Genomic DNA, 55719 nt, shown 5'->3' with positions numbered 1-55719 from the left:
CGAATTTTGGGGGGAGCTGCTCCCTGTTTTGTACGGGCCTCTAATGGTCTGCCTTTTTACTCCGTAGTTCTGTTCAACAGTCAAAATCTATCTGCCCTGGAAGAACGAGGGGATCTGCCCATTACCGCCCTGCACGAGTTGGGCCATGCCTTGGGCTTTTTGCCCAGCGTCTGGGATCCCAAGGGGCTAACGGTGGGCTTGGTGGGACGGGATCAGCCTACGCCCCCTGGCTACGATCCCCGCTTCATCGGCCCCAGGGCGGTCAGCGCCTTCGCCACGCTGGGAGGAAACGCGCCCTCTGTGCCCTTGGAGAACCAGTTTGGGGAGGGATCCCGAGATTCCCATTGGCGGGAGAATGTCTTGGGCCGCGAGCTGATGACCAGCCGCATCGACCGGGGGGTAGCCAACCCCTTAAGCATTCTCACCATCGAAGCAATGGCAGATATCGGCTATGACGTGAACCCGGCAGCGGCGGATGGCTTTGCTTTGGGGCGCGGCAGGGGGGTCTCTCAACCTTTGGAGCTGCAAGAGCTGGAGTTGACCCTACCCCTACAGCGATTTGACGCCGAGGGCAGGCGGGTGGGGGATCCCCAGGCCTAAGAAAAGGAGTATATCTACTCATGGCCAAGAGGCTACCTTTTAACAATAATGAAGGTCGAGTTGTATAACTTCACAACATCGACATAACATCGACAAGTTCTCAACATCGACAAGTTCTCACCTCATCTCTTTGCAATTAGCTATGGGTATCCTCAAGAAGCTTTTCGGCGGCCTGTTCTCCTTCTTCGGCATTCTCTTCGGCGGCTTGGTGGATTTTGTTACCGGGCCTTTTCGTTCTGCACCGGCTTCTCCCAGCTCTGCTCCTGCGGCTACAGCAACTGCTCCTGCCAACAAGCCCAAGGTGGTGGTGGAGAAGCCTTTTGTGCCCAATGAGATCTCGGCTCCGCGTCCTAACCGTCGCCCTGGCCCGGCTTTGGATGTGTTCCGGGCTATGGTTCAGGAGATCCCTTCGGCGCGGGCTTAGTCTGCCCATCTTCGGGAGCAGCTCGTAAGATGGAGGTGACACCGCTGGAGACTGCTCTCTATGTCCGATCTCTCTTTCTCAGAACAAGAACGGCTGAAACAGCTTGAGCGTGAACTGGAGCAGGCGGCTGCAGCCTCTCGGGAGTCGGGAACATCCGTTGCGTCTCGGGGGAAAAGTGCCGTTCGAGCTTGGATTGAGACTTGGGGGCGTCCACTGGTGACGGTCTTCGCCATTCTGGGCTGTATTCTTCTGGTTGGGCTGTTCTTCCGGGTTTTCGGCACTGTTCTCAGGTGGGCGGTGGTGGCGGGGTTGGGCTACCTGCTCTACGCCTGGGTGGTGGCACCGCGGCTGGGCCTTCCCACCGGAGCTAAGTCGAAGCCAGAGGACGGCGGTAGCGGTGCGGAGCACCATCTCGACAGCTTTTGATGGGCAGGGATCCCTGGCGAGCCTATGTTTACTTGGCGGCGGCCATCTTGGGCTGGGCTACGGCTGCCAGCGCTTTTAAGTTTGGGTTGCGGTACCTGTCGCCGACGGTCTTGCTGATTTTTTCGGCATTGAGCTCTTGCTTGATCCTGGGGATCGTTTTGGTGGTTACAGGGCGGGCAGGGTTCCTCGGCAAGCAGAGGGGATCCCAAATCCGCCTGTCGGCCCTTCAGGGGCTGCTCAACCCCTTCGGCTACTATGGGGTGTTGTTCCAGGCTTATGACCGTCTGTCGGCTCAGGCGGCGATGGCTCTGAATTACACTTGGCCGCTGGTGCTGGCTCTTCTGGCGGTGCCGCTGCTGGGAGAGCGCTTCCGTTGGCGGCTGGTGTTGGCCTTGGGGGTGAGCCTGCTGGGGGTGGTGCTGGTGGCTACGGGGGGATCCTGGGGCACCTTGCAGGCGGGGGATCCCTGGGGGGTCCTGCTGGCGGTGGGCAGCTCTGGAATCTGGGCGCTCTACTGGCTGCTCAATGTGCGGGATGGGCGAGATGCGGTGCTGAAGCTGTTTATGGGGTTTCTCTTCGGCAGCCTCTATGGCCTGCTACTGCTGCCGTTTCAGGAGGTCTCTTGGACAGTTGCGGGGCTGGGTTGGGCGGCTTACATTGGTCTGGCGGAGATGGGCCTGACTTTTGTATTTTGGCTGCGGGCTCTGGAGTTGGCGGGCCATCGGGGATCCCTGGCCAACTGGGTGTATGTGACGCCTTTTTTGTCGTTGGGGTTGATTGCGGTGCTGTTGGGCGAGAGGATTGCGCTGGGATCTGTGGTGGGCCTGGGCTTGATCTTGGCGAGTAACCTGTGGGGATCCCATAGGGAAAAGCCCCCCGCGGATCCTGTTCTGTCTTGAGGTGGTCGCGATGAATCCCGTTCCTCTGTATGTGGCGGCAACAGCGCACGGGTTTGGGCACGTTACCCGTCTGGTGGCAGTGGTGAATGCTTTGCTGCGGCGGGATCCCCATGTTCTGCCCATCTTTGTTACGCCGGCTCCCCGCTGGCTCCTGGAGCGTTACGTGGAGGGGAAGTTTCTCCATCGGCCGCGGGCGTTGGATGTGGGGGTGGTGCAGCCGGATGGGCTGCAAGCGGATCTGCCGGCTACGTTGGCTGCCCTCAAGGCGTTTAAAGCCAGCGCTGCGGAGCTTGTTCGAGAAGAAGCGGATTTCATTCGAGCCCAGGGGGTGCCTTTGGTGTTGGCGGATGTGCCGCCCATTGCTGCGGCGATTGCCCAGGCTGCTGGGATCCCCTGCTGGATGGCCAGTAATTTTGGCTGGGATTTCATCTACCAAGAATACGGCCCGGAGTTTCAACCGTTTGTGGCCTGGATCCAGGAGCTCTACGGGCAGTGCGACCTTCTATTTCGCCTGCCTTTTAGCGAGAGCATGGTCGCGTCAGCGGTGCGGAGCACTAGCGCTTTTCCGCGTCAGCAGGAGGTGGGGCTGACGGGATCGGATCCCCGCTACCCACCAGAAGAGGTCGCCGCCCAGTTGGGGTTACACCCGGATCAACCCAGGGCTTTGTTCACCTTTGGCGGGCTGGGGGTGCAGGGGTTTCCTTACGAGCGGCTCCAAGATTTTCCCGACTGGCAGTTTCTCACCTTTGATCCGGAAGCTCCCCCCTTGCCCAACTTGCGGGTTTTGGATGGGCGGGTGTGGCGACCGGTGGATGTGATGCCCCTCTGCCGCTGGGTGGTGTCCAAGCCGGGCTATGGCACTTTGGCGGAGGCCCTGCGCAGCCGCACACCTATGGCCTGTGTTACCCGCTCTGGGTTTGCTGAGTCACCGTTGCTGGTTGAGGGTTTGCGGCGCTATGGCTGGCATCGCATTCTCTCGCCAGAGGAGTTTTTTCAAGGATCCTGGGACTTTTTGCGGGATCCCGCCCACCCACCCCAGAGGCCGGATGGATTGGATCTGCAGGGGAATGAAACCCTGGCTGCTGCCTTAGAGGCATTCCTGCGGGGGAGGGATCGCGGGTAGGATAGGGGGCAGCTTTCTGCAGCGGATCCCTTCACGGTAGCGGTGTGGAGCCCTATGGCCAGCAGCTCGACAGAATCTCTGCGGCAACTGTACGAAGAACTGCCCTACCCCAATGTTTCCATTGAGGCCTCGGGCCGCAACGCCATTGACGGGTTGTACCGCCTAAGTTTGACCACCGCCCAATACGCCCGCACCCGCGCCATTGTGCCCAGCGAAGGCGCTCTCATTTTGAATGCCGGCTGCGGCTCTGGCTGGGAAACGTTGATCCTGGCGGAGGCCAATCCAGGGGCGCGGCTGGTGGTGTGCGACCTGTCGGCAGAATCGGTACGGGTGACGGAGCGACGCTTGCGCTACCACGGCTTCGGGGAGGTGGAGCTCCATGTTCTCAACCTATTGGACATCGAACAGTTGGGGCTGGAATTTGATTTCATCAGCCTCAACGATGTGCTCTATCTGCTGGACGATCCGGTGGCGGGGCTAAAAGCCCTCAAGCGGGTTCTCAAACCTGACGGGATCCTGCGGGCCAACCTGCACCACGCCTACCAGCGGGAGGTGATCTTTCGCCTACAAGAGGCGTTTCGGCTGCTGGGGCTGTTTGATCTACCCACTCCTGAGGCCTGTCAGCGGGTACGGGAATTCATGGCCAGTTTGGCCTCAGACGAACTGCGAGCTGCCTTGCGCTGGAACCCTGAGATCTACAAAGACAACACCAACATCCGGGCCAACTACCTCTTGCCGGGGGACAAAGGCTTCTTGGTTCCCGACTTGATGCGCATGCTCGCAGACGCCGATCTGGGCCTTGTCTGCTTGGTGGACTATGCCGACTGGGATCCGGCGCTTTTGTTCAAAGAGAGGGCCATGCCCCCCTGGCTGCAAGCCGAGCTGGACAAACTCTCGCCTGCCGACCAGAATCACTTTTATGAGCTGATCTACCCCAACCATCGCCTCATTGACTTTTGGGCAGAACACCCTGGCTCTTCCTTGGTCTTGCCCTGGAGCGACGCCGATTGGCTGGGGGGCAGAGTGCAGCTCAACCCCATCCTGGCCGACAACGTCGAATTTCGCCAAAACTTTGCCAAAGCTCACGAGAAAAAGCTGGAGTTTGCTATGAATTGGCCGGGATCCAGCTATGGGCGTCTGACCATCTCAGCCCCTCAGATGGCTTGGCTGGGATCCCTGTTGCAGGGGCCAACGGCAGTGAAAGCCTTGATTGAGCAAGCGGCCCAGGTCAACAAGTTAGAGCTGGAAGCGGCCCGGGAGGAAGTGCTCACCTACCTGGCAGGGCTGGAGTCGTTTTTGTTTGTGATGTTGGATCCTGCACCCGTTCCAGGAGAAGGAGTTTTTCCAATCGCTTGAGATCCCCGAGCCTTTCTCCCAAGGGTAGAGGGAAGCCAATGGGCCGGTTCACGGCAACTTGGAACGACTATTGAGGGATTGAGGCTCTGCCGGGCTGCAAGAACGGTCTTGGGCAGATGTCAGATGGGGAGGGATCCCTCTCTAGCGATCCACCAGGCGCAGCTCGAAGGTGAGGATGTTGGCGGCCAAAATCTCCAAAGCCCCGCCCTCAATGAGGTCGCGAGTGAGGGCAGCCCCGGAGCCACTTTGTTGGATCAATTCGCGGCTGCGGCGCACCGTCTCCTGTCGCTGGGGGTCGTCCACAACCACCTGCCGCTGATTGGACAGGCTGAGGCGATAGAAATTGGGCAGATCCCCCCGGGTGGCATCAATGGCCAGATTGGTCTCTTCAGGGGCTACGCGGAAGGGGGCACGGGCGGTGAGCAGAGCCACCTGGATATCTTGGTCTCGCCCATCAAGGCCCTGCAGCTCGGATATATCGATCTGGAAGTTGAGGGTATCGCGGTCGCGGGTGAGGCGATTGACCCGTACCTGGTTAAAGCCGACGGCAAACTCTCGTTCCGGCTCTCCAAACCGCTGGATGGTGGCTTGCAAGACCGACTCTTCGTTGAGGGGGGTAACCCGAATGAGGTAATCCCAGTCCCGCACAAAGGTGTACTCGTTGAGCCCCACACGGACGTTGGGATCCACCAAGTTGGCGGTAGGGCCAGGGCTGCCGGCCCGGCTGAGAGCTACCATGTACCAGTAGTTGGGGCTGATGGGCAAACCCAGGGTCATGCGTACTTCCAGCACTGGCCGCGCCCAAGCGGCAACAGCTGTGAGAGCCGTTATGGCCATGGCTCCCAAGCAACTCCACAGCCAGCGCTGAGGAGGAAAATTAAGCTGCGGCGGGCAAGAGCAAGTGATGGCTGGGGTTCTCATTCAAGCCTCTTCAACTCTCCGGCAGGTGGCGGCAGCCTGAACTCCTTTCCTGCTCACTCTGGAACAGTCTAGCCAGGAATGGCGTGCCCTCAACAGGGGATCCCAAGGGTCGGCGGCGGAGCGCCAGCAGAAGTTTTCGTTAAGCAGTGATGATTCGGTGTGGAGGATGGCTATGCGCATTGCTCAGATTGCCCCTTTGCATGAGAGTGTGCCCCCCAAGCTCTACGGCGGCACCGAGCGAGTTGTGTCTTGGCTCACCGAAGAGCTGGTGCGGCGGGGGCATGAGGTGACGTTGTTTGCCAGCGGCGACTCCCAAACCCAGGCTCGCCTCATCCCCTTTCGGGAGCGGGCTTTGCGTTTGGATCCCACGGCCATCGACACAGTGGCTCCTCATGTTTTGATGGTCGAGAAAGCCTTTCAGATGGCCGACGAGTTTGACATTATCCACGGCCACATCGACTACTATCCCTATGCCCTGGCCCGTCGCCACCCGCAGGTTTCTTTTTTGGCCACCCTACACGGGCGACTGGACATTCCGGAGCTGCAGCCCCTCTACACCGAGTTTCAGGACATTCCGGTGGTCTCCATCTCCAACGCCCAGCGGCTGCCGCTGCCCCAGGCCCGCTGGGTGGGGACGGTCTACCACGGCTTGCCCCTGGATCTCCACCGTTTCTATCCAGAAAAGGGGGACTACCTGGCCTTTTTGGGCCGGGTCTCCCCGGAAAAAGGGCTGGACACGGCTATTGAAATTGCGGCGCGGGCAGGGATGCCGCTGAAGGCTGCTATCAAGATCGATGCGGTGGATCGCCAGTACTACGAGTTAGAAATTAAGCCTTTGGCCAGTCGCCACCCCAATGTGGAGATCATAGGGGAAATCACCGACCAAGAGAAAAGCGAGTTTTTGGGCAAGGCCTATGCGGTGCTGTTTCCCATCCGCTGGCCGGAGCCCTTTGGGCTGGTGATGATTGAAGCGATGGCCTGTGGCACGCCGGTAATTGCCACCCGTTTTGGCTCAGTACCCGAGGTAATGGCCGACAGGCGCTCCGGCTTTATTGTCGACTCGGTGGAGGAAGCAGTGGAGGCTGTGGAGAAGGTGGGATCCCTGAGCCGAGCCGGGGTGCGGCAGGTGTTTGAGGAGCGGTTCAGCGTGGAAAGAATGGTGTCGGACTACGAGGCTCTCTACCGCCAACTGGTAAACGAGCGGCAGGAGATGTCGCGAAGAAGGCAGCTTAATAAGGCTTAGATGGGCCAAGTAGCAGCTAGGGCTGCTGGGCTGCATCGGGGGGCCCCTGCTTCTTCGCCTTCTTTGAGTGGACCGATAGCAGTAAGCTGTTCGCGTAGGAGACCGGCTGGATAGGGATCGAGAAGACCGAGATGGCAGAAGACATCATCCAAATTCAAGATCAGTACTACATCCGGGCCAGCGCCTCTTGGGTGGAGGCACGCTCTCATGTTCTCAAGCATGACAACTGCTTTGCCATCTTTGACCGGCGAGGGAACATGCGCCCCCTCGGCATCCGGGATCATGGCCTCTTCCGGGACGACACCCGCTTTTTGTCCCGCTGGGTGTTGGACTTGCAGGGAAAGCAGTTCCTGCTGCTCAGCTCAGAGGTGCGGGAAGACAAAGATATTTTGGCGGTGGATCTGACCAACCCGGAGTTCACCACCTCAGAGGGGCAGTTTATCGGTCAAGATACTCTGCATGTTTTACGGACTACTTTTTTGTGGAACAACGTTGCCTACGAGCGCATTCGCATTCACAACTACGGCTCGGCCTCGTTTCGCGTGCCGATTACCCTGCGCTTTGAGGCAGACTTTGCCGATATTTTTGAGATCCGGGGCATCCGACGGGCCCAGCGGGGTCAAGTGCTGCCGGCCCAGGTGACCCCCGAGAGGGTGGTTCTTCGCTACCGCGGCTTAGATGGAGTGGAGCGGCAAACCCAGTTGCAATTTTTGCCGGCGCCGGAGCTAGTGTCGGAGAAGCTGGCGCAGTGGTGGGTGCCTTTGGCCCCGCAGGAGGAACGGGATTTGGAGCTGAGGGTGATCTGCAGCTACGGCGGGGAGGAGATTGCCCCTTTGACCTACCAGGAGGCTCTGCAGGCGGAGCGGGAGCAAAGGGCTTCCTTGCGGGCGCAAGCCCACCGGATCGACACCGGCAATGCTCAGTTTAACGATTGGCTCAACGCCTCACGGGATGATCTGCTGATGATGCTCACCCGCACTCCCTACGGGCTTTATCCCTATGCGGGGGTGCCTTGGTTTACCACGGTCTTCGGGCGCGACGCCCTGATCACCGCCCTGGCCACTCTCTGGTGGTTTCCAGACTTGGCGCGGGGGGTGCTGCTGTATCTGGCGGCCCACCAGGCCCAGGAGGTGGATCCCAGCCGCGATGCCGAGCCTGGCAAGATCCTGCATGAGCAGCGCTCCAGCGAGATGGCCAAGACGCGCGAGATCCCCTTTGGCAATTATTTCGGCAGCATTGACTCCACCCCTTTGTTTGTGGTGCTAGCAGGGCGCTACGTGCGCCGCAGCGGCGATCTAGAGCTGTTGCGGCAGCTCTGGCCAAACATCGAAGCAGCCCTGCACTGGATGGACACTTACGGGGATGCGGACGGGGACGGCTTTTTGGAGTATGCCGGCAAGGCGCGGCGGGGCCTGCGCAACCAGGGCTGGAAAGATTCTGAAGATGCCATCTTCTACCCGGACGGATCCCTGGCAGAACCCCCCTTGGCCCTGTGCGAGGTGCAGGGCTATGCCTACGAAGCTAAGCAGTTGGCAGCAGAGATGGCCGAGCTGCTGGGGCGGCAAGAGCAAGCAGCCCAGTTGCGACAACAAGCGGAAAAGCTGCAGCAGCAGTTTTGGGATCACTTCTGGTGCGAAGAGTTGGGGGGCTATGCCCTGGCTTTGGATGGCCAGAAGCAACCCTGCCGGGTGCGCAGCTCCAACATGGGCCACTGTCTGTTTTCGGGGATCGCCCATCCCGAGCACGCCGCCCGCATTGCCCGGCAACTGCTGGAGCCAGCTTTCTTCAGCGGCTGGGGGATCCGCACGGTGCCGGAGGGAGAGGGCCGCTACAACCCCATGTCCTACCACAACGGCTCCATCTGGCCCCACGACAACGCCTTGATTGCAGCAGGCTTATCTCGCTATGGCTTCAAGGGCGAAGCGGTGCGGGTTTTGACAGCGCTGTTCGATGCCAGCCAGTTTCTGGAGCTGAAGCGGCTGCCGGAGCTGTTTTGTGGCTTTCGGCGGCGACAGCGGGAGGGCCCCACCCTTTATCCGGTGGCCTGTCTGCCCCAGTCTTGGGCGGCGGCCAGTGTGTTTTTGCTGCTGCAGGCTTGTCTGGGGCTGGAGATCGACGGGCTGGCTCAACGGGTACATTTAACCAAGCCCACTCTGCCCCTGTGGCTGCCCCATGTCATTCTTGAGAATGTGCAGGTGGGCCAGGGATCCCTGGACATCGGCCTCTATTTACAAGCGGGGGGAGTGGGGATCAACATTCTCAGGAGTGCGGGGGACGTGGAGTTGACGGTGAAATAGTTGCAAAATTCAGGACATCCGCAACCCAACCTACAACTAAGTTTCACCTGCCAAATGTGGCGATAGGGACACAACTCAACAGTTCAGACAGCCTCTCCCTATCTCACATCATCAGATGCATCATCAGACACGTCATCAGAAGTTCTACTCTTGAATGTAGAGCTGATCCAAATTCCACAATGGCCCCAGAATGGGTCGGGGATCCACCCCTTGAATGCGGTTGCGCAGGGCTGAGAGAACCAGGGGGTTGAAAGTGCCAATTTGGGGCAGCTGTTCCTGGATGATGATTTGAAACCGGTCGTAGAGGGCCTTGCGCTTTTCAAAGTCTAGCTCCCGCACCCCTTCGATAAAGATGCGGTCGATCTCCCGTTCCCAATCGCTGACCTCAACCCCTTCTGCCGGGTTGCCGGGCAAATCTCCCAGATTAAAGAGGTGCAAACGGCCGTCGCTGCGCCAGATGTTGGAGCCGTTGTTGGGCTCGGTGCCGCCGCCACCAAAGCCCAGCAGCAGGGTTTCCCAGTCGCGGCTATCGGTGCGCTGCACCAGGGTGTTGAAGGCGATGGGGGTAAAATCAACGGTGATGCCGATCCGCTCCAGATCAGCTTTGATCAACGCGCCGGTGGCCTCCCGCTGATTGTTGCCGGCGTTGGTGAGCAAGGTGAAACGGACACGGTTGCCCTCGGAATCCCGCAGGTGGCCCTCAGCATCGTAGGTGTATCCGGCATCGAGGAGCAGTTGCCGCGCTTTTTCAGGGTTGTAGTCGTAGGTGGGCAAGCCCTCTTCAGGGCTGAGGTAGAAAGGGCTGGCGGGGGAGAAGACCGAGTGCTGGATCTGGCCCAACCCTTGCAGGACGCTATCGACGTAAAACTGCCGGTTCATGGCGTGGGCCACCGCCTGGCGGAAGTTCAAATCGTTAAACCAGCGGCTTTTGACGGGATCCACAAAAGGCCGCCCGGTCTGGGGGTTACGGGCGCGGCTGAGGTTGAAGGCAAAGAAATAGTTGTTCAATGTCTGGCCGAGATTGTAGATGGTGAACTGATCCCGTTCTTCTTCCCGCTTCAAGAGCTGAAAATCTCTCCCCCGCACCGAAAACACGTCGGTCTCGCCGGAGCGAAACTGCAGCAGCGCGGTGTCCTCTGAGTCCACAATGCGCAGGATTACCCGTTCAATGCGCGGGATCCCTTCCCCCTTCCAGTAGTAGGGATTGGGCCGGTACACCAGCCGCTGGCCGGGGGTGTATTCCTGCAAGATATAGGGGCCGGCCCCCACCAACTCCTGCACCGGCGTGTCGATACCCCAGGTTTGCAAGAAAAGGGGGTTGCCCTGGCTGTCCACCTGCTCGACGGTGGGCTCGAGGATGTGCTTGGGCAAAATAGGGGATCCCGCCTGCAGCAGAAAGGGAGCGAAGGGCTCCGGCAAAACGAACTCAATCCGCCGCTCGTCCAGCGCCCGCACCTGAGGCAATGCTCCGGCTTCTCCAATTCGCTTCACATCCCGCGCAGAAGTCGGGATCCGCTCGTTGAAGATGATGCGGTTAAAGGTAAAGTCCACATCTGCTGCTGTCAGAGGCTCTCCATCCGACCAGCGCAGCCCCTCCCGCAAGGTAAAGACATACCGCAAGCCGTCCTCAGACACTTCCCAGCCTTCCGCCAGCTCCGGTTTGGGCAAGAGGGTATCCTCATCCAAGGTGACCAAGCCCGCCTCCAGGTAGGCGATGGCGTCGCGGCTGGAGCTTTCGGCGGCCAAATAGGTGTTGAAGGTTTTGGGATCTGAAGTCACCGTGGCAACCAGATGGGGGGGGCGGGTGGGCGTGGCACAAGCGCTGAGCCAGAGCAGAAGGATCCCCAAGAGTAGAGGGACAAAAAGGCTTCTCTTGAGCTGGTCTGTTGAGGTGCTGTTTTGGCCCACCATTTCCTTTGCCAAGTCGTTGTTCCAAGCAAGTTTGGGACGGCTCGCCCGCATCCCGCGCCCTGTGGCCCAAGCGCTCCGCGCTGCTGAGGCCCTCACCCCCAGCCCTTCTCCTAGAGGAGTAGCCCCCCTCCCGGCCCCTTTCCCAGGGGGAAAGTTGGGGATCCAGGTAATGGGTGGTTTGACTGCGACTTGGGCAGATTCTGCGTTTTTGAGGGAGCGATTGCTTGCCAGTTTGGCAGCTCAGGCAGTGGGGTGACCAGGTTCTTTTCAGATTCTGATGGGAAGGTCAGAGGAAGCTTGTCCTCTCTGTTCCAGCAACAGGGCTACTGCGAAGGCAGCAATGGCCTCTCCCTGACCTATGGGGCCCAGTTTTTCGTTAGTAGTAGCCTTGACCCCCACTTGCTTGGGGGAGATCTGCATCGCCTCTGCCAGGCGGGCCTGCATGGCGGGGATGTGAGGTTTGAGCTTGGGCTGCTCCGCCACCACCACACTGTCTACATTGGCAACGCACCAGCCCTCTTGGCCCACCAGCTGCACCACTTGCTGTAGTAAAAGGATGCTATCTGCCCCTTTCCAACGCTCTTCTTCAGGGGGGAAGTAGTAGCCAATATCCCGCAGAGCGGCAGCCCCCAGGAGAGCATCCATGATGGCGTGGGTGAGGACATCGGCGTCGCTATGGCCCAATAGCCCCTTTTCGTAAGGGATCCGGATCCCGCCCAGGATCAGGGGGCGCCCCTCGACGAGGCGGTGGATGTCGTAGCCCTGGCCAATGCGCACTTTTCCGGCTCCCTTGGGAAAACCATCGAGACCCTTGTCGACCATCGCCCCCTCCGAGGAGCTAGGGGGATGGGAGTCGAGTAACCGACAAGCAGCTTTTGAGAACGCCTCCTTCTATTCTGCCGGCTCCAGAGGGGAATAGCAGATGGGACAAGACGAACCACTGTAGCAGTCGAAGCAGATGAGGTGAGACTTCCCGTAGGGATTGGCGCAGCGCTTGGCCCACTGATAATCGCTGTAGCTAAGATCTTTTCCGCAAACGTCACATCTGGCCATCCCGCTTTCTTCTCCTCAAGCTTCCGAATTAAAACACCACACTAGAGAGATGATCCTAATCGATCCCTGAGCCCCAGCTTGAGAGAAACTATCCCCCAGCCCTGTCCAGAAGGGGATCCTGCCGCCCACAGGGGATCCCGTCTTCGAGAGGCGTCCAGCCCGGCTGCCAAAGATCCCGGTTCTTCAGGGTGGCCGCGTTGACCCAGAGGCGCACCTGGGGATCGCAGACGGCTCTGAGCTCGGCAAACACCAGCCCTCCTTCCCCTTGTTGGCGAGCGGTGACCTGAAAATGTCGCCAACCCAGAACAGGCTGAACGGAAGTCCATTTGGAGCCGAGGAGGTGCGGGAAAGGCTGTTTCCGACGGGGTTTGTTGCGAGCCACGGGACGGAGGGTGCGAGCGGGTAAGGGATGAAAGGGACCCAGCTTTCCGGCCATTCCTGAGGACGGCAGCGGGGATCGAGGGGAGCGGCAAAGCCAGCCGAGATCCTGAGTTTCCCTCAGATCCGCCTGTGATCGGTATGTGTGATCGGTATGATCGAGGGGATCCCTTTCCACTCCAGCCTATCCAACCATGGAGCAGCACCGGCAACGGCTTCAGTTCTCTTTCTGGCAGGCAGTCTTGAAGGGGGGCCTTCTGTTTCTGATCCTGGCTGGCCTAATCTTGGGAACAGGCCTGCCCTTGGGAGCGGCAACCGGCCCCACTTTGTCCGGCAAACTTACGGGGCCAGAGTGGCGACAAGCAGACCCGGAGGCCAAGCAGGACTTTTGTCGCAAAGCCTTTCAAGCGTTTCGCGCCTCTCCTTCCCAAAGCTATATCATCAGCTCCAATGTGCAGGCTTTGACCCCAGAAGGTTTGTGTCGGCGCTTGGATCAGTTTTATCAGTATGCCGTCAACGACGAGATCCCCATCAACCAGGCGGCCAATATTGCCCCGTTGCTGTTTTCAGACTTACCCCTGGAGCAGCCTTGATCCCTGTGGAGCGCTTGGTCTGCTGGGGACAAAGGCGGCGGGCGAGGATCTGGGCCCAGCTCTCAACAGTTTGGCCGGATCTAGACAGGCGTAGCCAGAGGTTCCGGGGGTGCAGGGAAAGGGAGCTGTTGGAGTTGGGGTTGGTGGGGGCGGATCCCCATCGCTTGGCGCATCAAGGCAGGCTTGAGCAGCGGCAAAACCTCCAGTCCCCACAGGCCCAGGCGACGCAAGACCAGCAACGGCCAGCTTCGGTTGGAAAAGAGGCGATTGGCAGCATCGGTTGCAAAAAGAACCAGCGCGTTTTCTGGGCGGCGACAGCGCTCGTAGGCTTGTAGCAAAGCCGGATCGCCGGGATCCCGGCCCGCCATTTTGGCTTCGATCAACAGGGCAGCCAAGGCCGCCACATCCCGCATGCCCAGATTCGCTCCCTGCCCCCCCAGCGGATGGGTGGTATGGGCAGCATCCCCCACCAAAGCCAGCCGGGATCCGATATAGGTTTGGGCATGGGCCCGCTGCGGCTGATAACAAGCTCTGGGAGAGGCGGCCAGCAAGGCTCCCAACTGGGATCCAAACCAAGGCCGGATGGCCTGCAGAAACTCAGCCTCAGATAAGCCCATCAGCCGATCTCGATCCGCTTGGCGAACTGTCCAGACGACGCAACTGCGATGGGGATCGGGGGTGGGCAAAATGGCGAAGGGACCGCTGACCTGAAAGCGCTCGTAGGCCACCTGCTGGTGAGGATGCTCATGGGTGAGGGTGGAAACGATGCACACCTGCCCATAGCCCCAGCGGGATAACGGGATCCCAGCCTGTTCCCGCAGCCGCGAACGGGCCCCATCTGCAACCACCAGCAGAGCAGCCCGCAGGGTTTGCCGGGATCCCTCCTGAGCCAGCAGCTCTACCCGCAGGTGATCTGCTGCAGGTGAGAAACTTTGCACCTGGGCGGGGCTGAAAAGGGTTACCGAAGGGCACTCGCGAATGCGCTGCAACAGAGCTTTTTGGGTGATTTGATTTTCCACGACGTAGCCCAGGGCCGGCGCTTGGAGCGTTTCGCGGCACAACTGAGCCATCCAGGGGCTTTCCCCATCAGAGACCTGAATGCGGTGAATGGGAGAAACTCCCCAGGCTTCCATGAGGGGCCATACCCCAATCCGCTGCAGAATACGAGCTGTCCCCAGAGCCAAAGCGCTGGCTCGGCCATCCGCCCCCACCCCCTGCGAGAGATCCCGCCCCTCGATCAGCCCAACACGGATTCCGGCCTGACCCAAAGCGGCTGCCAAGGTGGATCCCACCATCCCAGCTCCGGCAATCACCACTTCAAAATCCAGTCGCCTCGGCGGGACGGTGTCCTCGGCTGTTGTCGGGGCAACGGCGAGCGGGGCAGTGGAAGTGGGCAAAAGGCTCATGGGCACTCACGGCAAGTAGGCTTAACTTCCATTCTAGGGTTCCTGCACCCGGCAGGCCGCTAAGGACAAGCGGCAAGTGGGGTCAAAGCGCCACGAGGGATCCCTTTTGATCTCAGCCCCTTTGTTTGCTGCTGCAGGGTGGAATCCCTGTGGGTAGCTCTCTGCTGATTGTTGCCCAGGGGGAGCGGGCCGGAAGGTGCGCACCAGAGTGACGTTGTTGGACGAAGGGGTGGGTGCTGGGATCCCATGGGCCGCAGGGGGCTGGGAAAGGCATCCCTGAGCCATAGCCGATAATAGGACTGTCCTCTTGCTATCCCGCTTTCTATGCCCAGCTCCATCATTTCCCCGGAAAACCTGCTGGATCTTTGTGAACAGGGTGTACACAAGGCATTGGCTGCTGGAGCCGACCAGGCAGAAGTGTTTGCCAACTCAGGCCGGGAAACGGAAGTCACGTTTGAAAAAAACGACCTGAACCTGGCCCGCAGCAGCAGCGAGACCCTGTTCGGCGTTCGGGTTTTCTGTGGCGGCAGGCTGGGCTTTGCCACCTCCAACCGCCCGGAAGAGTTAGCTGAGACGGCGGCTGAGGCTGTGACCATGGCCAAGGCTTCGCCGGCGGATCCCCTCAACGGGCTGCCGGAGCCCCAACCTTTGCCCCAGGTGCCCTTTGCCCTCGACCCAGGCCTGCTGGAACTGGATGCCGCCGAGCTGACCCAGTTGGGATCCCAATTGCTGGAGTGGGTGCGCTCCAAAGACCCTCGCATCACCATCGACAGCGGCTCCCTCAGCGTGGAGGAAGAGACCCTGGCCATCGCCTCTTCCACCGGCATCCGCGCCAACCATCACAGCGTGGAAGCGGGGGGATCCCTGTTTGGCATGGCCATCGACGGGGACGAGGTGGGCAGCTTTGCCTACGACGGCGACAGTGTGCAGAAGCGGGCCGATCTGGTGCCGGCGCTGGAGCGGGCTTTTGATCGCTTTGTCCAGAAATGCGTGGGCGCGCTGGGGGCTGGCGAGGGGGAGAGCTTCCGCGGCCCCATTGTCCTGCCGCCAGATGTGGTGGAGGAGTTTCTAGGGGATCTCCTCTTTGTGCTGGGGGCGGATGCGGTGCGCAAAGGCAAAAGCCCCTTGGCGCAAAAAATGGGATCCCGGATCGCCAGCCCGTTGCTCACCGTGGTTTCTGAAGGCCTGGGCCTGCCCGGCTACCCCATTGAGCCCTTCGACCGCGAAGGGATCCCGCGCCAAATCACCCCCTTAGTTCACGAAGGGATCCTCTGCAACTTCATGTACAACAGCTACGAGTCCCGCGCTGCTGGCGTTCCCTCCAACGGCCATGCCACAGGGGGAGCAGGCAGCCTGCCGGGAGTAGGGCCGGCTTGCCTGAGGGTGGCCCCAGGGACAACCCCCCTGTCCGAGCTCTACGCGATGGATCGGGGAGTTATCGTCACCCGCCTCTCCGGCAGCAGCAACCCCATTACCGGTGACTTTTCTGGGGTGGTGAAAGGGGGCTTCTTGGTCAAAGGCGGCGAGAAACGCCCCATCCTGGAGACCACCATTGCCGGCAATCTCTACGATTGTTTGCGCAATATCTCCGCCATCTCACAAGAGGTGACCGTTTTCAACGGCAGCACGGCTTTTCCTGCTCTGCGCATTGAAGATGTATCCATCACGGCGGGCTAAGTAAAGCTAGGGGTGTCGAGATCCCGGCAACAGCGATTAACCTCATTCCCAAAAGCTGCGGAGTTGTTCCCATGGGCCAGGAGATCACCTGCCTCCGTTTTGGTACTGCAGACTTTGCTCAGTTTGCAGCTCGGCTCCAGCAAGAGACGAAGTTGCTCGAGCGCTGGTTGGCCGGTGCGCCGGGGCTGGATCCGGCTTGTCAGCCCTTTGCCCAGGGATCCCCGGTGGGCGGGTTTGAGCTGGAGGCATGGCTGGTGACCCCTCAGGGGGATCCGGCCCCGATCAACTCAGCCTACCTGGAAGCGGTGAACGATCCACTGGTGGTGCCGGAACTGGCCCAGTTTAACGTGGAGATCAACAGCCGGCCCCAAGTTTTGACCGGCTTGGCTCTGCGGCAGTTTCAGCAAGAGCTGGGCCAAACGTGGGATCGCTGCTGCCAGGTGGCCGAACACTTGCAGGTGGGGCTGATGATGATCGGCATTTTGCCTACGGTGCAGCAACGGCAATTGACCTTGGAGATGATCTCCCCCCGCAAGCGTTACCTGGCCCTCAATGAGCAAATCCTGAACTTGCACCGGCGCGAGCAATCCCAAGCGATCCCTTCCCTGGGGCTAGATATCGAAGGACCGGCTGGGCGGTTGCGGGTTACCCACCCGGACATCATGCTGGAGGCGGCGACCACCTCCTTTCAAATCCATCTGCAGGTATCCCCCCAACAGGCGGCCCGTTACTTCAACGCTTCCCTGCTCGTGTCAGCCCCCTTGGTGGCGCTGGCGGCCAATTCCCCCTACCTGTTCGGGCACGATCTGTGGGCAGAAACCCGCATCCCTTTGTTTGAGCAAGCTTTGGATGGGCCACCCCCGCCCTCCCCCACCCACTGCCCCCGCGTCACCTTCGGGCAAGGCTATGTACAGGGATCCCTGATGGAGCTGTTCTGGGAAAACCTGCATCGCTACCCGGTGGTGCTGCCGCAAACGTTGGCCGCCTCTCCCTGGGAGCTGGCCCATCTGCGCCTCCACAACGGCACCATCTGGCGCTGGAACCGACCCCTCATCGGCTTGGATCCGGTTCCCCACTTGCGCATCGAACAGCGGGTGGCAGCGGCAGGCCCAACCCTACCCGATATGATCGCCAATGCGGCCTTCTACTTTGGTCTGGTGCAAGCCTTGGGATCCCAGCCCGTTTCCCCCGAGCAGGAGCTAAGCTTTGCCCAGTGCCGCGCCAATTTCTACACGGCGGCCCGCTGGGGTCTGGAGGCCCCCATCACTTGGCTCAAGGGTTGGCAGGGATCCCTGCGCCAATTGCTGCTGGAAGAGCTGATCCCCCAAGCAGAGGCGGGTTTGGTTCAACTGGATCTGGCCCCCTCCGATATTCAGGAGTACCTGGGCATTCTCCGCGCCCGGGTGGAGTCGGGGCAGAATGGGGCCACCTGGCAGCGCCGCTATGTGGCTCGGCATGGTAAAGATATGCAACAATTGACCTGTGCCTACTGGGAACGGCAGCGGCAAGGCCAACCGGTACACACCTGGGATCTCAGCTAGGGCTCTCTCCACAGCCGGTTGTACCAGCGGTGGGCCACCGCGGCGGCAGGACGGATCCCTGGCCCGCATCTCGAGTGGGCAAACTCTCTCTCAGATGGCCTTGTTGCGACCCGAGCTACCGCAGCGAAACGGTTCATTCGCGACCAAGGACTTCGCTGGACTTCTGCTCCCTCCTACCCCAGGGAGAGAGGCCAGAAGCCAGAAGTTTGAGTCGAGCCTCTTAGCCCAAACAGTATGCTCACCGTTCTCGATCATCTACCGGATCAACTGCTGGATCTAGAGGCCCATCAGCTTTACGACCGATTGGGTGGGCCAACCCTCATCCATCTGCCGGGACGACGGGATCCCGCCCTGTTTGTGTCCGTCCTGCTGCACGGCAACGAAACCACCGGCTGGCAGGCGGTGCGACAGCTTCTCCGCCACTACGCCCAGCGGGAATTGCCCCGTTCTCTTTCCCTTTTCATTGGCAACGTGCAGGCTGCCCGCCACCGGCAACGGCGGCTAGATGGCCAACCGGACTACAACCGCATTTGGGGCCCCGGCTCCACCCCCGAGCACGCCATGGCCCAGGCCGTCCTGCAGCAAATGCAGCGGCGGGGCGTTTTTGCCAGCGTCGATATCCACAACAACACGGGCACCAACCCCCACTACGCTTGTGTCAATCACCTGGATGCCCCTACCCTGCACCTGGCCACCTTGTTTGGGCGCACCGTCCTCTATTTCACCAAGCCAGAAGGGGTACAGAGCATGGCCTTCGGGCGCTTCTGCCCGGCGGTGACCCTGGAATGCGGCAAGCCGGATCAACCCCACGGCACCCAGCATGCCTACGAATTCTTGGAAGCCTGCCTTCACCTGTCGGCGATCCCGCAGCGCCCTGTCTTCCGCCAAGATATCGACCTGTTCCACAGCGTCGCCATTGTCAAAATCCCGGATCAGGTGAGCTTCAGCTTTGGGGAAGAGGATGGCAACCAAGAGGGATCCCCCTCCCACATCCGCTTCCCGCCGGATTTGGATCTCCTCAATTTTCGGGAGCTTCCCCCCCACACCCCCATTGGCTGGACGAACAACGGCTTCCACCTGGAGGTGCAAGACGAGCAGGGCCAAAATGTGGCGGATCGCTTTTTCTATGCCTGCAACGGAGAAATTCGCACCAGCGTGCCCATCATGCCGGGCATGCTCACCCTCAACAGCCGCATCATCCGCCAAGACTGCCTCTGCTACCTGATGGAGCGCTACCCCCTGGCCGGCTGAGCCGGGCTGCCAATTTCCCCGAGGGGATCCCCAAACCAGAACGGGTGGTGCTCCCCACCCCTGCAATAACAGACTCCCCGCTGGCCGCTGTACCCGTCCGCCGAGGGATGGTGGGTACGCTAACGTGGGACAGAGCGACCCCGCAAGCCCTATCCTGAAAACTGCCAACGGCACGCTGAGCCCACGGGATCCCTATGTTGCGCCTGCTGCGGATCGAGAACTTTGCCCTGATCGAGCAATTGGAGATCCCTTTTCGAGCGGGGCTGAACGTGCTCACCGGAGAAACCGGGGCCGGCAAATCCATCATCCTCGATGCGCTGGATGCAGCTCTAGGAGGTACAGCTCGGGCTCTGCGAACTGGCAGCGAACGAGGTCTGGTGGAAGCGATCTTCAGTCCTAATCCTGAACTGCAAGCCTGGCTAGAACAAGAGCACATCGACCCCCTAGAGGAGGGCCTGGTTTGTAGTCGCGAGCTGGTGTTGCGCAACGGCAAGCTCACCAGCCGCCTGCGGGTGAATGGGGTGCTGGTGAACAAAGCCCAGATGCTCAACCTGCGGGCCAAATTGGTAGAGATCACTGCCCAGGGGCAAACCGTTCAAATTCAATCTCCCCAAACCCAGCGCCGTTGGCTGGACGACTTTGGCGGCGAAGAGTTGTTGCGAACACGGGCGGAGGTGGCTGCCCTTTACCAAACCTGGAACCATCTGAAAACAGAGGTGGAATCCCGCCAGCAAAGCCAACAACTGCGCCTGCAACGGCTAGACCTACTGGAGTTTCAAGCGCAAGAGCTGGCCGCCCTGCGCCTGGAGGATCCCGACGAAATGGCCAAGCTGGAGCGGGAACGGGAGCGCCTGGCCCACCGCGTGGAACTGCAACAGCAAAGCTACGCAGCTCACCAATTGCTCTATCAAAACGACAGCGGCTCACCGGCCATCGCCGATCTGTTGGGCCAGGTAGAACGGTTGCTCCAGACCATGACCCAGCGGGATCCCGACCTAGCCCCTCTGGCGGAAATGGTCAGCAGCGCCCTCATTCAGGTGGAGGAGGTGGGGCGAGAGCTAATTCGCTACGGCGAGACGCTGGAGGCAGATCCCAGTCGGCTGAACAAAATTGAACGGCGCTTGGCACAACTGAGACAAGCCTGCCGCAAATACGGCCCGACCTTGGCCGAGGTGATGGCCCATGCGGAGCGGGTGCAGGCGCAGTTGGCCCAACTGCGAGGAGACAACACCGACCTAGAGGAATTGCAGGTGCGGCTGGACAAAGCTGCCCAAGACCTGGAGCGCCATTGCCAGGTGCTCTCTCAACTGCGGCAACAAGCGGCCTGTCAACTGGAAAAGGCCCTCATAGAAGAGCTCAGCCCGCTGGGGATGAGCGCAGTGCAATTCCGGGTGCAGATCCAACCCGGCCCCCCGACAGCAGAGGGGGTGGATCAGGTGAGTTTTTGGATTAGCCCCAACCCGGGTGAGCCTCTTCAACCTTTGGCCAGCATTGCCTCGGGCGGCGAGATGAGCCGTTTTCTGCTGGCCTTGAAAGCCGTATTCAGCCGCATCGATCCGGTGGCCACCATGGTTTTCGACGAAGTCGATACCGGCGTGTCCGGCAAAGTGGCACAAGCCATCGCCACCAAGCTGCACAGCATTGCCCGAGATCACCAGATCCTCTGCGTCACCCACCAACCCCTGATCGCTGCCTTGGCGGATCACCACCTGCGGGTTCACAAGGTGGTGCACCAAAAACGAACTTCTGTGCGGGTGGAGCTTTTGGGAGAACGGGAACGCCGCGAAGAACTGGCCCAACTCACTGCCGGTCACTCTGCCCAAGAAGCGATGACGTTTGTGGAGGCTCTTCTCAACCAAGCAGCTCAACTGCGCAAGCAGCAAATGGCCAGTCCCGCTTGACTCTCCTTCTGGGAAAGGGGAGGGGAGTGAGGGCCTCAACCACCCAAGAACAGCTCCAGCACCTCAGGATTGTTCAACAAGTTGGGGCCGGTATCCTCAAAGCGGTTCTCTCCGGTGGACAAAACATAGCCCCAGTCCGCCATCTTCAGGGCCTGCTTGGCATTCTGCTCCACCATGAGGATGCTGATGCCGAGACGGTTGATCTCTTGCAGGAGGGCGAAGGTCTGTTCTATATACAGCGGCGACAGGCCAGCGGTCGGCTCATCCAGCAACAGCAACTGCGGCTCCACCATCAACGCTCGCCCTATGGCCAGCATCTGCCGTTGTCCACCCGATAGGGATCCCGCCGCTTGGCGTCGTTTCTCTTTCAGGGGCGGAAACAGCTCATAAACCCGCTCCAGTTGGGCGGCAGGGTTGTCGCGTCGGATGAAGGCCCCCATCTCCAGGTTCTCTTGCACGGTGAGGGAAGGGAAGACATTGTTGGTCTGGGGCACAAAGCCGATTCCCCGTCGCACCAGTTGCTCAGTGGGCAGGTGGGTGATGTCGGATCCCTGAAACAGCACTCGGCCTGAGCGGATGGTGGCCAAGCCAAATAAGGATTTCAGCACTGTCGATTTGCCGGCTCCATTGGGGCCGATGATCACCACAATTTGCCCGGGGTTCACCTTCAGGTGGATCCCCTTGAGGATGTCCACCCCCCGGTAGCCGCTGTAGAGATCCTGGATGTCCAGCAAAGGGGTCATGAGAGGGATCCCTCCGAAGGCAGAGGGGAGGGCTGGGGTGGGTTTAGGGAGTCGGCCAGTGCCACAGATCCCAAATAGGCCTCCCGCACGGCTGGGTTTTGTTTGATCTCCTCCATGGATCCCTGGGTGAGAACCTTGCCGGCAGCCATGACCACCACATGGTCGCAGAGACGGGTCACCAGATCCAGGTCATGCTCGATGATGCAGAAGGTGCAGCCGCGCTCGCGGTTGAGATACTCGATAAAACGCATCAAATCCGCCAGCAGAGTGCGGTTGACGCCAGCCCCCGGCTCGTCCAGCAGGATCACCCGTGCATCGGTCATCAAGGTACGTCCCAGTTCCAAGAGTTTTTTTTGCCCCCCGGAAAGGGTGACGGCCAGTTGATCCCGCAGATGGATCAGGTTCAGCCGTTCCAGAACCTCTTCGGCCCGAGCTTGCAGGTTGCGTTCTTGTCGTTGCACCCGCCGCCAACCGAACCAAGTGGCGAACAGGTTTTCCCCTATCTGGTTGGGGGGAACCACCATCAAGTTCTCCAAGACGGTCATGCGGCCAAACTCCCGCGGGATCTGAAAGGTGCGCACCAGCCCTCGACGGAACAGATGGTGAGGGGGCAGGCCGGTGATGTCTTCCCCATCTAGCCAGATGCGCCCGCTGCTGGGCCGAATAAACCCGGCGATGATGTTAAAGAGCGTGGTCTTCCCTGCCCCATTCGGGCCGATCAAGCCCGTAATCCGACCGGTTTCGATGCGGAAGGAACAGTGATCCACCGCGCTAATGCCGCCAAACCGCTTGGAGATGTCGTCGATAACAATCACGCCGCTGCCTTGGGAAAACCCCGCCGACCGATGAGTTCAGTATTTCTCAAAATATAATGAGCCCAATGGCCGAGTTTGCCCATTATCCTTCCTGGATTCCTACAGGGGCAACTGCCTTTGGAGGCCGCAGCCAGCCCTACAGCAGCCAAGGAACGGGCGAGATCCTGAGTCTGGCCCGCCTGTTTCCCGGAGCCATCTTTTCTTGAGGGAGTGGGGAACGCTTTGAGGTGAGCCAACGTCTGACTGCTACGGTTCAACACTTGCTTGACTTTTGGGATCTGAGTTCTACTTTCTCTTCCCTCATAGGAGGTTGTTGGTTATGTCTCCCATGAACAAACTCACCCGACGGGCCTTTGCGGCGGCGGCTGCCCTGACGGCTGCTGCTCTTGCCACCACTCTGCTGCCCAGCACGGCTCAGCAGGCAACTCAAGGGCCGGTCAAAATTGGGGCTTTAATGTCTCTCACCGGGGATCTGCAGGCCTTCGGGGAAAACTGCCTCAAAGGGATCAAGCTGGCGATTGACCAAATCAACGCCGCCGGTGGCATTTTGGGATCCCCTGCCCAAGTGGTCGAAGCGGATGACCAGACGTCGGCCCAGCCGGCTATCGACGCAGCTCAACGGTTGGTCACCGTGGAGAAGGTGGCCGGCATTATCGGCGCCTTGGGCAGCGGCATCACCATTCCGGTGGCCACGACGGTTTCTGTTCCCAATCGGATCCCGCAAATTTCCCCCGCTTCCACCGCCCCCACCATCACCACCCTGGAGGACAACGATTTTCTATTTCGCACGGTTCCTTCCGACGCCTATCAAGGGGTAGCCCTGGCCCAGATCACCCGTGAAGAGAAGCTGGAGCGCCTGGCCATCATCTACATCAATAACGACTATGGCCAGGGCCTGGCCGACAGCTTTAAGACGGCTTTTGAAAAGCGGGGCGGCACCATCACCAAGTCGGTTCCCTACGAGCCCGGCAAGGCTTCCTACCGCAGTGAGCTGACCCAACTGAAGGAAGGGGATCCCCAGGCGTTGGTGCTGATCGGCTACCCCGAAAACGGTGTGGTCATTTTGCGGCAAGCTTTGGAAGAAGGACTGTTTGACCGCTTTGTCTTCACCGATGGCATGCGCTCTCCCGATGTGGCAGCCCAGGTGGGAGCCGAAAAGCTAGAGGGATCCATCGGCGTTTCGCCCCAGGCCCTCACCGATAGCAAGGCTTACCAAATCTTTGCCGAAGCCTACAAAGCCGCCTACGGGGAGCTGCCCCCCACCCCCTACATCGACACCGCCTACGATGCCGCTTTTGTCCTGGCTCTGGCCATTCAGAAAGCCGGCAGCACCGATGGCACTGCTGTTCGGGATGCTTTGCGGGAAGTGGCCAATCCCCCCGGCACCGAGATCCTGCCCGGAGAGTGGGCCAAGGCTGTGGAGCTGATCGGCAAAGGGGAAGACATCTTCTACACCGGCGCCTCTGGATCCATCAACTTCGATGAGAATGGGGAAGTTGCCGGAACCTTTGCCCACTGGACTTTCCAAGGGGGGAAGGTGGTCGATCTGAAGGTGTTTGAGCCGGAGAGCTGATTTTCCCCTGCGGCTCCTGAGCGGGGGCCGGTTTCTCCTTCCGAGCTCAATTGAGACGATCAAGATAAGCAAGATTAAGTAAGACATAAGTAAGACGGGCCTGCACAGAGTACTCTCTGCAGGCCTTTTTGTGGGTTTGGGCCGCGCGGCTGTACGTCCCCAGCAGGGATCCCTCCCCATCACGTAGCTTTTTTTGCGGCAACTCAGCGGAGGGCAAAGCAGGCTAAAGTGTCGGCATCCTGGCGTCTTGTGGAGAATCCTCGATGTTGTCCACCCAACTCCTCCTCCCCGGAGTGGCAGCTCTGCTCGGCTTCGGGTTTGCTCCAGCCGTCCTGGCTCAGACTTCCCACACCCAGCAGATGGCGATCCTGAACGGCAACGCCACCACCCTGCAAAGCAACGTCCTGCAAAACACCGTCCTGATCCTGCCCAACGTTCCCCCACAACAGTACGCCGACAGTTGGGGCTGGAGGAGCAGCCGCTCTTTGCCTCCCACTCCTGCTCCCATCACCGTCGTCATCCTCAACTCCCAAGTCAACCTAGCTGCCGAGGAAGTCGAGCCGAGGTCTTGCGGCCAGCGCTGTAGGGGATCCCTGCGCCTGCCTTGAGCGGGGGAGGCTGCTTTTTGCACTCCAGACTGCCCAAGTCCGCAATCCGGTTCGCGGCCACGCTCGGATCTGGGTGGATGGGGATTGATATAATCCAGGGCAATTGTCCGCTGCCGGGCGGCAGAGGGTTTTAACGCAAGCTTGGCCCGGCTCTGCAATCTTGCTTTTTGGTGTGCGAGGGATCCCCATGAATCGTTCCAGGCAACTTCGCCCTTGGCTAACTTCAGCGCTCACCCGCGGGATGGTGCTCTGCACCGCTTTTGCGTTTGCTGAAGCGTCCCGTAGCGCTCTGCTGATGGGATCCCCGGCTTGGGCGCAATCGGTTCCTCAGCCCGGCACCCTCGACCTGCGCACCGGTGGCGACACCCCCGCCCAGCCCTCCCCCACCCCACCCCCCACTGCCAGCGAGCCAGAAGTGTTGGTAGCGGAGGTAGTGGTTGAGGGCACTGAAGATCCGGAGCTGATCAACCGGGTTTACAGCGTCATCCGCACCCGCGCCGGCGAGGTTTCCACCCGATCCCAGTTGCGGGAAGACATCAATGCCGTGTTTGCCACCGGATTGTTTGCCGATGTGCGGGCAGTGCCTTCCGATACGCCTTTGGGGGTGCGGGTCACCTTTGAGGTCAAGCCCAACCCAATCCTGAAAGCCGTGCGCACGGAAGGGGCGAAAGTTCTGGATCCGGAAGTGCTGCGGGCCGCCTTTGCCGACCAGGAAGGGCGGGTGCTCAACTTCGGCGAGCTGCAACTGGCTGTGGCCGAGATCGAGCAGTGGTACGCCGATAAGGGTTACGTGCTGGCCAAAGTGACGGATGTGCGCTCCTCTGAAGACGGCACCATCACCCTGGAAATCGCCGAAGGGGTGATCGAGGACATTCGCGTTCAGGGCAACACCAAAACCCGCGACTTCATCATCACCCGCGAGCTGAAGTCCAAGCCGGGGGATGTGTTTAACCGCAACCAAATCCAGGAAGACCTGCAGGCGGTTTTTAATCTCAACCTGTTTCAAGATGTGAATGTGGGGCTCAACCCCGGCCAGGATCCCGACAAGGTGGTGGTGGTGGTGAACGTGGAAGAACGTCGCACCGGCACTTTGGGAGGCACCATCGGCGTCAGCTCCGCCACAGGGGTCTTCGCCGGCCTCAACGTCTCCGAACAAAACTTGGGCGGCAACAACCAAAGTGCCAGCTTCAACGTGCAGGTGGGCACCAACGAAACCCTCTTCGATTTGAACTTCACCGACCCGCGGATTGCCACGCTGGAGATCCCCACCTCCTACAACGTCAACATCTCCAACCAGCAAAGTTCTAGCTTTGTCTTCAATGAGGGATTCACCCTGCCCAACGGGGATCCCGTGCGCATCAACCGTCTTGGTGGCGGGGTGACTTTCTCTCGCCCGATTGGGGGCAATTGGCGGGCCAGCTTGGGCACCCGCATCCAATTTGTAGAAGCTCGCAACAGCAACGGGGAGCAGCAGCGCTTCGATGTGCTGGGCAACCCGATTACCTTCAGCGAGAGCGGCCAAGACAGCTACACCACCCTGCGCCTCGGCCTCATCAACGACGCCCGCGACAACCCCAACAGCCCCAGCCAGGGATCGGTCTTTCGCATCTCCACAGAACAGTCGGTACGTCTGTTTCAAAATGGCTTGAATGCCAACCGCCTCGAGGCCGGCTACAGCCAGTTCATTCCCGTCAACCTGTTTGAAACCCGCAGCGAGCGACCGCAGGTATTGGCCTTTGATGTGCGAGCAGGCACGACCATCGGCGACTTGGCTCCCTACGATGCTTTTGCCATTGGTGGCGGCAACTCGGTGCGGGGCTTTTTCGAGGGGGGTATCGGTTCCGGTCGCAGCTTTGCTACGGCAACCGCCGAGTTGCGTTTCCCCCTTTTTGACCCGGTGGGAGCCGTGGTTTTCGCCGACTACGGCACTGATCTGGGCAGTGGAGCTGCCGTGGCCGGCAATCCTGCCCTGGTGCGCAACAAGCCGGGCAGTGGTTTGGGGCTGGGGGTCGGCATTCGCATCCAATCTCCCTTGGGGCCGTTGCGCATCGACTACGCCATCGGGCAAGGTGGCGCTGGCCAAGGCCAACTGCACTTCGGCATTGGCGAGAAGTTCTGACTTGGCCGTGGATCGGCTGCCGGCTTGCTATGGTGGGAGCAGGTGCTCGTCAGTGGAAGCAACCCATGAAACAGCAACTTGGCCTACCTTTCCCCAAGGGATCCCTGGTGTTCTTGCTGTGTTTGAGCCTGGCCCTAGCCGGGTGTGGGCCACTGGCGCGTCTGGGCATCGGCACAACCCCCATCGCCCAGATCGAACAAAATCCCTCCCGCTACACCAATGTGTATATCCGCGGTCGCGTGGTCAACCAGATAGGAGTGTTCGGCCAGGGCGTGTATGAGATCCAAGACAACAGCGGCTCCCTCTGGGTCATCACCGACAAGGGCCTACCGGCCATGAACAGCACTGTAACCGTGCGCGGCAAGGCCCAAGAGGGGATTGTGGTGGGGGGACGCAGCTTCGGGGTCTCGTTGGTGGAAGCCGAGCGCTTCTAGCCTGCCCCCAAAGCCAACATGGAAACGCGGCCTGCCAAGGTTTTGGCAATCTGCTTCAAGGCCCGGGCTGAAGCCGACTCAGGTTGGCCGATGACAATAGGCGTACCCATATCTCCCCCTTGGCGCAGGGCAATCTCCAACGGGATCCGCCCCAGCAGCGGGACACCAAGCTCGCGGGCCGTGGTCTCTCCCCCTTCCGAGCCGAAAATATCGTACTGGCGATCCGGCAGGTCGGGCGGGATGAAGTAGCTCATGTTCTCCACAATACCCAGGATGGGCACCCCCAACTGCCGAAACATGTTCAAGCCCTTGCGACTGTCCAGCAGGGCCACCGATTGTGGCGTGGTGACGATCACAGCTCCTGCCAGCGGCACTGCCTGCACTAGGGTCAATTGGGCATCGCCGGTGCCGGGGGGCATATCTACAATCAAGTAGTCCAACTCTCCCCACTGCACCTGATAGAGAAATTGCCGGATCACCCCGTTTAACATTGGCCCCCGCCAGATCACCGGCTGATCCCGTCCCACCAAGAGGCCCATCGACACCATCTTGACGCCGTAATTTTCCAAGGGGAAGATGTCTTCGCCGCCATCTTCCCGTTTTTGCACAACCAGAGACCGATCCTGCAGGCCCAGCATCAGCGGCACATTGGGACCGTAAATATCGGCATCCAGCAGCCCCACCCGGGCTCCACTTTGGGCCAGCGCCACGGCCACATTTACCGACACCGAAGTTTTGCCCACTCCCCCCTTGCCGCTGGAAATGGCGATGATGTTGCGCACACCGGGGATGGGCTGGCGATTCGGCAGGGAAGGGGAACGGGGGGTTTCTGCCGTTACCGTAACATCAATCGCTTCGATGGGGGCCAGCTGGCGGATGGCAGCTTTGCACTCCTCCACAATGAATTCCCGCAAAGGGCAGGCCGGCGTGGTCAGCACCAGGGTAAAGGCCACTCGCCCAGGCTCGACGCGAATATCCCGGATCATGTTCAGTTCCACCAGGCTGCGGCGCAGCTCCGGATCTTGAACAGGGCGCAACGCTTCAAGGATGGCAGCAGCATCAAGGGTGGAGGTGGTCATGGAATCGGAAGGCTCAGCGGGTCAGTCCATATTTCACTCTAATCGGTTTTTCTCGGGTTCTTGCCGGCAGGGAAGGACAGCTCCAAAACGGGCTGCCACGCTAGTCCTGGGCAAGCAGGCTGGCCGAGGCTGATTCTGGTTGGAAGACAACGCTGTTGGCCGACGGGGGAGGGCAATTGTGCAAGCGCTGAGTGGGAGTTGGCTTGTGGTTGGGGCTAACGTTCTGGGCTCAGTTGATCCCTCTGCTGGAAAAGAGGGGATCCCGCCGCCTCTCAATCGGGGACGAGCGCCGGGCCATGCCAACTCTCTTTTCTGACTCGGTCTGGGATCCCTTCTGCCGTTACTTTTCTCGGTCACCCTACCTGCCTTGTGCGGTGAGTCCTCTGGGCCCCTGCCGCTGCCCCCACCACGCTGCGCGTCCAAAAGATGCTGCCTGGGCGTTCTGTCCACAACAAGAATAAACTGTGGTCTGTTCTCGTGCCGGTATCTCAGGAAATTCAAGGAATTGGTTGTGAAGCCAGGCAAAAGTATGGAAATCCGTCCTGCCACCGCCTTAGATGTACCCGTTTTGTTTGACCTCATCTGCGCCTTGGCCGAGTACGAGAAGCTGAGCCACCTGGTAACGGGATCCGCTGATCTGTTGCGCCACTATTTGTTTGGCCCAGAGGCTTTGGCCTCGGCGTTGTTGGCAGAAGTGGAGGGGCAAGCGGTGGGATTTGCCCTCTACTTCCGCAATTTTTCCACGTTCCTGACCCGACCAGGGATTTACCTTGAGGATCTGTTCGTGTTGCCGGAGTTTCGCGGCAGAGGCATTGGCAAAGCGCTCTTGGCGCGGGTGGCTCAGGAGGCGGTGGCCAAAGGATATGGGCGGCTGGAGTGGATGGTTTTGGATTGGAATCAGCCGGCGATAGAGTTCTATCGACGCATGGGTGCCCAGCAACATCCCGAATGGATTCTCAACCGCGTGGTGGGTGCTGATTTGGAAGCTTTGGCTCGGCTGGCTGAGGATCCCTGTCGATCTTGAGCAAGCTCCCCTCTGTTACAGACCCTAGCATTCGTGACATCCTCCCGGCGCTCGTCCTACGGACAGAGCGCGGGCTTCCCTTGGCGTCAGCGGGATGGAGTCTTTACCTCGCGGTTGGGTATTCCTACCCCACGCCACTTGTCTAGGTCTACGACCCCCGACAGAACAACTGGACAGGTGGTTTCCCTTCCCCAGCATTCCTGGGTACTAGGCTTTGTTGACGCTGGGGGGAACAGCGGCACTTCTGGGGGGTAGGCGGCGTCGGCTAGGCTGTGGACTGTACGAGGGATTTGCCGTTGAATTCACGGCTGGCTTTCAAGTTCTGTTGCGATTCAACTAGAGACCTGCGATGGCAAAATCCGTCTCCCCTGACTCATTGCCGGCAGCTCCCTGGCACGCTCTGCCCGAAGAGGATGTTGCCCGCCAAATCGTTGCAGTGGATCTGCCTCTGGCGGCGCTTCTGGAACGGGGTCTGTCTCAAGCTGAGGTGATCCAGCGGCAGAAGCAATATGGCCCCAACGAGCTAAAGGCCAAGGCGGCTACCCCGGCCTGGGTGAAGTTTCTGCAGCAGTTCAACCAATCCTTGCTCTACATCTTGATGGTTGCCGGGGCGGTCAAGGCGTTTTTGGGATCCTGGCGCAATGCCATCGTGATCTGGGCGGTGGTGGTGATCAACGCTCTCATCGGCTACATCCAAGAGTCCAAAGCGGAGGAAGCGATCGCCGCCCTGGCCCAGTCGGTGGTGACGGAGGTTACTGTCATCCGGGAGGGGCAAAAACTGCGGGTGCCCTCGCGGGAGCTGGTGCCGGGGGATGTGGTGCTCTTGAGCTCGGGAGATAAGGTGCCCGCCGACCTGCGCTTGCTGAGCGTGCGCAACTTGCAGGTGGATGAATCGGCCCTGACCGGAGAGTCGGTGCCGGTGGAAAAACGGCTGGGATCCCTGGCGGAAGACACACCCCTAGCCGACCGCCAGAACATGGCCTATGCCGGCAGCTTTGTTACCTTCGGCCAAGGAGCAGGGGTGGTGGTGGCCATTGGCAACCAGACTCAAACAGGCCGTATCTCGGAGTTGGTCGAAAAGGGGGGATCCCTGCAAACTCCCCTAACACGCAAGTTCGAGGAATTCAGCCTCATGCTGCTCAGGATCATCCTCAGCTTGGCCGGGCTCACCTTTTTGGTGGGATTGGCTCAGGGACAGGGGGCGGCCAGTGTCTTTGAGGCGGCAGTGGCGCTGGCGGTGAGTGCTATCCCCGAAGGCTTGCCGACGGTAGTCACTGTAACCTTGGCGATTGGGGTTTCCCGCATGGCAAAACGCCACGCCATTATCCGCAAGCTGCCGGCGGTGGAGACCCTGGGCAGCGCTACGGTAATTTGCTCTGACAAAACCGGCACCCTCACGGAAAACCAGATGACGGTGCAGGCCATCTACGCCGGATCCCAGCTCTACCGAGTCACAGGCAGTGGCTACAGTCCTCAGGGACAAATCCTGGCCCAGGAGGGGGATGCTCCGGTGGAAGTGGATCGGCTGCCGGTGTTACAGGCTTGTCTCTTGGCCGGTTGCCTCTGCAACGACACCCGTCTCAAACTCAAAGACAACGGCCAGTGGGAGGTGGTAGGGGATCCCACCGAGGCGGCTCTGCTTGTGGCAGCCCAGAAGGGGGGTCTGGATCTGGAAGAACTGCAGCGCCGCCGCCCTCGCCTGGACAGCATCCCCTTTGAATCCGAGTTTCAGTACATGGCCACCCTGCACCGGCTGGGGCCAGAAGAGCATTGCCTCTATGTCAAGGGATCCGTAGAGGCTCTCTTGTCCCGCTGCCATAGCCAGATGGGATCCCAGGGGGAGATCCAGCCTCTGGAAGAGGAGCGGATTCGCCAGCAGGTGGAGGCGTTGGCACGACAAGGGCTGCGAGTTCTGGCCTTTGCCCAGAAACCTGTCTCCAGCAGCCAGACTCGTGTGGATCACCCCGATCTGGAAGGGGATCTGGTTTTCTTGGGATTGCAAGGAATGATCGACCCGCCGCGGCCGGAGGCCATTGCGGCAGTGCATTCCTGCCAAACGGCTGGGATCCAGGTGAAGATGATCACCGGCGACCACGTGCTCACGGCTCAAGCCATTGCCGAGCAGATGGGCCTGGGGGGTGGAAAACCTGTGCAAGCCTACAGCGGTCGAGATCTGGAGCGGCTCAGCCCCGAGAAGTTTGTTACAGCCGCCAATGAGGGATCCGTCTTCGCACGGGTGGTGCCAGAGCAAAAGCTGCGCCTGGTGGAAGCTCTGCAAGCGCGGGGGCAGATCGTGGCCATGACCGGCGATGGCGTCAACGACGCTCCGGCCCTAAAGCAAGCAGATGTGGGGATTGCCATGGGGCGAGGCGGCACCGAAGTGGCCAAAGCTGCTGCCGACATGATCCTGACCGATGACAACTTCGCCTCCATTGAGGCAGCCGTTGAGGAGGGGCGCACGGTTTACAACAACCTGCTCAAAGCCATTGCCTTCATCCTGCCGGTGAACGGGGGGGAATCGATGACGATTCTCCTCAGCGTGCTGCTCAACCGCGAGCTCCCCATTCTGGCCATTCAAGTGCTGTGGCTAAACATGATCAACTCCATCACCATGACGGTGCCTCTTGCCTTTGAGCCGAGCACAGGCCGAGAGATGACTCGCCCACCGCGGGATCCGAACGCCAACTTGCTCTCTCCTAGGCTGCTGCAGCGCATCCTGCTGGTGTCCGTGTTCAACTGGATCTTGATCTTCGGGGTTTTTGAATACATCGAACAAACCACCGGCAACCTTAACCTGGCCCGCACCATGGCCATCCAAGCGTTGGTGATCGGGCGCATCTTCTACTTGCTCAGCCTCAGCCAGGCCATTCCTACCCTGTTGGGCCGTGGACGTGCCAGCCAATTGGAGCGCCATGAGCGCCTCATGGATACAGCAGCCATTGCCATCGGCATTGGGGCGGCCATCCTGCTGCAGATCCTCTTCAGCCAGTGGAGCCTGTTCAACATTATCTTCGACACAGCACCCCTGTCTTGGGAGCAATGGGGCTTTTGTTTGCTGGTGAGCTTGCCACTCATCGTTGTCTCAGCGGTGGCCAATCGAGTGGATCCTGAATAAATAACTTGCTTTGGGCAACTCGCGCTCACTGGTCTCCTATCTAAAGAAATGTCGAAGAGGGGATCCCTCAGCCATTACTCAGATGTAGCCGGCCTCTGCCAAGAGATAAAAATGCCTGCTGGCCTAGGTCTGATGGCATCCAGCTTCACACCCGCTCTGGCTATCTTTTCGACCCATTTCCGCAAGGCAATGGCAATCGCCGTGCCCGTCTCTATGGCGGTTTTTGGGAAGATCGAGCCCGTTTTCTGGCGGAAGTTGCAGAAGACGTGATCAGAGTTCGGGGCACCTGACGAGTGAGGATGAGGTTGTCTCCAAGCAATGCCTATCCCCTGCGCGCCTTCGGCCATGGGGTGAAGTCTCAATTGCTTTCCCCTCTCAAAGGCGGTCAATTGCATCTGCGCCACGGCACCACCCCTATTCCAACGGCAATCTTTTGTCAGCTCCATCCACAAAAGCCCCAGCACTCTTCAGGGCTTGAGTTCTTTTTGCCCCCATCACCTTTTGGCAAGGGCAGGAACACCTCTTGAGGGAGACGAGGTTTTTCCTTCGGAGCTGCTGGCTCAAGGAACAGGAGAAAAACCTGTCTTCAAAAAAGCCTCCGACTTTCGGTTGCAGGAGTACATCACAAGGGTATGATCTTAAGAGAAGGATGTAGGACATTAAAAAATGTCAGATATACCACCACAACCTTTAACCGGGAAGGCTCTGCTCCAGAAGGTCGAAGCTTTGGGGCATCTTCCGCGCCGAGAAACGGCAAAGCGATGTGGCTATGTAACCATGACCAAGACCAACAAGCCTCGCGTCAACTTGAATGAGTTCTATGACGCGGTGCTGGCAGCAAAAGGTCTGAGCCTCAGCCCAAGTTCCAGCCGGGACAAGCGCGGTCGTGAGCCAACCTTTCGGGTCAGCGTTCACAAAAATGGGCAGTTGATCATTGGGTCGGCCTACACCGAAAAAATGAATCTCAAACCCGGGGATGAGTTCGAGATTCAGCTGGGTTACAAGCACATTCACCTCAAGCAAGTGCTAAACGGCCAGGTGGTGGAGGAGTCAACCCCAAGTAAAGAAGCTTCCCCCAAAGCGACTCGCGGTCGCCGGAAAAAAACTGCTGGGGCTTGAGCCGCTGCCGGGCCGGGAGTGAGGAGAAGGGATCCAGTTGACGAACTGTCACTGTGTGGCTTTCTTCTTGCCTTGCCCTCTTTAAGATGGGATCCAAAGCCTAGGTTCACCCTCTTTCTGACCCTAGATAAGGATCCCTATGCAACAGAAGGTTCAGCCACCCCTCAAGTTTTTGCCACCGCGATTGACGCCTTGGGTCGTTCGTTTTGCTCAAGCAGGCTTGCCCTTTTGGTTGCGATGGACCAAAGGGATCCCTCGCGTTGAAGTAGAGGGGGGAGAGCGTTTGGCTCAGCTTTATCAGCAGTTTGAGGCGGGCAAGATTCGCCTGCTGGTGGCGTTTCGACACCCGACCCTGGATGATCCCCCCTGCTTGATGTACTTGTTTGCCCATCTTCTGCCGCAGGTGGCCCAACGCCAGGGGATCCGCTTTCGGGGCCGGCCCCACGTTTTGTTTGTCTACGACCGCGGCCTACCTCTGTGGCTGGGATCCGTTGCCCGTTGGGGCTTGCCGCGCTTGGGCGGGATCCCGATTTTGCGAGGCCGTCTGGATCGGGCAGGGCTAAAAAGTTCTCGTGAGCAGTTTGTATCGGGCCAATATCCGCTGGCGGTAGCTCCAGAAGGGACGATCAACGGCATGAGCAGTCTTCTCAACCCGTTGGAGCCGGGGGTAGCCCAGATGAGCTTTTGGGCGGTGGAGGATCTGCACAAGGCGGGACGGCCAGAGCAGGTGCTGATCCTGCCGGTGGGCCTTCGCTATTCTTACCTGAGGGATCCCAGTGCCGCTCTGAATAGATTGCTCAGCCGCATGGAGGCCGATTGCAAGCTGCCACCCCCGCGCTCAACCCATGCCAGTCAGGCCTTTTTGCTGGCCCGTATTCTTCGCTTGGGAGAACACCTGCTGCAAGTCGTGCAGACCTTCTATGAGCGCTTCTATGCCCCTGCCCTTCCTGCTGCAGATAGAGCCCAAGTTAAAGAGGGGGATCTGTTGGCGCGTCTTCAAAGCTTGTCAGATCTGGCCCTGCGGGTGGCCGAGCAGCATTTTGGTCTGGAGCCCCAGGGAGACTTAATCGAGCGGCGGCACCGCATCGAACAGGCGGGCTGGGCCTGGATCTACCGCGAAGATATTGCCGATATTGCTGGTCTCTCGGCTCTGGAGAGGGGGCTGGCCAATCGAGTGGCTGCTGAGGCCAGTTTTCACCTCTGGCACATGCGCTTGGCGGAAACCTTGATGGTGTTTGCGGTGCGCCCCATGCCCGAGCAGCCCAGTCTAAGTCTAGACGAGTTGGCGGAAACCGCCCTGCGCCTCTGGAGTCTGCTGGCTTGGATCAAAGGAGAAAATCCCGTCGGAACTGCTCCCCCCCGCTTGGGACCCCGCCTGGCCCGTTTCAGCATTGGGGATCCCCTCTCGGTTTCCGAACGCTGGCCCGCCTACCAGGCCAACCGCCGACAAGCCGTACAAGCCCTCACCCAAGATTTACAAGCAGAAATGGAGCGGCTTATCAAAGGGATCCCGTGCTCCCCTGCGGTCCTCCCTGCTGTCTGACATGCCTAGTCGGCTCAGGGGCAAAAAGTGTAACAATTCCTGAGACATCTTGTGAGATATTTCGTGAAAGTAAGACGAACTTTTGCATTATCTGACAAGCAGGTGAAGGAAAGGGGAAGTTTCTGGCTCTTGGGGTAGAAAGGGGGCAGAAAGGAAGTGAGGCTCGTTGGCTTGGTCTATGTCTGATGAGCTGCTCCGCGCCATTCGCAGACGCGACCTGGAGGCCGCCACTTCAGCCGTGCAGCATTTGCGTTCTCGCCATTTAAGTGAAGCTGTAATCACCTCGATGGTGATGGTGGCCGTGGAGCGGTTGGCATGGGATGAAGGCGACCGGGCCGCCGCCAGTTGGTTACTGCGTCGCTGCTCCAGACGACGGCGCTGAAGGGATCCCTGCCCACATTGATTGTCTCGGGCCGTTGCTCTACGAGCTGTTTCAAGAACGCTGGGCCGAGATCCAACTCGGTCATGGGGTGGAAGGAGGAGTGCTGGAGCTGGCTTTTGAAAAGCCGACGGCTTTGTGCATGCTCTACGACGGCTACCTGACAGTGGCCACCGAAACTTGGCACCTGCATTTGTGCCTGGAGGAGCACCAAGGCGGCCCCTACCGCAAGACCCCACCCGAGCTGCGCCGCAAAAGATGGGTTAGCCGCGCCGCTCTCTACCGCCGTCTCAATCCCCAGAACCAGCCCCGCAGGTGGGGGATCCAGACTGTCTGTCGCTCCAGCCGTTGCTATCCTTCCCGCAACTATCAACCGGTTGTGGAAGCTCTGGAATCTGCCCGCCGAGAAGTCAACCTGGATGTACCGGTCATAACCTCAGGTTGTCTAGAAGTTTGCCAACAGCGACCGGTGGTTTTTTACTCTGGCGACCGCACCTGGTACAAGCGGGTTACTCCGCCAGTAGCGGGACAACTTGTCCACGAGCACCTGCTTAGGAATTGTCCCCTAAAAGCCCATCTTTTCCCAGGAGATTAGCCTATGGTCAGCCTACAGCCGCTTGTTCAAGCCCTTCCCGAAGCTCCTCGCCGAATCCCAGCCTCTATTTGGCTACAGGCTACCCAAGACTTGGCCCAGCCTATTCACCACCCTTGGCTGCCTGAGCAATATCGCCTATACCTGTACGCTGCCCTTTGTTGCTATCGGCATCATTGCAGGCACCAGGTTAACTCGCCAAAGGGCGGTCATCAGCGCTTTGATGATTTGGCTGGCTAACCAAATCTTTGGCTACACCTGGCACAGCTATCCCCGCACCACACCACACGCCCCAACCCTCTAGTTTCCTGCGGTGGAGCACAGCATGCAGACCTGCCGGGACAGCAGAGCAGACCTGTTGCAGGAACTCAGTTTCGGTGAAGGCATCTGTGTACTCGATGGCGAGCACCGGCTTGCCGGCTTTCGTGAAAGGCTGCCAAAGATCGCACCACCCCTCTGCAAAGCAGGACTCACTCACGGCAAAGTCGAAATAGGGCTCTAGAGCAGCCGCTTGTTCAGGATCGTTTTTCAAGCTGACCGCCAAACCGCGACGATGGGCTTCCTGGGCCAGCCAGCGATTGAACTGGAGTTGGTGAGCCGGTGCGAGGGCAAAGCCGGTGGGGTTCAGGTAGCCGTCCACGTTGTCCGGGTCTACACCGTCAAATCCCTTCTGCACCGCCAGATCAAGCCTCGCGCTCAGGATTGGTGCCAGGATGTCAAGGGCGCGAATGTCCACCCAGCGTTCTCTGTCCCAGCCTTCGTAGGCTGCGCCCAGTACGCTTTCCGGGTACAACGCAGCGTCTGGTCGCCAATCTTCCCAACTCCCGGCTGAAAAATAGGCAACAACGCGGGCACCCGACCGCTGGAGCAGAGCAACAGTCTCCGGGGGCGTGTCAAATAGATCCAAGACATAGACCTCTACCCCCGGCTGGGGCGCTGTAACCGGCTGGCTCAACTGGTAGAGCCACACCGCTTCCTTCTGGGGATGCCAGCGGCTAGTCAGGCCACAGCCAGCCGCCAATGCAATCAACAGGGGCAATAGATCGCGATTCATTCCTGTATCCACCGGCAGCTTGCTAAGAAAACGGTGGCCTGCTCCCTCTCCCCTTTATTCTAGGACATCCCACCCATACCCAAACTTTTAGTCCTAGCAAGCGAGAAGAATTTGGTACCCCAGTCATCTCATCTCAATCCTAAATGACTACAAAGTTTGCCTTGACCTTAACTTTATGCATATGCATTTCTGATCCCTTCTAGGGTAAACTCCTGGCAGAAAACCCGGAACGGATCCGGAGACCTGGGAGACAACCATGCCTTTTTACGTGGGTTTGCGGCGCCATGCCCTGCAAGGTTTTATTTTCTCTACGCTAACAGCTCTACTTGTCCAGGCGGGGCCAGCTCGGGCCGATCTGCCAGGGACAGCGGATCCCCCAGGGCTTAAGCGCTTCGCAGGATCCAGCATTGTGTTTCAATCGCAGGCCGACTACGACCGCTTTAAGTTGGCCCTTGAAAAAATCGTCTTCAGTGGCGCGATGGGAGCTGTGCAGCCCTATCGGTCTCAAACTGTCGAGGGGCGTCGTATCACGACCTATTACCGACTGCCGGAGCGGGTTGTCCCTCTCGAGGCACTGCTCAACTACGAAACCGAACTGAAAGAGTCTGGCTTTGAGATCCTCTTCTCCGGCTTGGGGGAGGAGATTGAGACCCTTGGCTACAACAACCAGATTGCTCACGAGATCCTCAATATGAAGGGCACCTACAGCACGCCGGAAGAACGGGCCCAGTGGCCGTTTCAGAACGCCAGAGAAAACACTGCTGCCTATTTGGCTGCACGTGGCAAGTCCCCCGAAGGCGATGAGCGATTCGTGAGCGCCTACTTTGTGGTCAATACCGATGACTGGGAGATCACCCGCGGCAGTGGACCGATCCCGACCGGGATTACTCTGGGGCGAGTGGATGTCGTCGATGTCAAGCCCCGCCAGCAACGCCTGGAGCTGGTTGAAAGCATCACAAGCGGCGAGATCAATCAAGCCATCAGCCGCGATGGCCGGATCGCCCTCTACGGCATTCTCTTTGCCTATGACTCGGATCAGATTGAAGCGGCTGCCGAGCCCACCCTTGCCGAGATCGCCAAGCTGATGCGCGAGCGCACCGACCTCAGCATCCTCGTGGTCGGTCATACCGATGCAACCGGTAGCTTCGACTACAACCTAGGTCTCTCGCGGCGCCGGGCCGAGGCGGTTGTCAACCGGTTGGTTCAGCTGGGTATCGAGCAACGTCGACTCTATCCGGTTGGTGTGGGGTTCTCTGCTCCTGTGGCCAGCAACACCACTGAGGAAGGCCGGGCGAAGAATCGCCGCGTGGAGTTGGTGGATCTGGCGGGTGGCAGAATCCCCTAGGGGAGAGTTTCTGAGTTTTGGCTCAGGGCAAGCATCGCCGAAACTCTGGACACTGCGGCTGCGGCGAACTAGTTTAGAGGCAACTCTTTACTTCTAAGCTATTTCAAGGGGTGGGATCCATGCTTAGGCCCAGTCTTCTGTTCTCCGGCTCGGCTTTGTTGGGTTTGCTGTCCTTGCCGTTTTTGATCGGCGAAGGTGGCTGGTTGACCTCATCTCGTAAGAGCCAGAGTCCTGTCACTGAGGTTTCTCTACAAGCTTGGGAGCACTCCCTGCCCTCATCCCAGGCCTTGTTTGAAGATGAAGCAGGTTCTGGATCTTGGCTCATGCGGCAAGCCCAGCTGCAAGAACGGGTACAGCAGCTTGAGCAGCGCTCTCTAGCTCACCAGCAGCAGGCTCATCAGTTGCTGGTACAGCAGGCAGCTCCCCAGCCCGCCGGGGGTGTTGGCCGTTCCAGCTCAAGCCCTGCCCTGTCGGCACGGCCTCGGCGTCAGGATCCTACCCTTTCTCCATTCTCTGCTCAGGCGGATGTTCCCAATGAGCTGGCGCTGCTAACCCAATTCATCCAGCAGGAGCCGGGAAATGCGCAGCTTTATCTGCAACGGGCGCAATACTTCTGGCGGGAGTCTCAAGAAGATCCTGCTGCTTTACCGCAGCCTGAGCATGCTTCTGCCATTGCTCGCTTGATGCGCTCTGCTCTGCGGGATCTGGATATTGCCATTGCTTTGGATCCCTACCTGGCTGAAGCCTATTTGCTCAAGGCCAAAATCCAACATGAGCGTTTGCAAGAACCTGAGCAGGCTCTGGCAACCTTGTCTCCTCTGGATCGGATTGCCTATCACAACCCGCAACTGCACTTGATCCGCTCTCGCATCTGGGCCGAACAAGGCCATCTGGAATCGGCGTTTGATGTGTCGCATCTGGCGATTGAGCTGGCCAAGCAAAATCAAAGTGCTGCCGATCTTTTCGAGGCCTATGTCCATCGCGGCCTGATGTGGGCCAGCATCTGCGACTTCAATTTGGCCGTTCAGGATTTCAGCCGGGCTATCGAGGTGCAGCCCCAGCGGGCTGAAGGTTACTACCACCGCGGTATGGCGCGCGCTTACCAGGGAGAGGATAGGGCTGGTGCCGCTTCCGATTTGGGTAGCGCTTTGATGTTGTGGCAGGTTTCGGGCGGGGGATCCCCGGGGCTGCTGGAATATGTAGAAGCGGTGCGGAGGGAACTGTTGCGGTAGCTGCAATTCTGGCTGGGTTTTTGCTGCGGATCTTTGGTCTGGCCGACTGGGCAGGGAAGTTCTGGGTCTAGGGTCTTTGCCCAGGAGCATTTGGCAAGTCCAGCTAGGGCAAGCCAGGATGGTAGAGCCGTCTGTTACCTAGCCCCCTGAAGAGAACCCAGCCAGATGATGAGCCGAAGACAATTGACCATCTCCGTATCCTCTGTAGCCCTGGTGGTGGCCACAGGGATGCTGTTGTTGCTGCTGTGGCAACTGCGCAGCTTGGTGCTGACCGTGATGATCGCGGTGGTGGTGGCGGCGGCGCTGGCTCCCCTGGTGGATCTGGCCGAGCGATTACGCATCCCCCGCTGGCTGGGGGTTGTGCTGGTGTATTTGAGCTTAATTGCCGGGATTGCCGGCTTGGCTCTGCTCATTGGCCCAACGGTGGTAACTCAGACCCAGCGGTTGCTAGCGAGGTTGCCCTTCTATCTGGAGCGACTACAACTGCTGGTGGACACCTGGATTGCCGATCTGGCGGGGGTGGATCCGGCGGCGCTGGACTACTTAAACCAGTTGCTCGATCCTCAGTCGTTGATGAGCTGGGCAGTTCGCTCGGGACAACGGGTGCTGGTGCAGTCTTTCGACTTCACCCGCGGTTTGCTGGGTGGTCTGCTAACCACGGTGCTGACCCTCTTCATTTCCGGCTACATGCTGGTGAGCGGCTCTGACTTGGTGCGGGGCTTGGTGGAGTTGTTTCCCTATCCCTGGAATGAGCGGCTTGCTGAGCAGGTACACCCGATGGCTCAGCGCATGGGGGGCTACATCCAGGGGCGGGTGCTGGTCTCTGCCATTTTGGGTGTGATGATCACCGTCTCGCTTCGCTTTCTGGGCCTGTCGGAGTTTGCTCTGGCGCTGGGGGTGATCGCTGGGTTTACCAACCTTATCCCCTTCATTGGGCCGGTACTGGGATCCCTGCCCGCTTTGGTGGTGGCGATTGTGCAGGGGGGCTGGACTTTTTTGTGGGTGCTGATCCTATATGTTGCCGTTCAAAACCTGGAAACCTATGTGTTGGATCCTCTGTTGGTGGGATCCTCGGTGCGGGTGAAGCCCTTGTATCAGTTGCTGGCGGTGCTGGGGGGCACCCAGTTGTTGGGTATTGTTGGGGCGGTGATCGCCCCCCCGTGGGTGGCCGGTATGGCGGTGCTGTTGGAGAACCTTTATCTGAAGCCCAAGCAGGAGGCAGAGGTTCGAGCCAGGCTGTATGCTCGGGCCACCGAGGCTGCTGGTTCTTTGGCTTTGCCGGGGATGGATCCTGCCGACGCGAGCAGCCCAGAGCCATCTTTTTCCTCTCGTCCGAATGGCTCTTCAAATGAGCCGGAAGAGTTGCCACAGGAAGAAAGTCTCTCGCCTGCGGATCCCGTAGCCGGAAGAAGTCCTTATTAGCAAGCTTCTCATCTGATTCGCCTCTGTTGCTCTCGGAGAAGGGCTGCTGTGGTTTTGGGTAGGGTGCACATCTCAGCGGTGACGGGCATCGAGGATGAACAGAGCACTGCCTACGACGAACAGGAGGCTGGCTCCTATTCCCAGCAGGGTTTGGACAACCTTGAGATTGAGAAAGGCTGGAGCTGCGGGATCCCACGGAGGGGGGTCGCTACCCAAGGTCATCACCTCGCTCGCCGCAAACAGGCTGCTCCCCAGCAAAAACAACCAACTGGCCAACTCGTAGCGGTGGTTGCCTCTCATGTCTTCTCCGACTGCAAGTGTTCGTAGGCTTGAGCAGCGGCGGCCATTTCCGCAGCCTTTTTTGAGCGACCTTCACCGCGACCCCAGCACCGTCCTTGCCCCCAGACTTCCATGGTGAAATGGGGGGGATGCTCCTGGGCGGCCACCAGGCGGTATTCGGGCAGGCTACCCCAAAGGCGTTGGGTCAGTTCTTGCAAGGCTGCTTTGGGGTTGCGCCGAGTGGGGTCTTGGAACCACTGCTCCACTCGCCGGTGTAGATAGGGATCCAGCCAGGGATGCAGCCTGGGCAGCGTGTAAATACCCCAACTGAGATAAAAGGCTCCCAGGAGAGCCTCGAAAGCATCCGCCAGCCGCCGACCCCGCCCGGCCAAGTCGTTTTGCGAGCTGGATCCCACCTCCAGGTAGCGATCCAAGCCGTGCAGATCCGCCAGTTCTGCCAGGTGAGCATCGCTGGTCAGGTCAGAGCGAATCGCGGTCAGCTCTCCCACCGACAGATGGGGATAGGACTGAAACAAGAATTCCGTAACCAAAATCCGCAGGACAGAATCCCCCAACAACTCCAGCCGATCGTTGTTCCGCTGGCCATCCAGAGAAGGGTGAATCAAGGCCTGATCCAGCAGATCCCAGCGCAGTTGTTCCAGCAAAGCCGGATCCCTGAATCCAAGACGAGCCAGCAAATGCTCCAAGGCACGACGGCGGGACGGGATCAACTCAACCATACCATCAGGATACTGACGTTGCCTCAGCGGTCAGAGCTGCACAGCTTAGGCCCATTTTGACCTGGGCCATCCCACCCAGGCCGGGATCCTCGCTCGGGCGAGAAGTTAGCTATGCAACAAAAGTAGTATAGGCTTTTCGAGGGAGGATCCCTGCATGCCCATTCGCGCCCATTCCCCCATTCCCACGACCCAGATGGAAGTGACCAGCATTCGGCTGGAACGTGAGCTGAAGCAGCGACTGAAGGCGTTGGCCGGAAATCAGGGTTACCAGGCCCTCATACGGGAAATTCTTTGGAGTTATGTCCTGCGTCACTCTCAAGGGGCTACCACCCTCAGTCCTGAGGATATTCGGGCCAGCTTCCCGGCCACGGCCCACCAAGCCCAATGCTGCGCTCTCACCGGACGGGCCATTCAACCGCAAGAGCCCATGCTGCTGGGGTGGACCACCGATGGGAAGTTTGTCGCCCTCAGCTCCTCCTGCTTTTAAGTTTTGGAGTCTCTCTCCAGTTGGCGAAAGGCTCCACCCGGCACGAATGCCACCCCTTTAGACGCCACGAAGTTCTCGATATTTTCTGGCCCGTTCCTCGGCTGGATCGGGGGCTTGAGCTTTGGCAACTGCCTCCTCCAGTTGGGCCATCACCGTCTCTGCCGGTTCAGCGGAGCGGACGACATAAAACATTAGGTTAATGGCTTCGTTGGCCGTCAGTTTGAGGGTTTCTTTTCCTTTGGGCACCAGCGCGATCTTGCCATCTGTGGTTGTGATGGCTGTGTGGGATCCCTTAGCCAGAATCTCCCCAGCTTTTTCCAGAGTGACAAGCATATCCGTAGCTCACGGCAGCAGGACATCTACTATCCTATCGAATGTCTTGGGGCAAACGTTCCAGAAGGGTCTAAGCCATTTGGCGGATTGGGTGGGTTCATCATGGGTTGCCATGCTCTGCCAGCCAAGCATACAAGTGGGGAAACAACTTTTGATTGGCCCCTGGGAAGGGAAATTCCGACAGTTCCGCCGGGCTGACCCAGCGCACCTCGCTACATTGCAGGGCTTGGGCTTCTCCGCCCAGGTAGCGGCAGATAAAAGCAACAAGAGTAACGGTGAAATGGGTATAGGCATGTTCGACGGTGGCTAGCGGCGCGACCACCTCGATATCGATGCCGATTTCTTCTTTTACCTCCCGTACTACACACTCGGCAGCCGTTTCTCCCGGCTCGATTTTGCCTCCGGGAAACTCCCACAGCCCACTGAGCATCGAGCTTTCCAGTCGTCGATCGATAAGGATTTCTTTTCCCCGCAGAACAATGGCAACCGCGATTTGCTTATGAGGACGAGAGGCACGGGGTGCAGACATAGGCAATTGTTGGTGTTGACCTCGATTGTAGGCGCTGCAATCCGCTTGCCAAGGGCACCGGCCACAGTGAGGCTTTTTGGGACGACAGACGGTAGCTCCCAAATCCATCAGGGCTTGGTTAAAAGCCCGTGGCTGCACAGGATCCAACAATTGCTGGGAAAGCTGCCACAACAGGGGCAGACACTGGGACGGAGGCTGCTGCAAAGCCACCAAGCGAGCCAGCACCCGCTTGACGTTGCCATCCAAAATGGGCAAAGGCTGATCAAAGGCAGCGCTGAGAATGCCGCCAGCCGTGGTGCGCCCGATCCCCGGCAGAGCCAACACCTGCTCCAGATCCCTGGGGAACTCGCCGTTCCGTTCCCGCACCAGGATTTGGGCAGCTTTGTGCAAGTTCAGGGCCCGCCGATAGTAGCCCAGGCCCTCCCACAGTTTCAGCACCTGCTGCTGGGGGGCTGCCGCCAATGCTGGGATCCCAGGCAGGGTCTGCATCCAGCGCTGAAAGTAGGGGATAACTGTTGCCACCTGGGTTTGCTGTAACATCACTTCCGAAACCCAAATGGCGTAAGGATCCCGGGTGCGGCGCCAGGGCAGATCCCGCCCGTGTTCACGGTACCAACGCTGAAGAGACTGCCGCAAGCGTTGCAAGAAAGCCTCGTCCCACTCCCCTCCTTTGCTCGGAAGGCTGGCAATGTAGGAAAAACTGACCTCGGCTTCTGATATGGGCTGAGACTCAAGCTGCGTAAGCAAAGTGCAAAGCCCACCAGATCAGGGCCGAAACCACACCGGCCACAATTCCTGCCGAGATCAAAACGACAATTGGGCTATCCGCCCCCTTGAACTTCATAATGCCGCGATTGTAGTCAGCCATCCTTGCCTCCTACCAGCTCTGGCGTTGGGGTTGTCAGGGATGTTGATCGGGATCCAGATCTGCCAGCTCTATTCACAGGGAAAGCTGTGGCGAAGATGTCCCAGTAGAGGTGCTCCGCACCGCCGGCGCAAACATGCCTGGGGAGAAGCACCGTCCTCGGTCATGCATGATACAACCTTAGCATGGAACAGACTTTGACCCTGGTGATTTGGACTGTTTGGAATAACCAGAAGCTAGGCAACCCGCAGGACTAACCGGTCTGCTTCCCACTGTCGAAATAGGTTGAGAAGGTGGTCGGCTCTCTCTTCATGGGCAGCCAGGATCTCAGCGCCAGAACGGGCTTGATTGGCCAAGGGCAGCAGCAGCTCCACCACTTGGTAGCGGGTAGAGGCCATCATCTTGCCAGGGATCCGGGCGATAGGCCAGAAAATATCCATCTTCTGGGTCAGGATCTGGGCCGGATCCAGCTTGCCCAACAGATCTGAAAAGGGGATTTTTTGATCCCAGTAGCGCACGCTGCCATAGCGGACGAACAAGGGGTTGAGTTGCCAGCGGGAGCTCTTAAAAAATTCGACTGTAAAGGGATCCCAGTGGTCCACCTTTTTCCCTTGATGGCAACACCAGAAGAGATTTTGCGTGTGATACAGAGGCTCCAGATACTCCATGACCCGCAGTTGGTCGATGCGAGCAAGGGCCTCGTAGCGGCGATGGAACTCCGGGTGGGTGGCGGCAATCAACGGCCTGGCATTCCAATAGTCCAAGTAGGGGGCTACATCGATAAACTCCAGCCCGGCTTGGGCAAGCAAGTCGGGAATCTCGCCGATGTCGAAAGGAATATCATTGGCATGGAAGAAATTATCGACAATGTTTTCATCTTGTCCATAGTATTCTTGGTGAGCCTTGGCGTGCTTGGCCAAAAGGGAATTGGGGCTGGCTCCCTTCAGCAGTTGCCGCACAAATTCGATCTTTTCTGGGGTTGCAGGTGGGGTGATGCCCAACAACTCCAAGGCTCGCCGAATGCGGTACAGATGCCAACGGCCTGAACGGTTGTAGAGCATCAGCGCCATCACCCCATCGGGAGCCAACCGCGATGCCAGATTGCTCAAAGCCTTCACCGGATCTGCAGTGTGGTGAATCACGCCGTAGGAGCTGATCATGTCGAAGCTGCCTTCGGGCCAAGTAGAGGGATCCAGCAGATCCCCGTACTGCACAGAGCAGTTGCGTAGGCCGTGGTGCTTAATTCGCTTCTGGGCAATCTCTAGGGCCGGGCGGCTGATGTCGATCCCGACCACCGACCCATAGCCGGGGTTGCTGGCGGCAATGCCATGCACTTCCCAGCCGGTGCCACACCCGGCCACCAAAAACCTGGCTCCTGCGGGCTCTTGCAGCCTACGGGTGCGGGCGTACTGCGCCAAGGTGTAGCTGCCCAGACTGGAGAAGCCCTCAAAGGGTCGGTCGTAAGGAATAGGAGGGTAGGGGAACGTCTCGTACTGGGCCTGCACCGCCCGGGTAATCTCGGCTTCGCTCACCAAAAGCACTTCCTCCCACGCGTTCCCCCCCATCCTACGGTTTTCTTGACGCTTTGAGCCGGGAGATCTTGCTGGGTTGCCCGTCTGAGAACCTGGCCCTTCACAGCCTGGTTGTAAACCCCGCCGGAGGCAGAGCGGGCGGGACGGAGTCCTCACAAAACCGAGTGAGGCAGGCGACCCTCTGCCGAGCCGTTGGCTAAGGCCCTGCCAGAGCGTGAGTTGCCCGCTTGTAGGCTTCCTCCAGCGTCTCTGCCAAGGTGGGGTGAACGTGCACCAAGCCGGCCAGTTCTCGCACCGTGGCCCGGCGAGCAATGGCCTGAGCTGCCTCGTGAATCAAATCCGCCGCATGGGGCCCGAAGATATGGGATCCCAGCAGTAGGCCGGTGCTCTTGTCAAAGACCAGCTTGACCATGCCCTCTGTCTCTCCCGAAGCAATGGCCTTGGAGTTGCCGCCAAAGTAGGTGCGCACCGTGCCCACGCTGTAGCCTTCCTCCTTGGCCTGAGGTTCGGTCAGCCCCACAAAACCCATTTCCGGGTGGGTGAACACCGCGGCCGGGATGCTGAGGTAGTCCATGTAGGCAGTACGGCCACAGATGTTTTCCACGGCCACTCTCCCCTGAGCTGCCGCCGCGTGAGCCAACATCATTTTGCCTGTCACATCCCCAATGGCCCAGAGGTGAGGCAAATCGGTGGCCATGCGGCTATCGACGGGGATGAACCCCCGTTTGCCGGTGTCGATGCCCAGCTCGGCCAAGCCCAGCCCCTCTGAGACCGGGATCCGACCGGCAGCCACCAAGCAGCCATCCACCTGCAGCGTCTCGCCGTTGGAGAGGTGAATGGTCACCGGCTGGCCGGGGATCACCTGCCGAGCCAGCACGCCCACAAAGGTTTGAATGGAGCGGGGCTTGATCAGCACTCGCTGGGCCAGGCGGGCAATGTCTGGGTCGAAAGCCGGCATCAGGGTCTCCAGGGCTTCGATGAGGATGACCTGGGATCCCAAGGCAGTGTAGATGTCGGCAAACTCCTGGCCAATGTAGCCGCTGCCGATAATCGCTAGGCGCTCCGGGATCCACTCCAGCCGCACCGCCTCGTCGCTGGTGAACACCGTCCGGCCATCCACCTCGATGCCAGGGGGCACAAAGGGGCGGGAGCCCGTCGCAAGAATAACATCCTGTGCCGTGTAGGTATAGGATCCCTTCTCTTCCTGGACTTCCACCTGCTGGGGTGCCACCAACTTGCCCCGCCCTCTCAGGATTGTTACCCCCAGCTTCTCCAGCGAGCGAGTCATGTCGGCGCGGATCTTCTCCACCACTTGGGCAGCATGGGCGGCAATCGCTCCCCGGTCAGCCTGGACGGATCCCACTTGGATGCCCAGCTCAGAGCTGTGTTGCAGTTCCCGCAGGCGTCCGGAGGCGGCCAGCAGAGCCTTGGAGGGGATGCAGCCGCGGTTGATGCAGGTGCCGCCCATTTCTGCACCTTCGACGATGGCGGTCTTCAGGCCGGATTCGACAGCATGTAAAGCAGCGCCGTGACCGCCGACGCCGGCACCGATGATGATTACGTCAAAATCGAAGCTCATGGCGAGATTGGATAACCAGTGCCTCATTTTCTCACCTTGTTGGCCTTCCCAGAAACCTGGCTAGGGGCACCCAAGCCATGCAGTAGCATAGAGTCGCTTGTAGGCGGGTGGGGGTACACATGACACTCCAAGCTTTGATCTTCGATGTGGACGGCACGCTGGCGGACACGGAGCGGGATGGTCATCGCGTGGCCTTTAACGCTGCCTTTGCCGAGGCAGGGCTGGACTGGCACTGGTCGGTGGAGCTCTACGGCCAACTCCTGGCCATTACGGGGGGCAAAGAGCGCATTCGCCATTTCGTTGCAACCTGCCAGCCGCCGCTACCCCCTGGTGAAGATTTAAATGCCCTCATTGCCCGGCTGCACCAGGCCAAAACCCGCCACTACACTGCCCTATTGGCCCAAGGGGGGATCCCACTCCGCCCAGGGGTGAAGCGCCTCCTGCAGGAGGCCAGAGCTGCTGGGATCCGCTTGGCCATTGCCACCACCACCACGCCGGAAAACGTGACGGCCCTTTTGGAGCACGCGCTGCCGGAGAGCCTGAGCTGGTTTGAAGTGATCGCTGCCGGCGATATTGTCCCCGCCAAAAAGCCCGCCCCCGACATCTACTTCTACACCCTGGAACAGATGGGGCTGCCCCCCCAGGCCTGCCTGGCCTTTGAAGACTCGGAGAATGGGCTGCGCTCGGCCCAGCAGGCCGGTATTCCCACTGTGGTGACGGTAAACGACTATACCCGGGATCAGGATTTTTCCGGGGCAGCTTTGGTGTTGGATCACCTGGGGGAGCCTGAGGATCCGTTTCGGGTGTTGGCGGGAACGGTGGGATCCCACCGCTACTTCACCCTGGAGTTGGCCCGACAGATCCATGCTCAAGTTGCCCGGTCTGGAGTGGGAAGCTCATGATGGCGTCAGATCTCCAAGACCTGCGGCAGCGCCTAGAGGCTCATCTGCAGCAAGTGGCCCAGCCCCGGGATCCCGACTGGTCGCCCTTGGGCCATCAGCAGGTGGAGCGCTACATCCAAGAGCAGCTTTCTAAGTGGGGATCCCTGGAGTCCTTCCCCTTTGAGGCCGGTGGCCGCCTGCACCGCAACTGGATCTTGAAATTGCCGGGATCCCGTTCTGGTCGCCCGCCCATTCTTATTGGGGCCCACTTTGACGCTGCCCCGGCAACCCCTGGAGCAGACGACAACGCCAGCGGCATAGCGGTGTTGCTGGAATTGGCCCGCCATTTTGCCGCCAACCCTGCCCCTTCCCCCCTGTGGCTGGTGGCTTTTGACCTGGAGGAGCGGGGGATGGTGGGCAGTGGGGCTTACGCCCAGTTTCTTCAACGTCAGAGGCAATCCCTACGGCTGATGCTGTCTTTGGAAATGCTGGGCTACCGGGATCCCACCCCCGGATCCCAACGCTACCCCGCTGGCCTTGAGAAGCTCTACCCCAACCGGGGAGATTACATCGGTCTCATCGGCAACTGGCCCACCTGGGGGGATCTGCTCAAGCTGCAGCGTGATTTTCAAAAAGTGGGGATCCCTTGCTGTTGGTTGTTGGCCGGGCAGCGGGGCCTAATCCTGCCTGCCGCTCGCCTGAGCGATCACTCCCCCTTTTGGGATGCGGGCTACGCCGCCGTTATAGTTACCGACACCGCTTTCTTGCGCAACCCCCACTACCACAAGCTGAGCGATACCTTGGAAACCCTAGATCCAGATTTCCTGACGGGGGTCTGCCAGGGCTTGATGGCCGGGATCCGCTCGCTGTAGCTCTTCCAAACACCACAGTCGTTCAACAACAAGTAGCGTGCGTTAAGTCCTAACTCCCCTCTCTCTGGAAGGAGGCTGGGGGTAAGGGTAGAGTTGGCATCTTTAGTACGGAGATTTCTCCAGGGGGTTCGCGATTCTGCGACCGAGTCCTTTGCTGAAGAGGGGAGACAATAGACGAGAGTAGTAAGACGAGAGTAGTAGCAGGGAAAAGGTTAAAAAACCTGCCTTGGCACTGTAAAACTCAGCAGGAGATTGCGTATGAGCGCTTTTGCCCAAGCTCCCAAAAAGTGTGTTTCCGCCGCCTTCAAAGAAGAGGGCAAGCTGCAAGAGTGTATCCAGCGGCTTTTGAACCGTGGCATTCCCAACGATCGCATCTCCATTATTGGCCGCAACTTTCAAACCGAAGCCAAAATTACCGGGTTTATCACCCGCAAAGAGGTGGTTCTGGACGGTCTGACCAATGGGGCCATCTATGGATCCCTGTTCGGATCCCTGCTGGGGCTGCTCACTGGCGTGGGGGTGCTGTTCATTCCCTTTTTGGGGGCAGTGGTGGCCGCTGGGCCTCTGGGAGCCGCTTTGTTGGGGGCAACGGGCGGCGCTTTGTACGGAGCACTGGGAGCGGGCCTGGGATCCGCCCTGATTGCCTTGGGTATGCCGCAGGAGAAAGCCGCCATCTACCAAACCCGGGTACAGGCGGGCGAGTTCTTGTTGGTGGTGCAAGTACCGGAAGAGAAGTCGGGCGAAATTTACTGGCTGCTGCAGAGTGCTGGCGGAGAGGAAGTTTCCATTGCCGACTTGAACTTGCCCGGTGAGCCAGAGGGAGACTTAACCCCAGAGAGCATCTCGCCGGAAATCCGCGCTGACCTCTCGGAAGAAGCGCAGCAAACCTTTGTGGAAGCCTACAACCAAGCCAAACAAGAGAGCAATAACTCCACCCATGCACTCCTCAAAGCTTGGGAAAAGGTCAAGCAAATTTTCACACGAGATGAGAAAGGGATCTTCTCCAAACGCAAGCCCTAGCCCAAAAAGTTTCCGAAGTAGCGAGAGCACAGTAAAGCGCCATCTCGCCGCTCTGCCTGTACGTGTTCTGGGTCTGCTCCAATTTTTTAGCTGCAACCTTATATCCTGAGAATAGCCCGAAAAACTCTAACCTAACCTTGCAGGGGTGAGCCTATGGCTGCGAGTGACTTCAAGGATTACTACAAGATCCTGGGCGTCAGCAGAGATGCCTCTGCCGAGGAAATCAAGCGCGTCTATCGCAAGTTGGCCCGCCAGTATCACCCCGACGTGAACCCCGGCAACAAGGCGGCAGAGGAACGCTTTAAGGAGATCAACGAAGCCTACGAGGTGCTCTCTGATCCAGAGAAGCGGCGGCGCTACGACCAGTTTGGGCAGTACTGGCAGCGGGTGGGTACTGGTTCTGCTGCTGGAATGCCGGGCATGGAGGGCTTCGCCCAATACGCCAGCTTCGAGGAGTTTATCAACGAGCTGCTGGGCCGTATGGGCTCCCGCCGCAGCGGGTTCCAGGGCTTCGCCGGCGGCTTTGGGCCGTTTGTTTCGGTGGATTTGCCGGGGCAGGATGTGGAGGGCACTCTGGGTCTCAGCTGGGCAGAAGCTTTCCACGGCACCCAGAAACGGCTGAACCTAGATGGAGAAACGCTAACCATCCGCATTCCCCCCGGTGCCAAGCCGGGCAGTCGCATCCGCGTCAAGGGCAAAGGCCAGGTCAGCCCCTTTGGAGGGCCAAGAGGGGATCTCTACCTCACCCTGGAGCTGCCCCCCCACCCCTTCTTCCGCTTTGACGGAGACAACCTGCTCTGCGAGCTGCCCATTACTCCTGACGAGGCGGCTTTGGGAGGGACGGCGGAAGTTCCCACCCCTACGGGTCGCGTGCAACTGAGGATCCCTGCCGGGGTAGACAGCGGCCAAACCCTGCGGCTGCGGGGCCAAGGCTGGCGGGATCCCCAAGGCCAGCGGAGCGACCTGCTGGTGCGGCTGAAGGTGGTGGCGCCCAAATCCCTTTCCCAGACCGAGCGGGATCTCTACGAAAAGCTGCGGCAAAGCCGTAGCTGGGATCCCCGCGCCCACTTGCAGGAGGTGAGTCTATGAGTTTGGCCATTGTGCGGGTAGAAGAACGGCTCTATACCTTCGAGCAGGCCACGGAACTGCTGGGGATCCCTCCCCACCTGCTGGAATGGCTGCTGGCTCAGGGCTTAGTGGAGGCCGAGAGCAGCTACCTGACCCCCCAACAGCTCAGGCGGTTGTTGCAAATGAGCCGCCTACACCGAGACTTGGGGCTTAACTGGACGGGGGCAGCGATGGTCTTGGACATGGCTCAGGAAATTGCCCGGCTCAGGGGGCAACTGCGCCATTACCGCGGATTTTGAGGCTGCCCAGCTAACCCATCAAGGAGATAACTCGATGAACCCTATGGAACAGATCATCCGACGTAGCCAAGTGGTGGGCCTGCTGGCCCTCGATGGCAGCACTGCTACCGCATTGGGTACCGTAGAAGAAATCTGGGTTGACCCAACAGGGCGGGTATGCTACTTCACCAGCCAGCAGGGGTACACCCCCCTGGAGCAGATTTCTCTCATCGGGCCAGACGCGCTGCTGACCTACTCTACCGTTTTTGCTACCCCCCTAACCCCCATCAGCTCTCTTTACCGCCGCACAGTGCGCATTGGGAATCGAGAGGTCGGCTGGATTGAGGATTTTCTCTTCGACTGGGAGACTGGAGCGATTGCCGCTTATATTCTGGGTGGCAGCATTGCCGAGCCTTGGGGGGGGCGGGCTGTTCTCCTGCCTGAGGATGTGGAAGCCATTGATGTGGACGCGGTGGTGGTCAAGGAGGATGCTCCGCAGCGGCTGAAATCGGAAGCGGAAGGCTTAAAGAACTTTTGGAGCGAAAAATCTCGGCAGGTGAAACAGCTTATCCAGCGCATGGGGGATCGCCTCAAGGCGTTGGTTGGCCCACAGGATCCGCCGGAGGTGGTGCGCGTTAAGGTGAAGCAGGTGCGGGACGAGCTGGCCAAAGGGGGCAAGTTCGATCTCTCCCTACTGGACGAGGCGGCAGAGTTTCTGCAACACAAGTGGGAAACCTGGCAACATCGCCTCAGCCGCGCCGCTCAGCGCATGCAGGCTGCCCTTCAGGCTGCTTGGGAGAAGCTGACCGAATAGCAAAGAATGACTCTGCAACCTCTGGCCTGCGGTCGCCTCAGATGCTGCACATTTGCTTCCCAACTGCTTCCCAACTCCCCTCTTCCTCTGGGAAAGGGGCTGGGGGGCAACAGCATGAGGTGCTTGGGGAGTCCGTCCCACTGCTCGACCGGAACTGTTGCAAGCCAGTCCTCGACCAAACCCAGCTGACGGACGGCGGCTTTTTCGGCTACGATCTAAGATCGCTGTCAATGCTCGGATCAGGTTTCAAGACCCCCGCAGGGCACCTGTACGGCAGGGAGAAAGATGACTTACGCAATTGTGGAAACCGGCGGTAAGCAGCTTTGGGTGGAGCCGGGGCGTTTTTACGAAGTTGATCGCCTGGCGGAAGTGGAGGAGAACAGCCCCTTCGATTTGTCTCGTGTGCTGTTGATCAACCACGAGGGACAAATCACGTTGGGGCATCCCTACGTTTCGGAGGCGGTCGTCAGGGCACGGGTTTTGCAGCATCGGCGCGGCGATAAAATCATCGTCTACAAGATGAGGCCAAAGAAAAAGACCCGCAAAAAGAGAGGCCATCGGCAACCGCTGACCCGTCTGCTGATCGAGTCTATTGAACTCAATGGGGTGCCCCTAGCCACGGCACCATCCCGTACGGAAGCGGCTCCAGAGTCTAACCCAGAGGCAGCCCCTTCGGCAGCGGCGACAGGGATCCCTGCGGATGAGGAATAAACTCTGAACTCAGGTGTCCTGAATCCCGATTTTTTTATCTCGTTTCTGTTGATCACGCAGTTGCATAGGAGGCGTTATGGCTCATAAGAAGGGAACGGGCAGCACTCGCAACGGTCGAGATTCCAATGCCAAGCGGCTGGGGGTGAAGCGCTATGGGGGCGAGCTGGTGCATCCCGGCCACATTCTGGTCAGGCAGCGGGGCACCAAGTTTCACCCAGGGGTGAACGTGCGCATCGGCGGCGACGACACCTTGTATTCTGTGGTCACCGGCATTGTGACTTTTGAGCGCTATGGCAAGTGGCGGCAAAAGGTGAGTGTCTACCCAGCTGAGGTGGCTGCCCAGTAGGGAAAGGCCCAGCTTTGAAACTGCCTGGGAGAGCATGACTCTAGTCAATAATAAGCTCAACTATACTGAAAATAATGTATAATATGTTCAGTACGGATTACTACCAGTTGATCTTTCTGTTTACTTTCGAGTCTGCCAACATGGTAGCCAAAGCAAAGCAGAAAATTGGTAGTAAGACGACACGGAAACTGCGCTTTGGGTATTCTACTCAAAGCTTTGCGGGATACCGCCATTCTGTTTGGAAACAAACAGAATGCTATCGCTGCATAGTTGAACAGTGATGTTCAGCAGTGCTCAGCGTAAATGTATCAGTTTCTTCCGCAAGAGAAGATTCTCGCTTCTGTCGACCAAGCTGCTTGCCGGGCTGAAAACTGTCTGCTCCAGAGCAGACAGGGCTTTGCTGTTGCTGATTCCTGAACTTTTTTCGTTCTTGAGGATTGGGGCCAGCCGGAAGAGAAGAGGAGCTAGGGATCCCTGACCCTTCAAGGGCGAAAATGGCAAAAGCGTGGAAGGCAGAAAGCTGATGCGGGTGTATCTGTTTCGCTGGGCAGGGTTGCTTCACCTCATTGCCGGGGTGATGTACCTCTACTGGCGACTGACAGCCGGGTTGATGGATTTGGGATCCCTTTTGTTTTGGGGGGCAGAGCTGTATGTTTGGCTGGCGGCGGTGGGCTTTACCCTCAGCCGCTATCCCCAAGTGCCGAGAGAGACGATCCCATCCCCGGAGGTTCTGCGGCGGTCGTTTTTCCAATTGCCGCGGGTGGATGTGCTGGTGATGCGCCAGTGGGATTCCGTAGAGGCAACCCGGCAGACGGTGCTTTCGGCTCTGCACCTCGACTACCCTTGGGAGCGGTTGTTTGTCCACATTGTGGATCGGGTAGAGGATGAGGAGATGGCCAAGGCGGCGCGGGCCATTCCCTGCGAATACTGGGCCTGCCCTAGCCCCACAGCCGACCCCCTGGCTTACGCGATGGGATCCCCTCATATCCAAGGGGAGTATCTCCTCCTAGTACAGCCGGGCCATTTTCTCGAGCGGGACTTCCTGTGGCAGACCTTGCCCCACTTTTACGACTCGCCGGAGCGGGCTCCAATTGTCAACCGAACTGGCTTTGTGCAGGCAATGCTGCGCACCCTAGGCCAGCCCAGAGCCGTTCACCCCCTGCAACAGCTTTTGGCGGTGGGATCCCAGGGCTACCAGGCGGCACCCCTGTTGGGTTCTGGCTGTCTCATCCGGCGCAAGGCTTTGGAAGGGATCCCGCGGATCGACATTCGTCGCCCTGTGCAGTTGGGGTGTCAGATGCACTGCCGCGGCTGGCAGTCTCAATTGGTTCGCCAAACCCAGGTTACGGGTGTTTTGTTGCCCTTGCGCAACCGCCGCGTTGCTTTGCTGGCTTTGTTTTCGGCCTTGAGGGAAAATCCCTTCTGGGGCAAGCCGACCACGCAGCAGCAGCGCTTTCAATACCTGTGGCTGGCCCTCTGGGCTGCCGGTGGGATGGCGGAGCTGGTCTACTTGGCGGTGCCGATGGTCTTTCTCTGCACGGGGTGGATGCCGGTGCCGGCCTTTGACCGGGTCTTCTTCGCGTGGTTTTTGCCTTATGCTCTCCTGGGGCGCATCAGTTGGCTCTTGGCCTTTCCCCCCCATCTGTGGGGGGCAGCTTGGCAGTCGGAACGGCAGACGGGCAGCCAGTTTTTTCAGTCCATCCAGGCGCTGGTGCAAAGTCTGCAGGGAGTGCCCCCCTATCCCGAGCAGCCTTCCCAGCTCTCCTTAGGACCTCAGGCTCTGGCTATTGTGCTGACTTTTCTGGCTATGGGGGTGGGATCCCTGCGTTCTGCCGGCAGTTGGGATCCCTCTTGGCCTGAGCTGCTGTTTGGCTTGGTCTGGGCCTTCTACAACCTGATGATCCTGACGGTGCGCCCCGACGATCACGATTTTGCCGGCTTTGCTTTTCCCAGCAGCAGCGCCGCTGCGGCGACAGAAGAGAGCGCCGACCCATAGGCTGCCAAGCCAAGACAAGTTCATCGCAAAACCAAATCCCCACATCCATTCAGCTGCTGCATGGATGAAATGGCAGGCTGCCGCGGCAGATGGTGGGCAAACGCTATGCTGTGAGAAGTGTAGGATAAGTGGATCGGCACAGGTTGTCTCCAACTCTCCGGGGAGGTGTACCGGTGGAGAGGGGGGATCCCTG

At 59.4% G+C, this 55719-nt stretch carries 55 protein-coding genes (1 of these 55 cut by a window edge); 39 read left to right on the top strand and 16 right to left on the bottom strand.

The genetic code is table 11. The features are described from left to right. The 6 genes from ACVWY9_RS03350 to ACVWY9_RS03325 all read left to right on the top strand — a co-directional run. Positions 1-600 carry the 3' portion of a leishmanolysin-related zinc metalloendopeptidase gene (locus tag ACVWY9_RS03350; protein ID WP_457387502.1) on the top strand. The gene continues 483 nt to the left of window position 1, outside the view, so only the last 600 of its 1083 coding nucleotides appear in the window; the start codon falls outside the window, past its left edge; its stop codon occupies positions 598-600. A 142-nt stretch (positions 601-742) separates the two neighbouring features. After that, on the top strand, positions 743-1024 hold the full coding sequence (locus ACVWY9_RS03345; RefSeq protein ID WP_011432432.1) for a hypothetical protein: 282 nt from the start codon (positions 743-745) through the stop codon (positions 1022-1024). A gap of 60 nt (positions 1025-1084) precedes the next feature. Next, positions 1085-1450: a hypothetical protein gene (locus ACVWY9_RS03340; protein WP_011432431.1), complete on the top strand. Its 366-nt coding sequence runs from the start codon at positions 1085-1087 to the stop codon at positions 1448-1450. Beyond that, the gene (locus tag ACVWY9_RS03335) at positions 1450-2349 is read left to right on the top strand and encodes a DMT family transporter (protein ID WP_457387501.1); all 900 of its coding nucleotides are present in this window, start codon (positions 1450-1452) and stop codon (positions 2347-2349) included. The genes ACVWY9_RS03340 and ACVWY9_RS03335 overlap by 1 nt, the downstream gene beginning before the upstream one ends. Before the next feature lie 10 nt (positions 2350-2359). Next, positions 2360-3472 (top strand): glycosyl transferase, encoded by a 1113-nt coding sequence (locus ACVWY9_RS03330; protein ID WP_457387500.1) that lies wholly within the window; start codon positions 2360-2362, stop codon positions 3470-3472. 54 nt (positions 3473-3526) lie between these two features. Next, positions 3527-4828, top strand: a complete 1302-nt coding sequence (locus ACVWY9_RS03325; protein ID WP_457387499.1) for a class I SAM-dependent methyltransferase — start codon at positions 3527-3529, stop codon at positions 4826-4828. A gap of 141 nt (positions 4829-4969) precedes the next feature. Here the strand turns inward: ACVWY9_RS03325 and ACVWY9_RS03320 are convergent, their stop codons facing one another. Continuing rightward, positions 4970-5665: a hypothetical protein gene (locus ACVWY9_RS03320; RefSeq protein WP_041436270.1), complete on the bottom strand. Its 696-nt coding sequence runs from the start codon at positions 5663-5665 to the stop codon at positions 4970-4972. Between the two features lie 256 nt (positions 5666-5921). Here ACVWY9_RS03320 and ACVWY9_RS03315 point away from each other — a divergent pair, with 256 nt between their 5' ends. Continuing rightward, entirely contained in the window at positions 5922-6992 is a 1071-nt protein-coding gene (locus ACVWY9_RS03315; RefSeq protein WP_414350481.1) for a glycosyltransferase family 4 protein, read from the top strand. A 131-nt stretch (positions 6993-7123) separates the two neighbouring features. Then, positions 7124-9289 (top strand): amylo-alpha-1,6-glucosidase, encoded by a 2166-nt coding sequence (locus ACVWY9_RS03310; protein WP_457387498.1) that lies wholly within the window; start codon positions 7124-7126, stop codon positions 9287-9289. 144 nt (positions 9290-9433) lie between these two features. Here the strand turns inward: ACVWY9_RS03310 and ACVWY9_RS03305 are convergent, their stop codons facing one another. From ACVWY9_RS03305 to ACVWY9_RS03295, 3 genes are all read right to left on the bottom strand, one after another. Further along, entirely contained in the window at positions 9434-11200 is a 1767-nt protein-coding gene (locus tag ACVWY9_RS03305; RefSeq protein ID WP_457387524.1) for an ABC transporter substrate-binding protein, read from the bottom strand. Positions 11201-11467: 267 nt separating this feature from the next. Next, positions 11468-11977 carry a 2-C-methyl-D-erythritol 2,4-cyclodiphosphate synthase gene (ispF, locus tag ACVWY9_RS03300; RefSeq protein WP_414342922.1) on the bottom strand — a complete coding sequence of 170 codons (510 nt, stop codon included), beginning with the start codon at positions 11975-11977 and terminating at the stop codon, positions 11468-11470. A 364-nt stretch (positions 11978-12341) separates the two neighbouring features. Continuing rightward, positions 12342-12635 (bottom strand): TIGR02450 family Trp-rich protein, encoded by a 294-nt coding sequence (locus ACVWY9_RS03295; protein ID WP_414329949.1) that lies wholly within the window; start codon positions 12633-12635, stop codon positions 12342-12344. A 190-nt stretch (positions 12636-12825) separates the two neighbouring features. Here ACVWY9_RS03295 and ACVWY9_RS03290 point away from each other — a divergent pair, with 190 nt between their 5' ends. After that, positions 12826-13224, top strand: a complete 399-nt coding sequence (locus ACVWY9_RS03290) for a hypothetical protein (RefSeq protein ID WP_414350476.1) — start codon at positions 12826-12828, stop codon at positions 13222-13224. Positions 13225-13304: 80 nt separating this feature from the next. On the opposite strand, the gene ACVWY9_RS03285 is transcribed toward ACVWY9_RS03290, so the two are convergent. Further along, positions 13305-14630: a UbiH/UbiF/VisC/COQ6 family ubiquinone biosynthesis hydroxylase gene (locus tag ACVWY9_RS03285; protein ID WP_457387497.1), complete on the bottom strand. Its 1326-nt coding sequence runs from the start codon at positions 14628-14630 to the stop codon at positions 13305-13307. Between the two features lie 324 nt (positions 14631-14954). On the opposite strand from ACVWY9_RS03285, the gene ACVWY9_RS03280 reads away from it, so the two are divergent. The 4 genes from ACVWY9_RS03280 to recN all read left to right on the top strand — a co-directional run bounded on the left by ACVWY9_RS03280 (position 14955) and on the right by recN (position 21000). Further along, the gene (locus tag ACVWY9_RS03280) at positions 14955-16307 is read left to right on the top strand and encodes a TldD/PmbA family protein (RefSeq protein WP_457387496.1); all 1353 of its coding nucleotides are present in this window, start codon (positions 14955-14957) and stop codon (positions 16305-16307) included. Between the two features lie 71 nt (positions 16308-16378). Continuing rightward, positions 16379-17848, top strand: coding sequence for a glutamate-cysteine ligase family protein (locus tag ACVWY9_RS03275; protein WP_457387495.1), 1470 nt, complete (start codon positions 16379-16381; stop codon positions 17846-17848). Between the two features lie 234 nt (positions 17849-18082). Then, complete coding sequence (locus ACVWY9_RS03270) at positions 18083-19099, top strand: M14 family metallopeptidase (RefSeq protein WP_457387494.1); 1017 nt, start codon at positions 18083-18085, stop codon at positions 19097-19099. 194 nt (positions 19100-19293) lie between these two features. Next, positions 19294-21000 carry a DNA repair protein RecN gene (recN, locus tag ACVWY9_RS03265; RefSeq protein WP_457387493.1) on the top strand — a complete coding sequence of 569 codons (1707 nt, stop codon included), beginning with the start codon at positions 19294-19296 and terminating at the stop codon, positions 20998-21000. Between the two features lie 35 nt (positions 21001-21035). Here the strand turns inward: recN and ACVWY9_RS03260 are convergent, their stop codons facing one another. Both ACVWY9_RS03260 and ACVWY9_RS03255 read right to left on the bottom strand, forming a co-directional pair. Beyond that, positions 21036-21743: an ABC transporter ATP-binding protein gene (locus tag ACVWY9_RS03260; protein ID WP_457387492.1), complete on the bottom strand. Its 708-nt coding sequence runs from the start codon at positions 21741-21743 to the stop codon at positions 21036-21038. Continuing rightward, on the bottom strand, positions 21740-22558 hold the full coding sequence (locus tag ACVWY9_RS03255; RefSeq protein ID WP_414329274.1) for an ABC transporter ATP-binding protein: 819 nt from the start codon (positions 22556-22558) through the stop codon (positions 21740-21742). Before ACVWY9_RS03255 ends, ACVWY9_RS03260 begins: the two co-directional genes overlap by 4 nt. 319 nt (positions 22559-22877) lie before the next feature. On the opposite strand from ACVWY9_RS03255, the gene ACVWY9_RS03250 reads away from it, so the two are divergent. From ACVWY9_RS03250 to ACVWY9_RS03235, 4 genes are all read left to right on the top strand, one after another. Beyond that, the gene (locus tag ACVWY9_RS03250; protein ID WP_011432413.1) at positions 22878-24131 is read left to right on the top strand and encodes an ABC transporter substrate-binding protein; all 1254 of its coding nucleotides are present in this window, start codon (positions 22878-22880) and stop codon (positions 24129-24131) included. 263 nt (positions 24132-24394) lie between these two features. Continuing rightward, on the top strand, positions 24395-24739 hold the full coding sequence (locus ACVWY9_RS03245) for a hypothetical protein (RefSeq protein ID WP_011432412.1): 345 nt from the start codon (positions 24395-24397) through the stop codon (positions 24737-24739). Between the two features lie 187 nt (positions 24740-24926). Next, a complete protein-coding gene (locus ACVWY9_RS03240) occupies positions 24927-26858 on the top strand; it encodes a BamA/TamA family outer membrane protein (RefSeq protein ID WP_457387491.1) in 1932 nt (643 codons plus the stop codon). Positions 26859-26923: 65 nt separating this feature from the next. Continuing rightward, complete coding sequence (locus tag ACVWY9_RS03235; RefSeq protein WP_457387490.1) at positions 26924-27292, top strand: hypothetical protein; 369 nt, start codon at positions 26924-26926, stop codon at positions 27290-27292. Here ACVWY9_RS03235 and ACVWY9_RS03230 read toward each other — a convergent pair. Then, positions 27289-28371: an Mrp/NBP35 family ATP-binding protein gene (locus ACVWY9_RS03230; RefSeq protein ID WP_457387489.1), complete on the bottom strand. Its 1083-nt coding sequence runs from the start codon at positions 28369-28371 to the stop codon at positions 27289-27291. The two genes, ACVWY9_RS03235 and ACVWY9_RS03230, sit on opposite strands and share 4 nt — an antisense overlap. A gap of 296 nt (positions 28372-28667) precedes the next feature. Here ACVWY9_RS03230 and ACVWY9_RS03225 point away from each other — a divergent pair, with 296 nt between their 5' ends. From ACVWY9_RS03225 to ACVWY9_RS03185, 9 genes are all read left to right on the top strand, one after another. After that, the gene (locus tag ACVWY9_RS03225; protein WP_457387523.1) at positions 28668-28832 is read left to right on the top strand and encodes a DUF6464 family protein; all 165 of its coding nucleotides are present in this window, start codon (positions 28668-28670) and stop codon (positions 28830-28832) included. 68 nt (positions 28833-28900) lie between these two features. After that, complete coding sequence (locus ACVWY9_RS03220; protein ID WP_414330224.1) at positions 28901-29395, top strand: GNAT family N-acetyltransferase; 495 nt, start codon at positions 28901-28903, stop codon at positions 29393-29395. Between the two features lie 349 nt (positions 29396-29744). After that, positions 29745-32510 carry a cation-translocating P-type ATPase gene (locus ACVWY9_RS03215; RefSeq protein ID WP_457387488.1) on the top strand — a complete coding sequence of 922 codons (2766 nt, stop codon included), beginning with the start codon at positions 29745-29747 and terminating at the stop codon, positions 32508-32510. 62 nt (positions 32511-32572) lie between these two features. Then, positions 32573-32800: an oxidoreductase gene (locus ACVWY9_RS03210; RefSeq protein WP_457387522.1), complete on the top strand. Its 228-nt coding sequence runs from the start codon at positions 32573-32575 to the stop codon at positions 32798-32800. Positions 32801-32815: 15 nt separating this feature from the next. Next, positions 32816-33037: a hypothetical protein gene (locus ACVWY9_RS03205; protein ID WP_457387487.1), complete on the top strand. Its 222-nt coding sequence runs from the start codon at positions 32816-32818 to the stop codon at positions 33035-33037. 139 nt (positions 33038-33176) lie between these two features. After that, the gene (locus ACVWY9_RS03200; protein WP_011432404.1) at positions 33177-33629 is read left to right on the top strand and encodes an AbrB family transcriptional regulator; all 453 of its coding nucleotides are present in this window, start codon (positions 33177-33179) and stop codon (positions 33627-33629) included. Between the two features lie 139 nt (positions 33630-33768). Then, positions 33769-35172, top strand: a complete 1404-nt coding sequence (locus tag ACVWY9_RS03195) for a 1-acyl-sn-glycerol-3-phosphate acyltransferase (RefSeq protein ID WP_457387486.1) — start codon at positions 33769-33771, stop codon at positions 35170-35172. A gap of 178 nt (positions 35173-35350) precedes the next feature. Next, the gene (locus ACVWY9_RS03190; protein WP_041436260.1) at positions 35351-35554 is read left to right on the top strand and encodes a hypothetical protein; all 204 of its coding nucleotides are present in this window, start codon (positions 35351-35353) and stop codon (positions 35552-35554) included. After that, positions 35493-36146, top strand: a complete 654-nt coding sequence (locus tag ACVWY9_RS03185) for a (2Fe-2S) ferredoxin domain-containing protein (RefSeq protein ID WP_414406465.1) — start codon at positions 35493-35495, stop codon at positions 36144-36146. The genes ACVWY9_RS03190 and ACVWY9_RS03185 overlap by 62 nt, the downstream gene beginning before the upstream one ends. Positions 36147-36333: 187 nt before the next feature. Here ACVWY9_RS03185 and ACVWY9_RS03180 read toward each other — a convergent pair whose 3' ends face one another. Then, positions 36334-37197 carry an endo alpha-1,4 polygalactosaminidase gene (locus ACVWY9_RS03180; protein ID WP_414349986.1) on the bottom strand — a complete coding sequence of 288 codons (864 nt, stop codon included), beginning with the start codon at positions 37195-37197 and terminating at the stop codon, positions 36334-36336. Positions 37198-37453: 256 nt separating this feature from the next. Here ACVWY9_RS03180 and ACVWY9_RS03175 point away from each other — a divergent pair, with 256 nt between their 5' ends. From ACVWY9_RS03175 to ACVWY9_RS03165, 3 genes are all read left to right on the top strand, one after another. Next, on the top strand, positions 37454-38542 hold the full coding sequence (locus ACVWY9_RS03175; protein WP_457387485.1) for an OmpA family protein: 1089 nt from the start codon (positions 37454-37456) through the stop codon (positions 38540-38542). 323 nt (positions 38543-38865) lie between these two features. Further along, entirely contained in the window at positions 38866-39774 is a 909-nt protein-coding gene (locus tag ACVWY9_RS03170) for a hypothetical protein (RefSeq protein WP_457387484.1), read from the top strand. A gap of 168 nt (positions 39775-39942) precedes the next feature. Then, positions 39943-41196, top strand: coding sequence for an AI-2E family transporter (locus ACVWY9_RS03165; protein ID WP_457387521.1), 1254 nt, complete (start codon positions 39943-39945; stop codon positions 41194-41196). 72 nt (positions 41197-41268) lie between these two features. On the opposite strand, the gene ACVWY9_RS03160 is transcribed toward ACVWY9_RS03165, so the two are convergent. Continuing rightward, a complete protein-coding gene (locus tag ACVWY9_RS03160; RefSeq protein WP_414349981.1) occupies positions 41269-41496 on the bottom strand; it encodes a hypothetical protein in 228 nt (75 codons plus the stop codon). Beyond that, positions 41493-42215 (bottom strand): ribonuclease III, encoded by a 723-nt coding sequence (gene rnc / locus ACVWY9_RS03155; RefSeq protein ID WP_457387483.1) that lies wholly within the window; start codon positions 42213-42215, stop codon positions 41493-41495. The genes ACVWY9_RS03160 and rnc overlap by 4 nt, the downstream gene beginning before the upstream one ends. 154 nt (positions 42216-42369) lie before the next feature. On the opposite strand from rnc, the gene ACVWY9_RS03150 reads away from it, so the two are divergent. After that, entirely contained in the window at positions 42370-42702 is a 333-nt protein-coding gene (locus ACVWY9_RS03150; protein ID WP_457387482.1) for a hypothetical protein, read from the top strand. A 57-nt stretch (positions 42703-42759) separates the two neighbouring features. Here the strand turns inward: ACVWY9_RS03150 and ACVWY9_RS03145 are convergent, their stop codons facing one another. The 5 genes from ACVWY9_RS03145 to lpdA form a co-directional block, all read right to left on the bottom strand. After that, positions 42760-43035 carry a hypothetical protein gene (locus tag ACVWY9_RS03145; protein WP_099812344.1) on the bottom strand — a complete coding sequence of 92 codons (276 nt, stop codon included), beginning with the start codon at positions 43033-43035 and terminating at the stop codon, positions 42760-42762. Between the two features lie 100 nt (positions 43036-43135). Further along, positions 43136-44209, bottom strand: coding sequence for an A/G-specific adenine glycosylase (gene mutY / locus ACVWY9_RS03140; protein ID WP_457387520.1), 1074 nt, complete (start codon positions 44207-44209; stop codon positions 43136-43138). Between the two features lie 85 nt (positions 44210-44294). Then, complete coding sequence (locus ACVWY9_RS03135) at positions 44295-44432, bottom strand: hypothetical protein (protein ID WP_011432392.1); 138 nt, start codon at positions 44430-44432, stop codon at positions 44295-44297. 233 nt (positions 44433-44665) lie between these two features. Continuing rightward, entirely contained in the window at positions 44666-45961 is a 1296-nt protein-coding gene (locus ACVWY9_RS03130) for a class I SAM-dependent methyltransferase (protein WP_457387481.1), read from the bottom strand. A 196-nt stretch (positions 45962-46157) separates the two neighbouring features. After that, on the bottom strand, positions 46158-47540 hold the full coding sequence (lpdA, locus tag ACVWY9_RS03125) for a dihydrolipoyl dehydrogenase (protein ID WP_457387480.1): 1383 nt from the start codon (positions 47538-47540) through the stop codon (positions 46158-46160). Positions 47541-47659: 119 nt separating this feature from the next. Here lpdA and ACVWY9_RS03120 point away from each other — a divergent pair, with 119 nt between their 5' ends. From ACVWY9_RS03120 to ACVWY9_RS03080, 9 genes are all read left to right on the top strand, one after another. Beyond that, a complete protein-coding gene (locus ACVWY9_RS03120) occupies positions 47660-48442 on the top strand; it encodes an HAD family hydrolase (RefSeq protein ID WP_457387479.1) in 783 nt (260 codons plus the stop codon). Continuing rightward, a complete protein-coding gene (locus ACVWY9_RS03115) occupies positions 48439-49293 on the top strand; it encodes a M28 family peptidase (protein WP_457387478.1) in 855 nt (284 codons plus the stop codon). The genes ACVWY9_RS03120 and ACVWY9_RS03115 overlap by 4 nt, the downstream gene beginning before the upstream one ends. A 258-nt stretch (positions 49294-49551) precedes the next feature. Beyond that, entirely contained in the window at positions 49552-50313 is a 762-nt protein-coding gene (locus ACVWY9_RS03110) for a ChaB family protein (protein ID WP_414355624.1), read from the top strand. Between the two features lie 153 nt (positions 50314-50466). Beyond that, positions 50467-51402: a DnaJ C-terminal domain-containing protein gene (locus tag ACVWY9_RS03105; protein WP_011432386.1), complete on the top strand. Its 936-nt coding sequence runs from the start codon at positions 50467-50469 to the stop codon at positions 51400-51402. Beyond that, complete coding sequence (locus ACVWY9_RS03100; protein WP_011432385.1) at positions 51399-51680, top strand: chaperone modulator CbpM; 282 nt, start codon at positions 51399-51401, stop codon at positions 51678-51680. The genes ACVWY9_RS03105 and ACVWY9_RS03100 overlap by 4 nt, the downstream gene beginning before the upstream one ends. 43 nt (positions 51681-51723) lie before the next feature. Next, a complete protein-coding gene (locus tag ACVWY9_RS03095) occupies positions 51724-52473 on the top strand; it encodes a photosystem reaction center subunit H (RefSeq protein WP_041436253.1) in 750 nt (249 codons plus the stop codon). Between the two features lie 285 nt (positions 52474-52758). After that, on the top strand, positions 52759-53184 hold the full coding sequence (gene rplU, locus ACVWY9_RS03090; protein WP_011432383.1) for a 50S ribosomal protein L21: 426 nt from the start codon (positions 52759-52761) through the stop codon (positions 53182-53184). 76 nt (positions 53185-53260) lie between these two features. Continuing rightward, positions 53261-53530 (top strand): 50S ribosomal protein L27, encoded by a 270-nt coding sequence (gene rpmA / locus ACVWY9_RS03085; protein ID WP_011432382.1) that lies wholly within the window; start codon positions 53261-53263, stop codon positions 53528-53530. A gap of 505 nt (positions 53531-54035) precedes the next feature. Continuing rightward, a complete protein-coding gene (locus ACVWY9_RS03080) occupies positions 54036-55526 on the top strand; it encodes a cellulose synthase (RefSeq protein WP_457387477.1) in 1491 nt (496 codons plus the stop codon). Positions 55527-55719: the final 193 nt, after the last annotated feature.

The sequence above is a fragment of the Thermostichus sp. OS-CIW-31 genome (assembly GCF_054060305.1).
This window is presented reverse-complemented; position numbering and strand designations above follow the sequence as displayed.

Excerpts from the sequence above, each read along its gene's own strand:
- ACVWY9_RS03345 (WP_011432432.1), top strand. The coding sequence starts at position 743 with ATGGGTATCCTCAAGAAGCTTTTCGGCGGCCTGTTCTCCTTCTTCGGC.
- ACVWY9_RS03340 (WP_011432431.1), top strand. The coding sequence starts at position 1,085 with ATGTCCGATCTCTCTTTCTCAGAACAAGAACGGCTGAAACAGCTTGAG.
- ACVWY9_RS03335 (WP_457387501.1), top strand. The coding sequence starts at position 1,450 with ATGGGCAGGGATCCCTGGCGAGCCTATGTTTACTTGGCGGCGGCCATC.
- ACVWY9_RS03330 (WP_457387500.1), top strand. The coding sequence starts at position 2,360 with ATGAATCCCGTTCCTCTGTATGTGGCGGCAACAGCGCACGGGTTTGGG.
- ACVWY9_RS03325 (WP_457387499.1), top strand. The coding sequence starts at position 3,527 with ATGGCCAGCAGCTCGACAGAATCTCTGCGGCAACTGTACGAAGAACTG.
- ACVWY9_RS03320 (WP_041436270.1), bottom strand. The coding sequence starts at position 5,665 with ATGGCCATAACGGCTCTCACAGCTGTTGCCGCTTGGGCGCGGCCAGTG.
- ACVWY9_RS03315 (WP_414350481.1), top strand. The coding sequence starts at position 5,922 with ATGCGCATTGCTCAGATTGCCCCTTTGCATGAGAGTGTGCCCCCCAAG.
- ACVWY9_RS03310 (WP_457387498.1), top strand. The coding sequence starts at position 7,124 with ATGGCAGAAGACATCATCCAAATTCAAGATCAGTACTACATCCGGGCC.
- ACVWY9_RS03305 (WP_457387524.1), bottom strand. The coding sequence starts at position 11,200 with ATGGTGGGCCAAAACAGCACCTCAACAGACCAGCTCAAGAGAAGCCTT.
- ACVWY9_RS03290 (WP_414350476.1), top strand. The coding sequence starts at position 12,826 with ATGGAGCAGCACCGGCAACGGCTTCAGTTCTCTTTCTGGCAGGCAGTC.
- ACVWY9_RS03285 (WP_457387497.1), bottom strand. The coding sequence starts at position 14,630 with ATGAGCCTTTTGCCCACTTCCACTGCCCCGCTCGCCGTTGCCCCGACA.
- ACVWY9_RS03280 (WP_457387496.1), top strand. The coding sequence starts at position 14,955 with ATGCCCAGCTCCATCATTTCCCCGGAAAACCTGCTGGATCTTTGTGAA.
- ACVWY9_RS03275 (WP_457387495.1), top strand. The coding sequence starts at position 16,379 with ATGGGCCAGGAGATCACCTGCCTCCGTTTTGGTACTGCAGACTTTGCT.
- ACVWY9_RS03270 (WP_457387494.1), top strand. The coding sequence starts at position 18,083 with ATGCTCACCGTTCTCGATCATCTACCGGATCAACTGCTGGATCTAGAG.
- recN (WP_457387493.1), top strand. The coding sequence starts at position 19,294 with ATGTTGCGCCTGCTGCGGATCGAGAACTTTGCCCTGATCGAGCAATTG.
- ACVWY9_RS03260 (WP_457387492.1), bottom strand. The coding sequence starts at position 21,743 with ATGACCCCTTTGCTGGACATCCAGGATCTCTACAGCGGCTACCGGGGG.
- ACVWY9_RS03250 (WP_011432413.1), top strand. The coding sequence starts at position 22,878 with ATGTCTCCCATGAACAAACTCACCCGACGGGCCTTTGCGGCGGCGGCT.
- ACVWY9_RS03245 (WP_011432412.1), top strand. The coding sequence starts at position 24,395 with ATGTTGTCCACCCAACTCCTCCTCCCCGGAGTGGCAGCTCTGCTCGGC.
- ACVWY9_RS03240 (WP_457387491.1), top strand. The coding sequence starts at position 24,927 with ATGAATCGTTCCAGGCAACTTCGCCCTTGGCTAACTTCAGCGCTCACC.
- ACVWY9_RS03235 (WP_457387490.1), top strand. The coding sequence starts at position 26,924 with ATGAAACAGCAACTTGGCCTACCTTTCCCCAAGGGATCCCTGGTGTTC.
- ACVWY9_RS03230 (WP_457387489.1), bottom strand. The coding sequence starts at position 28,371 with ATGACCACCTCCACCCTTGATGCTGCTGCCATCCTTGAAGCGTTGCGC.
- ACVWY9_RS03225 (WP_457387523.1), top strand. The coding sequence starts at position 28,668 with ATGCCAACTCTCTTTTCTGACTCGGTCTGGGATCCCTTCTGCCGTTAC.
- ACVWY9_RS03220 (WP_414330224.1), top strand. The coding sequence starts at position 28,901 with ATGGAAATCCGTCCTGCCACCGCCTTAGATGTACCCGTTTTGTTTGAC.
- ACVWY9_RS03215 (WP_457387488.1), top strand. The coding sequence starts at position 29,745 with ATGGCAAAATCCGTCTCCCCTGACTCATTGCCGGCAGCTCCCTGGCAC.
- ACVWY9_RS03200 (WP_011432404.1), top strand. The coding sequence starts at position 33,177 with ATGTCAGATATACCACCACAACCTTTAACCGGGAAGGCTCTGCTCCAG.
- ACVWY9_RS03195 (WP_457387486.1), top strand. The coding sequence starts at position 33,769 with ATGCAACAGAAGGTTCAGCCACCCCTCAAGTTTTTGCCACCGCGATTG.
- ACVWY9_RS03190 (WP_041436260.1), top strand. The coding sequence starts at position 35,351 with ATGTCTGATGAGCTGCTCCGCGCCATTCGCAGACGCGACCTGGAGGCC.
- ACVWY9_RS03185 (WP_414406465.1), top strand. The coding sequence starts at position 35,493 with ATGAAGGCGACCGGGCCGCCGCCAGTTGGTTACTGCGTCGCTGCTCCA.
- ACVWY9_RS03180 (WP_414349986.1), bottom strand. The coding sequence starts at position 37,197 with ATGAATCGCGATCTATTGCCCCTGTTGATTGCATTGGCGGCTGGCTGT.
- ACVWY9_RS03175 (WP_457387485.1), top strand. The coding sequence starts at position 37,454 with ATGCCTTTTTACGTGGGTTTGCGGCGCCATGCCCTGCAAGGTTTTATT.
- ACVWY9_RS03170 (WP_457387484.1), top strand. The coding sequence starts at position 38,866 with ATGCGGCAAGCCCAGCTGCAAGAACGGGTACAGCAGCTTGAGCAGCGC.
- ACVWY9_RS03165 (WP_457387521.1), top strand. The coding sequence starts at position 39,943 with ATGAGCCGAAGACAATTGACCATCTCCGTATCCTCTGTAGCCCTGGTG.
- ACVWY9_RS03160 (WP_414349981.1), bottom strand. The coding sequence starts at position 41,496 with ATGAGAGGCAACCACCGCTACGAGTTGGCCAGTTGGTTGTTTTTGCTG.
- rnc (WP_457387483.1), bottom strand. The coding sequence starts at position 42,215 with ATGGTTGAGTTGATCCCGTCCCGCCGTCGTGCCTTGGAGCATTTGCTG.
- ACVWY9_RS03150 (WP_457387482.1), top strand. The coding sequence starts at position 42,370 with ATGCCCATTCGCGCCCATTCCCCCATTCCCACGACCCAGATGGAAGTG.
- ACVWY9_RS03145 (WP_099812344.1), bottom strand. The coding sequence starts at position 43,035 with ATGCTTGTCACTCTGGAAAAAGCTGGGGAGATTCTGGCTAAGGGATCC.
- ACVWY9_RS03135 (WP_011432392.1), bottom strand. The coding sequence starts at position 44,432 with ATGGCTGACTACAATCGCGGCATTATGAAGTTCAAGGGGGCGGATAGC.
- lpdA (WP_457387480.1), bottom strand. The coding sequence starts at position 47,540 with ATGAGCTTCGATTTTGACGTAATCATCATCGGTGCCGGCGTCGGCGGT.
- ACVWY9_RS03120 (WP_457387479.1), top strand. The coding sequence starts at position 47,660 with ATGACACTCCAAGCTTTGATCTTCGATGTGGACGGCACGCTGGCGGAC.
- ACVWY9_RS03115 (WP_457387478.1), top strand. The coding sequence starts at position 48,439 with ATGATGGCGTCAGATCTCCAAGACCTGCGGCAGCGCCTAGAGGCTCAT.
- ACVWY9_RS03110 (WP_414355624.1), top strand. The coding sequence starts at position 49,552 with ATGAGCGCTTTTGCCCAAGCTCCCAAAAAGTGTGTTTCCGCCGCCTTC.
- ACVWY9_RS03105 (WP_011432386.1), top strand. The coding sequence starts at position 50,467 with ATGGCTGCGAGTGACTTCAAGGATTACTACAAGATCCTGGGCGTCAGC.
- ACVWY9_RS03100 (WP_011432385.1), top strand. The coding sequence starts at position 51,399 with ATGAGTTTGGCCATTGTGCGGGTAGAAGAACGGCTCTATACCTTCGAG.
- ACVWY9_RS03095 (WP_041436253.1), top strand. The coding sequence starts at position 51,724 with ATGGAACAGATCATCCGACGTAGCCAAGTGGTGGGCCTGCTGGCCCTC.
- rplU (WP_011432383.1), top strand. The coding sequence starts at position 52,759 with ATGACTTACGCAATTGTGGAAACCGGCGGTAAGCAGCTTTGGGTGGAG.
- rpmA (WP_011432382.1), top strand. The coding sequence starts at position 53,261 with ATGGCTCATAAGAAGGGAACGGGCAGCACTCGCAACGGTCGAGATTCC.